Source organism: Chryseobacterium piperi, assembly GCF_002285635.2.
In the GTDB taxonomy this organism is placed as follows: Bacteria; Bacteroidota; Bacteroidia; order Flavobacteriales; family Weeksellaceae; genus Chryseobacterium; species Chryseobacterium piperi.
The window spans coordinates 576,714-634,384 of sequence record NZ_CP023049.2; the positions used below are offsets into that span (position 1 = coordinate 576,714).

General features: G+C 34.8%; 48 protein-coding genes, 4 tRNA genes and 1 riboswitch (2 of these 53 cut by a window edge). Of the genes, 25 read left to right on the forward strand and 27 right to left on the reverse strand.

The features are described from left to right. Positions 1-123: the final stretch of an SDR family NAD(P)-dependent oxidoreductase gene (locus tag CJF12_RS20110; protein WP_051887184.1), read on the forward strand. It extends 1,047 nt beyond the left edge of the window; the window shows 123 of its 1,170 coding nt (coding positions 1,048-1,170); its start codon lies off the left edge, out of view; the stop codon is at positions 121-123. Beyond that, entirely contained in the window at positions 120-1,091 is a 972-nt protein-coding gene (locus CJF12_RS02525; protein ID WP_034682029.1) for an NAD-dependent epimerase/dehydratase family protein, read from the forward strand. The genes CJF12_RS20110 and CJF12_RS02525 overlap by 4 nt, the downstream gene beginning before the upstream one ends. Positions 1,092-1,363: 272 nt before the next feature. Here the strand turns inward: CJF12_RS02525 and CJF12_RS02530 are convergent, their stop codons facing one another. From CJF12_RS02530 to CJF12_RS02565, 8 genes are all read right to left on the reverse strand, one after another. After that, entirely contained in the window at positions 1,364-2,923 is a 1,560-nt protein-coding gene (locus tag CJF12_RS02530; protein ID WP_051887183.1) for an L-type lectin family protein, read from the reverse strand. A gap of 7 nt (positions 2,924-2,930) precedes the next feature. After that, positions 2,931-3,509, reverse strand: a complete 579-nt coding sequence (locus CJF12_RS02535) for a hypothetical protein (RefSeq protein WP_034681946.1) — start codon at positions 3,507-3,509, stop codon at positions 2,931-2,933. 627 nt (positions 3,510-4,136) lie between these two features. Further along, positions 4,137-4,496: a DUF4180 domain-containing protein gene (locus CJF12_RS02540; RefSeq protein ID WP_034681942.1), complete on the reverse strand. Its 360-nt coding sequence runs from the start codon at positions 4,494-4,496 to the stop codon at positions 4,137-4,139. A gap of 14 nt (positions 4,497-4,510) precedes the next feature. Further along, positions 4,511-5,545 (reverse strand): serine hydrolase domain-containing protein, encoded by a 1,035-nt coding sequence (locus tag CJF12_RS02545; protein WP_051887182.1) that lies wholly within the window; start codon positions 5,543-5,545, stop codon positions 4,511-4,513. A gap of 84 nt (positions 5,546-5,629) precedes the next feature. Next, positions 5,630-6,016 carry a 5-carboxymethyl-2-hydroxymuconate Delta-isomerase gene (locus CJF12_RS02550; protein WP_034681940.1) on the reverse strand — a complete coding sequence of 129 codons (387 nt, stop codon included), beginning with the start codon at positions 6,014-6,016 and terminating at the stop codon, positions 5,630-5,632. 56 nt (positions 6,017-6,072) lie between these two features. Then, on the reverse strand, positions 6,073-6,921 hold the full coding sequence (gene prmC / locus CJF12_RS02555) for a peptide chain release factor N(5)-glutamine methyltransferase (RefSeq protein WP_034681937.1): 849 nt from the start codon (positions 6,919-6,921) through the stop codon (positions 6,073-6,075). After that, positions 6,922-7,680, reverse strand: a complete 759-nt coding sequence (gene yaaA / locus CJF12_RS02560; protein WP_034681935.1) for a peroxide stress protein YaaA — start codon at positions 7,678-7,680, stop codon at positions 6,922-6,924. A 175-nt stretch (positions 7,681-7,855) separates the two neighbouring features. Continuing rightward, positions 7,856-8,467 carry an L-threonylcarbamoyladenylate synthase gene (locus CJF12_RS02565; protein ID WP_034681933.1) on the reverse strand — a complete coding sequence of 204 codons (612 nt, stop codon included), beginning with the start codon at positions 8,465-8,467 and terminating at the stop codon, positions 7,856-7,858. 101 nt (positions 8,468-8,568) lie between these two features. On the opposite strand from CJF12_RS02565, the gene CJF12_RS02570 reads away from it, so the two are divergent. The 4 genes from CJF12_RS02570 (at position 8,569) to CJF12_RS02585 (ending at position 8,974) form a co-directional block, all read left to right on the forward strand. After that, a tRNA-Met gene (locus CJF12_RS02570) sits at positions 8,569-8,641 on the forward strand. Between the two features lie 38 nt (positions 8,642-8,679). Next, positions 8,680-8,752, forward strand: a tRNA-Met gene (locus CJF12_RS02575). Positions 8,753-8,790: 38 nt separating this feature from the next. After that, a tRNA-Met gene (locus CJF12_RS02580) sits at positions 8,791-8,863 on the forward strand. 38 nt (positions 8,864-8,901) lie between these two features. Beyond that, positions 8,902-8,974 (forward strand) — tRNA-Met (locus tag CJF12_RS02585). An 82-nt stretch (positions 8,975-9,056) separates the two neighbouring features. Here CJF12_RS02585 and CJF12_RS02590 read toward each other — a convergent pair. Both CJF12_RS02590 and CJF12_RS02595 read right to left on the reverse strand, forming a co-directional pair. Continuing rightward, complete coding sequence (locus CJF12_RS02590) at positions 9,057-9,638, reverse strand: hypothetical protein (RefSeq protein WP_034681931.1); 582 nt, start codon at positions 9,636-9,638, stop codon at positions 9,057-9,059. A 273-nt stretch (positions 9,639-9,911) separates the two neighbouring features. Beyond that, the gene (locus CJF12_RS02595) at positions 9,912-10,781 is read right to left on the reverse strand and encodes an ATP-grasp domain-containing protein (RefSeq protein WP_034681929.1); all 870 of its coding nucleotides are present in this window, start codon (positions 10,779-10,781) and stop codon (positions 9,912-9,914) included. 410 nt (positions 10,782-11,191) lie between these two features. Between CJF12_RS02595 and CJF12_RS02600 the strand changes: the two genes are divergently transcribed. The 3 genes from CJF12_RS02600 to CJF12_RS02610 all read left to right on the forward strand — a co-directional run bounded on the left by CJF12_RS02600 (position 11,192) and on the right by CJF12_RS02610 (position 14,329). Beyond that, complete coding sequence (locus CJF12_RS02600; protein WP_034682024.1) at positions 11,192-11,557, forward strand: BlaI/MecI/CopY family transcriptional regulator; 366 nt, start codon at positions 11,192-11,194, stop codon at positions 11,555-11,557. Position 11,558: 1 nt separating this feature from the next. Next, the gene (locus CJF12_RS02605) at positions 11,559-13,364 is read left to right on the forward strand and encodes a M56 family metallopeptidase (RefSeq protein WP_034681926.1); all 1,806 of its coding nucleotides are present in this window, start codon (positions 11,559-11,561) and stop codon (positions 13,362-13,364) included. A gap of 65 nt (positions 13,365-13,429) precedes the next feature. Then, complete coding sequence (locus tag CJF12_RS02610; RefSeq protein WP_034681923.1) at positions 13,430-14,329, forward strand: GLPGLI family protein; 900 nt, start codon at positions 13,430-13,432, stop codon at positions 14,327-14,329. A 147-nt stretch (positions 14,330-14,476) separates the two neighbouring features. Here CJF12_RS02610 and fsa read toward each other — a convergent pair whose 3' ends face one another. Beyond that, positions 14,477-15,130 (reverse strand): fructose-6-phosphate aldolase, encoded by a 654-nt coding sequence (fsa, locus tag CJF12_RS02615; RefSeq protein ID WP_034681921.1) that lies wholly within the window; start codon positions 15,128-15,130, stop codon positions 14,477-14,479. Positions 15,131-15,367: 237 nt separating this feature from the next. Here fsa and CJF12_RS02620 point away from each other — a divergent pair, with 237 nt between their 5' ends. Beyond that, positions 15,368-15,856: a YdeI/OmpD-associated family protein gene (locus CJF12_RS02620; RefSeq protein WP_034681918.1), complete on the forward strand. Its 489-nt coding sequence runs from the start codon at positions 15,368-15,370 to the stop codon at positions 15,854-15,856. Between the two features lie 56 nt (positions 15,857-15,912). On the opposite strand, the gene CJF12_RS02625 is transcribed toward CJF12_RS02620, so the two are convergent. Then, positions 15,913-16,470 carry a tetratricopeptide repeat protein gene (locus CJF12_RS02625; RefSeq protein WP_034681915.1) on the reverse strand — a complete coding sequence of 186 codons (558 nt, stop codon included), beginning with the start codon at positions 16,468-16,470 and terminating at the stop codon, positions 15,913-15,915. Between the two features lie 195 nt (positions 16,471-16,665). On the opposite strand from CJF12_RS02625, the gene pepE reads away from it, so the two are divergent. The 3 genes from pepE to CJF12_RS02640 are packed head-to-tail and all read left to right on the forward strand — an operon-like array spanning position 16,666 to position 19,942. Beyond that, on the forward strand, positions 16,666-17,361 hold the full coding sequence (gene pepE, locus CJF12_RS02630) for a dipeptidase PepE (RefSeq protein WP_034681909.1): 696 nt from the start codon (positions 16,666-16,668) through the stop codon (positions 17,359-17,361). Between the two features lie 30 nt (positions 17,362-17,391). Then, complete coding sequence (gene dacB, locus CJF12_RS02635) at positions 17,392-18,768, forward strand: D-alanyl-D-alanine carboxypeptidase/D-alanyl-D-alanine endopeptidase (protein ID WP_034681906.1); 1,377 nt, start codon at positions 17,392-17,394, stop codon at positions 18,766-18,768. Positions 18,769-18,775: 7 nt separating this feature from the next. Continuing rightward, positions 18,776-19,942 carry a sensor histidine kinase gene (locus tag CJF12_RS02640; RefSeq protein WP_034681904.1) on the forward strand — a complete coding sequence of 389 codons (1,167 nt, stop codon included), beginning with the start codon at positions 18,776-18,778 and terminating at the stop codon, positions 19,940-19,942. A 239-nt stretch (positions 19,943-20,181) separates the two neighbouring features. On the opposite strand, the gene CJF12_RS02645 is transcribed toward CJF12_RS02640, so the two are convergent. From CJF12_RS02645 to CJF12_RS02675, 7 genes are all read right to left on the reverse strand, one after another. After that, positions 20,182-22,038, reverse strand: a complete 1,857-nt coding sequence (locus CJF12_RS02645; protein WP_034681902.1) for a M61 family metallopeptidase — start codon at positions 22,036-22,038, stop codon at positions 20,182-20,184. Between the two features lie 214 nt (positions 22,039-22,252). Continuing rightward, a complete protein-coding gene (locus tag CJF12_RS02650; RefSeq protein ID WP_034681899.1) occupies positions 22,253-23,884 on the reverse strand; it encodes a M1 family metallopeptidase in 1,632 nt (543 codons plus the stop codon). Between the two features lie 144 nt (positions 23,885-24,028). Continuing rightward, positions 24,029-26,980: a reprolysin-like metallopeptidase gene (locus tag CJF12_RS02655; RefSeq protein WP_034681893.1), complete on the reverse strand. Its 2,952-nt coding sequence runs from the start codon at positions 26,978-26,980 to the stop codon at positions 24,029-24,031. 435 nt (positions 26,981-27,415) lie between these two features. Next, positions 27,416-28,243 (reverse strand): twin-arginine translocase subunit TatC, encoded by an 828-nt coding sequence (gene tatC / locus CJF12_RS02660; protein WP_034681890.1) that lies wholly within the window; start codon positions 28,241-28,243, stop codon positions 27,416-27,418. 194 nt (positions 28,244-28,437) lie between these two features. Further along, positions 28,438-29,055 carry a YceI family protein gene (locus CJF12_RS02665; RefSeq protein WP_034681888.1) on the reverse strand — a complete coding sequence of 206 codons (618 nt, stop codon included), beginning with the start codon at positions 29,053-29,055 and terminating at the stop codon, positions 28,438-28,440. 220 nt (positions 29,056-29,275) lie between these two features. Next, complete coding sequence (locus tag CJF12_RS02670) at positions 29,276-29,962, reverse strand: type 1 glutamine amidotransferase domain-containing protein (RefSeq protein ID WP_034681887.1); 687 nt, start codon at positions 29,960-29,962, stop codon at positions 29,276-29,278. A 151-nt stretch (positions 29,963-30,113) separates the two neighbouring features. Beyond that, positions 30,114-31,073, reverse strand: coding sequence for a KpsF/GutQ family sugar-phosphate isomerase (locus CJF12_RS02675; protein WP_034681885.1), 960 nt, complete (start codon positions 31,071-31,073; stop codon positions 30,114-30,116). Positions 31,074-31,234: 161 nt separating this feature from the next. Here CJF12_RS02675 and recQ point away from each other — a divergent pair, with 161 nt between their 5' ends. The 11 genes from recQ (at position 31,235) to CJF12_RS02730 (ending at position 46,619) form a co-directional block, all read left to right on the forward strand. Next, entirely contained in the window at positions 31,235-33,439 is a 2,205-nt protein-coding gene (gene recQ, locus CJF12_RS02680) for a DNA helicase RecQ (RefSeq protein ID WP_034681881.1), read from the forward strand. 49 nt (positions 33,440-33,488) lie between these two features. After that, positions 33,489-34,568 carry a glycosyltransferase gene (locus tag CJF12_RS02685; protein WP_034682023.1) on the forward strand — a complete coding sequence of 360 codons (1,080 nt, stop codon included), beginning with the start codon at positions 33,489-33,491 and terminating at the stop codon, positions 34,566-34,568. A gap of 150 nt (positions 34,569-34,718) precedes the next feature. Further along, positions 34,719-36,122, forward strand: a complete 1,404-nt coding sequence (lpdA, locus tag CJF12_RS02690; RefSeq protein ID WP_034681877.1) for a dihydrolipoyl dehydrogenase — start codon at positions 34,719-34,721, stop codon at positions 36,120-36,122. Positions 36,123-36,239: 117 nt separating this feature from the next. Continuing rightward, positions 36,240-37,094 carry a DUF4476 domain-containing protein gene (locus CJF12_RS02695; protein WP_034681874.1) on the forward strand — a complete coding sequence of 285 codons (855 nt, stop codon included), beginning with the start codon at positions 36,240-36,242 and terminating at the stop codon, positions 37,092-37,094. Positions 37,095-37,234: 140 nt separating this feature from the next. Continuing rightward, on the forward strand, positions 37,235-37,816 hold the full coding sequence (locus tag CJF12_RS02700) for a TetR/AcrR family transcriptional regulator (protein ID WP_034681873.1): 582 nt from the start codon (positions 37,235-37,237) through the stop codon (positions 37,814-37,816). 41 nt (positions 37,817-37,857) lie between these two features. Further along, complete coding sequence (locus tag CJF12_RS02705; RefSeq protein ID WP_034681872.1) at positions 37,858-38,649, forward strand: SDR family NAD(P)-dependent oxidoreductase; 792 nt, start codon at positions 37,858-37,860, stop codon at positions 38,647-38,649. 167 nt (positions 38,650-38,816) lie between these two features. Beyond that, complete coding sequence (locus tag CJF12_RS02710) at positions 38,817-39,641, forward strand: CvfB family protein (protein WP_034681871.1); 825 nt, start codon at positions 38,817-38,819, stop codon at positions 39,639-39,641. A 655-nt stretch (positions 39,642-40,296) separates the two neighbouring features. Next, positions 40,297-40,890: a TetR/AcrR family transcriptional regulator gene (locus CJF12_RS02715; RefSeq protein WP_034681869.1), complete on the forward strand. Its 594-nt coding sequence runs from the start codon at positions 40,297-40,299 to the stop codon at positions 40,888-40,890. 97 nt (positions 40,891-40,987) lie between these two features. Beyond that, positions 40,988-42,355: a TolC family protein gene (locus tag CJF12_RS02720; protein WP_051887181.1), complete on the forward strand. Its 1,368-nt coding sequence runs from the start codon at positions 40,988-40,990 to the stop codon at positions 42,353-42,355. A gap of 9 nt (positions 42,356-42,364) precedes the next feature. After that, on the forward strand, positions 42,365-43,426 hold the full coding sequence (locus tag CJF12_RS02725; protein WP_034681867.1) for an efflux RND transporter periplasmic adaptor subunit: 1,062 nt from the start codon (positions 42,365-42,367) through the stop codon (positions 43,424-43,426). 7 nt (positions 43,427-43,433) lie between these two features. Continuing rightward, entirely contained in the window at positions 43,434-46,619 is a 3,186-nt protein-coding gene (locus CJF12_RS02730; RefSeq protein WP_034681865.1) for an efflux RND transporter permease subunit, read from the forward strand. A gap of 448 nt (positions 46,620-47,067) precedes the next feature. Here CJF12_RS02730 and CJF12_RS02735 read toward each other — a convergent pair whose 3' ends face one another. Both CJF12_RS02735 and metE read right to left on the reverse strand, forming a co-directional pair. Then, the gene (locus tag CJF12_RS02735) at positions 47,068-47,514 is read right to left on the reverse strand and encodes a KTSC domain-containing protein (protein ID WP_034681864.1); all 447 of its coding nucleotides are present in this window, start codon (positions 47,512-47,514) and stop codon (positions 47,068-47,070) included. Between the two features lie 472 nt (positions 47,515-47,986). Further along, a complete protein-coding gene (gene metE, locus CJF12_RS02740) occupies positions 47,987-50,308 on the reverse strand; it encodes a 5-methyltetrahydropteroyltriglutamate--homocysteine S-methyltransferase (protein WP_034681863.1) in 2,322 nt (773 codons plus the stop codon). A 395-nt stretch (positions 50,309-50,703) separates the two neighbouring features. Then, positions 50,704-50,889, reverse strand: a riboswitch (cobalamin riboswitch). 154 nt (positions 50,890-51,043) lie between these two features. Between metE and CJF12_RS02745 the strand changes: the two genes are divergently transcribed. Next, complete coding sequence (locus CJF12_RS02745; protein ID WP_034681861.1) at positions 51,044-51,505, forward strand: Lrp/AsnC family transcriptional regulator; 462 nt, start codon at positions 51,044-51,046, stop codon at positions 51,503-51,505. Between the two features lie 323 nt (positions 51,506-51,828). Here CJF12_RS02745 and CJF12_RS02750 read toward each other — a convergent pair whose 3' ends face one another. The 6 genes from CJF12_RS02750 to CJF12_RS02775 form a co-directional block, all read right to left on the reverse strand. Then, positions 51,829-52,410: a hypothetical protein gene (locus CJF12_RS02750; protein WP_034681857.1), complete on the reverse strand. Its 582-nt coding sequence runs from the start codon at positions 52,408-52,410 to the stop codon at positions 51,829-51,831. Between the two features lie 127 nt (positions 52,411-52,537). After that, positions 52,538-53,119: a GDP-mannose pyrophosphatase NudK gene (gene nudK, locus CJF12_RS02755; protein ID WP_034681855.1), complete on the reverse strand. Its 582-nt coding sequence runs from the start codon at positions 53,117-53,119 to the stop codon at positions 52,538-52,540. 210 nt (positions 53,120-53,329) lie between these two features. Beyond that, positions 53,330-53,911: a Crp/Fnr family transcriptional regulator gene (locus tag CJF12_RS02760; RefSeq protein ID WP_034681852.1), complete on the reverse strand. Its 582-nt coding sequence runs from the start codon at positions 53,909-53,911 to the stop codon at positions 53,330-53,332. Between the two features lie 145 nt (positions 53,912-54,056). Further along, a complete protein-coding gene (locus tag CJF12_RS02765; RefSeq protein WP_034681850.1) occupies positions 54,057-56,312 on the reverse strand; it encodes an ATP-binding cassette domain-containing protein in 2,256 nt (751 codons plus the stop codon). Positions 56,313-56,408: 96 nt separating this feature from the next. Further along, on the reverse strand, positions 56,409-57,314 hold the full coding sequence (locus CJF12_RS02770; RefSeq protein ID WP_034681848.1) for a TIGR01777 family oxidoreductase: 906 nt from the start codon (positions 57,312-57,314) through the stop codon (positions 56,409-56,411). A 22-nt stretch (positions 57,315-57,336) separates the two neighbouring features. Next, on the reverse strand, positions 57,337-57,671 hold the 3' portion of the coding sequence (locus tag CJF12_RS02775) for a DUF2116 family Zn-ribbon domain-containing protein (RefSeq protein ID WP_034681846.1). 10 nt of this gene lie beyond the right edge of the window; only the last 335 of its 345 coding nucleotides appear in the window; its start codon lies off the right edge, out of view; its stop codon occupies positions 57,337-57,339.

Sequence of the window (57,671 nt, forward strand, 5' to 3'; positions counted from 1 at the left end):
TTATTCAAAAGAGATTCTGTTATTATGGTCAATCCGGTAAGCTGGTTGATCATGAAGATTTTGCCGATATGGATCAAACTTCCTTTGATGACGAATGCTATAAAAAAAGAAATAGAAGTATGAAAAAAGTTTTCGTAACCGGAATTACTGGACTTCTGGGAACTCATGTTGTTATAAAATTATTAAAAGATGGTTATTTTGTTATTGCTTTGGTGCGCCAGAAAAGTCGCTATAATGGTGAAGAAAATGAAAACCTCAGATTAGTTGAGGGCGATTTATTTACAGACGTTTCTTCTTATCTCAAAGAAGTAGACTTTGTCATTCATATGGCTGCTGAAACCAGCCAAAATTTAGCTTCCTATACAAAATATAAAGAAATCAATTGTGAGGCTGTTGTACATTTATTTTCACAAACTGTAGAAGCTGGTATTAAAAAATTTTTATTTGTAAGTACGGCAAATACCTTAGGATATGGAAGTTTTGAAGCATTAGGAGATGAACAAGCACTGCAGAAGTATCCTTTTACAAAATCTTTGTATGCCCGAAGTAAAAAAGAAGCGGAAAGCTATCTTTTACAAAATAATAAAACAACCGAAGTGGTAATACTTCATCCAACTTTTATGATTGGAGCCTATGATGACAAACCCAGCTCCGGAAAGATTATTTATTGGGCGTGGAAGAAAAAAATGATTTTCTATCCTGCCGGAGGAAAAAATTTTGTTCATGTAGTAGATGCAGCCCGTGGAGTTGTTAATGCTATTGAAAAAGGAAGAAATGGTGAGCAATATCTTTTAGCCAATGAAAATCTGAAATACAAAGACTTCTTTGAAAAAATTAATCATATCACAAACCAAAACCCTTGGTTCTGTCCACTCCCTGAGTTTGTCTTAATATTTTTGGGTATGATAGGAGATCTGTTGAGATTATTGAGGATCAACACAAGCTTGTGTTCTTCTAATATGAAGGCATTGCAGGTTCATAACTATTACTCCAATCAGAAATCAGTAAAAGAATTGGGACTTCAATATCAACCTGTAGATATAGCTATAAAAGAAGCCGTTGAGTATTTTAAGAGCAAAAAAGTGAATTGATTCCCTTGAATATTTACGAAATTAAAACCTCCCGGAATGAAAAAGCCAGCTTTTAAAAGCTGGCCTAGTCTCATTTTAATTCTTTTGTTTTTCAATGGTTTACTTCTCTTTTTCCTTGCTAAGTGAAACGCCTTTGCGCCTTAAAAATGCATTGTTTTTAAATTCCCTTGCGTCTTTGCATTTAACTAATTTATAGTCAAGAACAGGAGCAACCTGTGATAGTGGGATAATTAAAATAATTACTTTTCTTATTCTAGCAGATCATCAATCTTTTAATTTGATTTAATCTGATGCGTTACATTTCTGTTAGAAATGACACAGGCTTTACCACAACGGTTTGCGGTTGAAACATTGACTTGTACCAATGCCGGCATTGATCTGTAATCTTCCTGGTTATAAGGAGCTTCAGATCCATCTCTTCCACCACCTTTAATGTCATATCTTATTTGAGCTACTCCGGTAAATCCATTAGCAGGTTTGAAGGAGAGTCCTCCATTAGAAGGTGTATAGGTCCAAGTTCCTTCATTGTTTGTATACACTCCTCCTACTATATTCGGGATCACACTCCCGTTGATATCTAAAAAACGGAACGAGTTAAAATCAATATTATCATACGATGCCGTTGGTGGATTTTGTCCATTTTTCGAAGTATAGGCAGCGTCATTTAATAATGGGGAATAAGTGGATTTTATGTTTGGACAACCTTCAAATAGATCATCTGTTACTTCTGCAGCATAAGGCTTGGTAACTCCTAAGTTCTTTAATAAATGTACATTTCTTGCTGCTCCCGTTGATGCAGCAAAACCAATTCTGAAGGTTGCAGGAGGAGTCGTATCCAGAGTTCTTACCTGATTATTTTGTATTGCATTCTCTGTATATTTTAAAGAAGTAGGGTAGTAGTAATTGTCAATAATCTTTTCTTTAACTTTACCATGTTGGATTTCTAATGTTACATTATACCCTCCTGAAGGATTGGGAACTAATGTAACATATGCTTTACGAAATCTTGTATCCGAATCATTTTGAGGAATGGTACTACCGCCGCTCTCAATTTTGAATCGGCTGAAACTCGAATTTTGAATGGCAACGTGCTTCCCAGTTTGAACATCTAAGTATGCTGAACGGTTATTACTTGAAGGAGCTGCGTTAGTTGCTGTACTGTACAGCAATGGATATCCATTGTAGCCTGCAGGCTCAGAAGACGACAGGGATCGGTTTCCACGTTTACCTCTTAATGTTACATTGCTTCTCCACTCGGCTATTGGTGTATTATTTGCAAGTCCGTTTCTTGTTCTGTCTCCCTGGCGAAATCTGGCTTTAAAGTTTCCAAACTCATCCAGACCGATTCCCAAATAAGCCCCTCTTAATCCTTCTACATTTCCTCCAAATCTTCGATTTCTAAGAACGAAAGTATAACCTAGGCCTCCTCCAATAGACCCAAGATTAAGCTGTTGTTTAGGAATAGATCCATCAATTAGAAATATAGAGATTCCATCTCCACCACTGGTGCCTCCTCCATAAACAGCATATTCAAATTCGAACTTAATTCCCTGATCACTTTTGAATATTTTATCAGCAAGGATTACACCCCCCGATATATTATTTACACTTCTGGTCAATCTTAGACCATCGGTAGTAAAAGTGGCATCATTTTGAACACCACTTGTGGTTACTTTATAGGCTTCTTGAGGTTGTAATCCTTGCGTGAAATTAACGAAATAGGGGTAACCTGTTCCTTGTTCATTTTGCGCTACAATAGGTTGAGAGAAAATAAATACCAAGAAAATCAATAGGAATTTCTTTTGTTGTATAACTAAGTTAGTCTTTATCATCGCTCAATTATTTTACAACAAAAACAATATTAATAAAAGAACAGTCTGTTGCTGCTGCTTTCACATTATACGTCATTACCCCGGTATCAGAAATAGAAATATTACTGAATACATTAGGATCAGCATCCGTGACATAATAATAAAGATCTTTATTGGATGGGAAGAAAGGTATCGAAGCTGGCGCACCTGTACTTCTTGCTTTCGGAGATCCAAACTGATTTTTATACAGGGTATATAAATCTTTAGTTTGGCCATTGGCATCCTTAGAAGTATCAAAAGAAATACTTGGCATATAAAACATCCTAACAGCATTTCCGCTGATGCACAACCAATCAGGGTTGGAAGGGGTACCAATATTCTGGCTCAAACATTTTTTATCTGTATCATAAATAAGAAGAGAGTGAGCAGGGTTGGAAATCGCGTCTCTTTTTGCAGTGGTAAGTCTGGGAATCATCATTCCTTTATCAGGACTGTAAATGTCTAACGCTGCACTTTGGTCCGGTGCAGGAGTATTAATCCCTACTTGCGCATATGCAAATGAATTAATAGACAAGAAAACGATGGGTAATAAAAAATTTTTAATCATGACTGTGTTTATTGTGTGTTAATAATTAGTGTTCCGTATTATTTCAAATATATTTCTGAGGTAAAGTATATTTAAAAAAGTAGTTGCTATGAGAGTTCCAGCCGGTTGGTTATGGCATGGTTTGTAGCAACATTTTCTTTGAGAATGTTGTGCTAATGAATATAGCACATAAAGAAAACTCCTGGTTTCAATAAAACCAGTAATCGTAGCCTCGTCCTTGAGGGTACTCCTTCGTGTTATTACCTATTATAAAAGTAAAACTAAAAAAAATGATTAGTAAATAGCCTTAATGCAGAGGGAATGATACTGCTATTAAAATAGTAAAAAGTCATAGTGTCTGTGTTTGTGCAAAGATACAAATAATTTATTATAGTTGATTGTTTTATGAAAATTAGATTGTTTTTGACTTAATTTTCGATATAATATTTATTTTTAAGCTTTATTTTTGCATATTTGATAATTGTAATGTTTTATTTGTGTTCTAGGAGTAAATTAATTCTTTTTTTGAAAGAATAAATTCAACGTAAAACATAATATGTTAAAAGTGACTTGGTTTTTATGTGTAAGAATGAACGAATTTCCCTATGAATAGGGTGTTTTTCCAATAAAAGAATGATAGATAAAAAGCTATTCTGAAAACTTCTCCAAAGCCTCTTCCAGTGTTTTTACAAAATTAACGGACCCTGTTTTATTGCTTTCAAAAATAAAATCCTTCATACTTTTGCTCTGGTATTGCGTGAAATCTCCAACAATGGCCAAAGGTATACGGTAATTGGAGAATTTCTGTAGAACATCACCGGCAATTTTTGTTTTTAAATCAAAGAAATCGGGAGTTATATTCTTTTCATATACAATGATTTTGTCAAAATTGTTGTAATACAGGTCTCCTAATAAATCCAGTCCGTCCTGTGCAGACCCTATAACAATTGAATCCGCAGTAACTTCTGCAATACTGAGGTTGTTGATATGATGAGTTTTGATCTTCATGGGTATTAATTTTTTTAAAACGTATGTTTCAGATCACTTAAAAAATGATCTATAGGAAAAGCATCTCCCTGATTCGTAAGAGCAATAATGGTTTTATTATGTTGAATATCTCTCCAGAATAAAGCCCTAAATCCATTCATCCCGCCTGTATGCCATATTTTTTTTCCGGTACTGGACTCTTCTATATACCATCCGAAACCGTAATTGGAGGTTGTACCATTAGACAATGTAAATGGCGTGTACATTAGAAGCGTATTATCTTTGTTGATGAGTGAAAAATTCCGGAGTGCCTGATCGAATCGATATAAATCTTCCGTAGTCGAATAGATTCCTCCATCTCCTGTTGTTAATAGAGAGTAATCATAGGGTTGTTTCTTTTGGGTATACCCTAAAGCTTTATCTTTAATTGGTGACATTGATTGATCGTAAACCTGAGTATTTTTCATACCGGTAGGAACAAAAATATGCTGCTTGAGAAAACTGCTGTAGGACTGACCTGAAATTTTTTCGATAACAAGGGATAAAATAATATAACCGCTATTGCTGTATGCAAATTGACTTCCGGAAGGAAATTTCAATCCTTTTTGCTGCTTCAGCCATTCGAGGACCATTGGATTAGTTAGTCCTTGTGTGTTGGAAAGAATAGGTTCGTAATCCGGAATACCTGAAGTATGGGTTAATAACTCCTTTATCGTAACATCTTTTGCATAAACAGGTAATTCATTGATATATTTTGAAGCTTTATCATCATAGGATAGCAAACCTTTTTGCTGCAAAAGGATAATAGCAGTAGCAGTGAAGGGCTTACTTAAAGAAGCAATGTAAAAAGGAGTGTCCGTGGTAAGTGTTTTTTTAGTACCGAAATTACCAGAGCCCAAGGCTATATTTTCTATCACCTTGCCATCTTTCGCCATTAACAAAACACCATTAAATTCTCCTCTTTTATGAAATCCTGTAACCACATCTTTTGAGCTTTTTCCACAGGAAAACAGAAGCAAAAACAGAAGAACTTCAGTGCTGATTATGATTTTAGATAAAGAAAGTTGCATACCCGATTAATGTTGGTTAATTGAAAATAAATATACTCATAATTATTTCCTTACCGTCATTAATAATCAGAGAAATAGACTGTTTTATAGATCATTAAAATGTCTGTCCTGATTGATATTCTCAGGATTGATTAATGACTTATTACAATAAGTAGCAGATTCAAATTCACTGATATTCATTGATAATACAGATATTTCAGGGAACATCAGGTTAAAACGTTCAATAATTTGTCTCGACAATGTTGCTTTCTGTTCCGTAGTTCTTCCTTCCATAATGTTTCCGGAAATATGAATGAAATCTCTCTTTCCTTCCCCCAATTTATAATATTGGAAAGGTGTGATTCTTACTTTGATATCTCCTTCAGCAAACAAACCTGAAGCCTCCGCTGCATCATATACAACCCCCATTATTTCATTAGGGTGCTTTTGAGTTAATATATTATGAGAACAGTCTATAATAAAATGTGGCATAACGATCGAATTTTTAACTAAAATACGTAAATCAATCCAAAAGATGGTTGTAATTATTAGTGCACTCCTATAATAAATCTGTCATTTTCGGATAAATCCTTAACCAATTGTGCTTCAGAAAGAAAAGAATAGAGCTCTAACGTGTCATGACCTAGTTTTTGATTAATTTCCAAAAACAGAAGACCTCCGGTACTCAAATGATTTTTAGCATCTTCAGCAATTTTCCTGTAAAAAATTAAAGCATCGGAAGTAGGAGAGAAGAGTGCCATTTTAGGTTCAAACTCTTTTACTGAGTCGGCAATTTCAACTTCCTCTTCGATTCCTATATAAGGAGGGTTGGATATAATAACATCATAATTTCCGGCAAGTTCAAAATTCAGGTAATTGCTGTGAATAAGATTGATTTCAAGCTGATGATACACTGAATTTTTTCGAGCCGTTTCCAAAGCTTTTTCAGAATAATCAATAGAGTGGATTTCAGCCTCAGGAAAATATTTTTTTAATACAAGCGGGATTACGCCGCTCCCTGTTCCGATATCCAGAATTTTTATATGTCCTGAATTCTTTTTTAAGTCTTTAATTTTAGGAATAGCCAGTTCGAGAAGTTCTTCCGTTTCTGGGCGGGGAATCAATACGTTTTCATTCACGAAGAACTTCATTCCATAGAATTCGGTTTCTCCCAGAATATGCTGGTAGGGTTTATTTGTTTTTAATTCCTTAATGATTTCTAACAAATGTTTTTCATCATTGGCTGATAATTCCTGATTTGAAAGCTGGCGCTGCTGATAAGAATCAGAACCGGTCAATTTTTTGATAAACACTGAGGCCAGAAATAAGCTTTCGGATTCCGTATACCAATCCGTAAGCTCTGATCTGAAATGAGATTTAATTTCTGAAACTGTCATTTATCTCGTAAAAACCAGTTTTGTATCTGTTGATTTTTCTTCATCAATCCTATAGCCTTCATAGTTGAAAGCCTTCACGTCGTTAAGGGTATGTGCATTGGTCTCAGCACAAAATCTTACTACAAGTCCTCTGGCATGCTTGGTGTACACAACAATGGTTTTTAGCTTACCGTCTTTGAGTTCATAAAAGTCGAAATCAATGACTTTATGGTTGAGTTTTTTCCGATCGATCACTTTTCCATATTCGTTGCTGGCTAAATGAAGAAGGATTTCATTCTTTTTCATTTCAGAATTAAGCTGGTCGGTCACTTTTTCACGCCAAAACTCATACAGATTTTTATACTGATCAAACTCAAAATGGCGGCCCATTTCCAGTCTGTAAAGCATGACTTTATCCGAAGGTTTCAACAAACCATATAATCCGGAAAGCATTCTGTAATTTTTCTGTAAATAATCGATGGCTTTTTTATCCAGTGTTTTAGCATCCAATCCTCTGTATACCTCACCGGTAAAAGCAAACATGGCTGGCGCGGATTCTTTAGACTTTGGATTGGATTTCCAGTTTTGATTTCTTTCCCAGTTTTCATCCGCCAGTTTAGGCGAAATTTCCATTAGTTCGGAAAGATATTTTGGGGACTTGTGTTTTAAAAAAGATTGTATAAATGCTGCATCTTCAATGAATTTCGGAGTGGAAGATCTCAACAAATCAGTTGAGTTTTCTACATTCATTAATTTGGCAGGGGAAGTAATAATTTTCATAGAATAGTATAATAGGAAACGTAATGAATAAATGAGTTATAAATTATGGGTAATGAGTAATCGGGCAATGAGTAATAAAGGAAAATGCTATTGTATTTCTGAAACTTACGATTAGACAATTTCAAGATTTTACCAATTAGCGATTTCGCAGTTTTACCTTTCCTTTTGTATAAAACTAGATCACTCCTTTTCCTTGTCTGATAATTTCAGGTTCTCCTGAAGTCAGGTCAACAATGGTTGAAGCGACATTATCTCCATAACCGGAATCGATAACGATATCTACCAGATGGTCATATTTTTCAGCAATCAGTTCCGGGTCGGTTGAGTATTCTATAACTTCATCATCATCTTTAATAGAAGTGGAAGCAATAGGATGTCCCAATTTTTCAACAATAAGTTGTGGAATTGAATGATCGGGTACACGAATACCAATAGTCTTATGTCCTTTGTAGGCTAATGGCAGACTTTTATTAGCATCCAGGATAAATGTAAACGGACCTGGAAGATGACTTTTTAAAAACCTGAAAACAGAAGTGTCAATAGGTCTTGTAAAATCAGAAAGATGGCTTAAATCATTACAAATAATTGAAAATTGAGCCTTTTCTAATTTCATCTTTTTGATTTGGGCCAGTTTTTCCATGGCCTTGATATCAAAAATATTACACCCTAAAGCGTAAACAGTATCAGAAGGATAGATAATCAGCCCTCCATTATTTAAGGTTTTAATGACCTCAGTAATAAGATTTTCCTGAGGATTATCAGGATAAATTTTTAATATTTTTGCCATAAAACAAAGATACAAATAATTGAATAGTTTTTATAAAACGCCTTTATTTAAAAGAAAAATTAGGAATTTCAAAAAATAGTCGTACATTTGCAATCCAATATCGCGGGATGGAGCAGTAGGTAGCTCGTCGGGCTCATAACCCGAAGGTCATCGGTTCGAGTCCGGTTCCCGCTACTAAGCAAGTGTTTTCGGTAAACACTCTAAAAATACACCGCGGGATGGAGCAGTAGGTAGCTCGTCGGGCTCATAACCCGAAGGTCATCGGTTCGAGTCCGGTTCCCGCTACTAAGTAAGCGCTTTCGGTAAGCGCTCTAAAAATACACCGCGGGATGGAGCAGTAGGTAGCTCGTCGGGCTCATAACCCGAAGGTCATCGGTTCGAGTCCGGTTCCCGCTACTAAGCAAGTGTTTTCGGTAAACACTCTAAAAATATACCGCGGGATGGAGCAGTAGGTAGCTCGTCGGGCTCATAACCCGAAGGTCATCGGTTCGAGTCCGGTTCCCGCTACTAAAGCAAAAGAGAATCACTAAAGTGGTTCTCTTTTTTTATGAAAAAAAATTCCGCTTTTCAAAGCGGAATCCATTTATTTTTATTGAGCGACTTCAGCGTAAGGCTTTAGTTGGATTTCCTCAGCCATAGTCTGACCTAAGAATTCTTTCTTTTGATTCCCTTTCATTCGGTTTGCGGCATCACCACCATTAAAATAAGCTTCACTTAGTTTCGTCGTGATTTCTCCCGGATTGAAATCTATTTTGGTATCTCCCTCAACACCCAAATATCCATTCTTTTTTGTGAGATAAGTGATGTAATTTTTATAATTGATTAAAGTATTTCTCAGATATTGAGTATGGTATTCCATACATTTTTTTGCTTTTTTCGAGGAATTATTCAGAATACAGTTGTTCATATTCCCTCTGTATAATCGCCATTCAGATTCTAAAATACCATATTCCTTTCCTAATGCAGCTTTTCCGTTAGTCAGAATGTTATTATCACCCTCTTTTGTTGCTATAGCCTGCAGATGTCCGATAACAGCCGGAACTGTCTTTTCGATTTTAGCTTTCGTTTCTTTTAAAGAGCTGAAATCTGCTGCCGGAGACTTTTTCTTTTGCGCAGTGGTCACATTAAAAATAAGTAGTAATAGTACAATCAGTAAATTATATCTTTTCATGAGAAATTTTTAAAGCACTAAAATAAATATATTTTCCCAGTTTAAACAAATTCATTTTAATTTTATTTAATAAATTTTAACAAATTGATAAGATAATTTATTCATTATTGTCTAAATGATGATTTTAAGGTTCTTATTTATAAAATTTTTAAAGTAAACCAGTAATCATAATGAACAATTAATAGTCTCCTATTATCTTTCTACTGCACAGAATGGACTTGTAAAATAAATGTGAAACAATATAGACAGTTCTGTTTTCAAACTAAAATATATTTATGAAATCAAAGCTATTAATGCCTGATAATAGTTTTCCAATAATTTTTGGTCACTATTAAAGAATAAATAGGGTTCTATCAGTTCCAATTCCATTAATTCAAATGAATTGTTTACTATTACACCATCTACTCTTGCGTAAAGTGTAGATTGCGGTAAACTCTTTAAGTATGTTCCTGCTTGTTCTACGTGTAGAGGGTTGGGGGTTGGATAGCTGATGCTGCCCCCATGATAGTGTTGAACTCTGAAATCATCTTTTTTGGGTGTCTTGAGTGCACAATGACTGTATTTGCTATTGAAGAATATAAATGACCATTCTCCATTTTTAATTTCTTTGATAAAAGGTTGTACAATATAATCTTCTGTTTTTAAGAGCTGTCCAATTTCTTCTGTACGCTCTTTTAGATTACTTTTATTAACGATTATGGTATTTTGAGCTCCAGCACTTATACAAGGTTTTACAACCAATTGATCAGTACCAAAAATATCAAAAAACTTACTGTCAAAGGCAGAACCTTTATGAAGGTACTCGGCGGCAATTACAGACAATCCATTTTGGGCAATATCTTTCAGATATTTTTTATCGCTATTCCATTGGATAATTTCTATAGGATTTAGTACTTTGACTTTTAATCTTTCTAATTCATGGAGCCAATTCAAAAACTCATTTAAGTGATTGTGATAATCCCAGGGAGATTTAATAATTGCTACATTAAAACTGCTCCAATCTACATTCTTATCATTCCAGATTGCAGGTACAATATTTAACCCTTTTTCTGTCAAAAATTGTAAAAGATCTGTATCTTCATCATTAGCAACACCCTGAGCAAACTTTTCCTGTTTTTTGTAACCAACTAACGCGATTTTCATTTTTCTTTTTTTTATTTAAATGGTATTTAGCTATTTTTTGTGCGTCCACATCGAGCGTATCTTTATTTTTTGATGTTGAACTTCACTTAATACAAATTTCAATAAACAACATCAATGTACACAGATACAGTTTAGTTTATTCGGATAGATACAGTTACTTTAATATATTATTATATCTCTATTACTATCAATTTTTATGATTATTGTAATATTACTTGAGTTTTGTATCAATTAAATAGCGTGTATAAAAAAAATATAATATTGATTATCAGTAGTTTATATTTTAAATAAGCTTATCACTATAAAAATAGTTGTTTGAATCAAATTTATTTATAGATTTGTATAACTAATTTATTAGTGATATAAGATTTGATATAATCTGATATCTTACAATGAAAAATGAAACGGATATGAAAATTCAGACTTTAACAAAAGCAGAAGAGCAGGTGATGCAATACCTTTGGAAAATAGAAAAAGGATTTCTTAAAGATATTCTCGATTTATTTCCTGAGCCCAAACCTCATACCAATACGGTTTCTACTATTTTAAAAGTTTTGAAAGACAAAGAATTTGTTGACTATCGTGTTTATGGAAGACAGCACGAATATTTTCCATTGATTACAAAAGAACAGTACTCGGGAAAAACGATGAAAAGTCTTGTAAAGAATTATTTTAAAGGTTCTTATAAAAGTGCCGTTTCTTTTCTTGTAGAGAAAAATGAAATGACGGTAGAAGATCTGGAAATGTTATTAAACGAACTCAAAAAGAAAGACTGATATGGAAACGCTGCTTCTATACTTTGGAAAAGTTATTTTATGTTCTGGTGTAATGTTTTTGTATTATCAGTTGTCATTAAAAGACAAGACATTCCATCACTATAATAGATTCTATTTGTTATCTGCCGTAGTATTGTCATTACTATTGCCTTTAATAAAGATTGAAGATTTTACAATAGAAGTGAATAATGAGGTTTATGTACTGATCAATAAGTTACAGAATTTTAATTCAAATAAACATATAAGCAATGACCACATTTATTTTAGAATTATTTTTTCAGCTTTGGGACTGGTTTCTCTCTATTATTTAGTAAGGTTCATTTACGGAATCTTTAGAATAGAACAAATTAAAAAACAGTTTCAAAAAGAAAGTTTTGATGGGATTAATTTTTACCATACAAACCTGACTGAAGCTCCATTTTCATATTTTAAAAACTTGTTCTGGAAGAATACCATCATATTGGATTCAGATTTAGGAAGACAGATTTTAAAGCATGAAATGGTGCATATTGAACAGAAACACTCATTTGATAAAATTTTTATCGAGGTTATTACCTCTGTGTTATGGTTCAATCCGTTCTTTCATTTGATTAAAAAAGAGCTCAATTTAATTCATGAATACCTGGCCGATAAAAAGGCTGTAAAACAATCGGACACCAAAGCATTTGCGCAGATGCTTTTAGCAAGTCACTTTTCCGGAACCCAGTTGCCTGCTACCAGTCCATTTCTAAGTTCAAATTTAAAAAAACGATTAAAAATGTTACAAAAACCTAAAACCAAATTCGGATATGCACGAAGAATTTTAGCATTACCGGTTTTATTTACAGTGGCTTTTGCCTATATGGTAAATGCAAAGAATAAAGAAATCAAAGAAACCAATATAGCTATTGAAGAAGCGGTGGCTCAGATTAAAACAGCTGCTCCCATTCAGAAAGATACTTTAAAACCGAACAAGGTATATGGAATGGATGACTCTCAACAGCGGGTTTTAAGAAAGAAAGAAACCGAGAAATTAAAAGATCTTGGAAAGAAAATAGAAGAGAAAAGCCTGGCTTTAAAAGGGTTAAAGCCTGATAGTAAAGAGTTTAAGAAGAATGTAGATGAGCTAAATACACTTTCTGCAGAGATGGGAAAAGTGACAAGTTCTGAAAGCTTTAGAAAGGCTTATGCAATTAATGACAATGAGATAAAAAGAATCAATGATTTTTTTAAATCTGATGAATGGAAAAATAAAGTAAATGATCTCAAGAATATGAATGTTGAAATTCCTGAGATTCCTGAAATTAACTTTGACTATCCAGATACCCCATTGCCACCCATGAAGGTATTAAAGCTTAGTGAAATCAAAGATATGAAATGGGCACCTGAAAATGCAGCCAAAGCTTCGATGAGTGCTAAAGATGCTGCAGATCTTGCTTCAAAGAGAGCTAAGCTGGATAAAAAGAGAGCCAGACTTAATGAGAAGAGGGCTAAACTTGAAGGCGAGAGAGCTAAGCTGGAAGCAGAGCGAAGAGCTTTAGAAGGGAATAACAGAAAAGTTTATATGTATAGCTCTACATTCAGTGACTCCAATAATCCGGGTACGGTGAGTGTAAATTCTAATGCTAAGGATACCAATACTTTTGTTATTCCGAGAGTGAGTGGTTCTGGCAATAACTACGCAGATATGAAATTATATATTAACGGAGTGGAAGTAACGAGAAAAGAATTTGATGCAGTGGATCCAAAGAATATCAAAAGTGTGAATGTAAACAAGCGTACAACAGACGGCAATCCTTCCGGGGAAATAAGAATACAGACCAAGTAAGTACAAAAAGTTCCAATTGGCTTTGTCAGGGTATTATTGACAAAGCCTTTTTATTTTAGATATTTATGAAAAATAAAATTCTATTCTTTTTATTGTTGAGTCTGTGGGCAGGAGCACAAACCAACCGGTTTTTCTACGAATATAAATTTATCCCCGATTCCAATAATAAAACGGATGTAAAAAAAGAAATGATGTTGCTGGATATTGATAAGAATGGTTCAAGCTATTACAGCAGGGATAAATTTGTGTCGGATTCCATCACAAAGGCAGACCTGGAAAAACAGATGAAATCGAGTCCCGGTAATATCAATGTAAATAAAAGGGAAAAGGCAGGACAGGTATCGTATAAAGTTACCAAGCAATATCCTGATTTCACAACCTATCTCTTCAGGACTGTTTCTATGGATCAGTATAAAATCAAGGAAGATAAAAAACAGGAATGGAAGATTCTTCCGGATAAAGAAAAGATTGGAGAGTATAATAGCCAGAAAGCGACTACCAGCTTTGGAGGCAGAGAATGGATAGCCTGGTTTACTACAGATATTCCATTTCAGGATGGACCTTATAAGTTTTATGGACTTCCGGGACTGATTGTAAAAATTGAAGATACAACAGGATCGCATTCCATGGTTCTTATCGGAAATAAAACAATTGCTGCTGCAACAGCAGGAAAAGAACTTCAGGTTCCTGAAAATATCAGAATGATAGGAATGGGAGGTAAAGAAATAGAAGTCACTAAAGATCAGTTCAGGAAAGTATGGAAAGCCTATGTAAATGACCCTTCAAAGAATATGAGAGAGCTGATGATGAGAAGTGGAGGCGATAATAAAGTGGTTTTCAAAGTAAAAACAAGTGATGGCAAGGAAATTTCAGATCCTAACCAGGTTTTCAGAGAAATGGAAAAACGGACTAAAGAAACTTTAAGCAAAAATAATAATCCGATTGAACCGGATTTAGAGCATTAATTAATTCTTTTTTATTAATATCAGGGCAGGGTGGAGACATCCTGCTTATTTATTTGATACACCTTTAAATAATCGGAGTATTATGAAATAAAAAGCGTCTGAATTAGGTTTCAGACGCTTTTGTATGTGTTATTTATTCTTTAGAAATTAAGCTAATTTCTGAGAATCTGAAATAAACTGAGCCAAACCACTGTCTGTTAATGGGTGCTTTAATAAGCTCAAGATCGGAGGAAGTGGTGAAGTGATTACATCAGCTCCGATTTTCGCGCAGTCAATGATATGCATTGAATGACGGATAGATGCTGCTAAAATCTCAGTGTCGTACATATAATTATCAAAAATTAAACGAATTTCCTGAATAAGATTTAATCCATCCGTAGAAATGTCATCTAATCTTCCAAGGAAAGGAGAAACGTACGTTGCACCTGCCTTCGCTGCCAAAAGCGCTTGTCCCGGAGAGAAAATTAAAGTACAGTTAGTTTTGATTCCCTTATCTGAAAAATATTTTAATGCTTTGATACCATCTTTAATCATTGGGATCTTTACCACAATGTTTGGGTGGATTGCAGCTAATTCTTCACCTTCTTTGATCATTTCGTCATAAGTAGTCGAAAGTACTTCTGCAGAAATGTCACCGTCCACAATTTCGCAAATTGCTTTATAGTGGTTCTTGATCGCTTCAGCTCCCTGAATTCCTTCTTTAGCCATTAATGATGGATTGGTTGTTACACCATCTAAAATTCCAAGGTCTTTGGCTTCTTTAATTTGCTCTAGATTAGCAGTGTCAATAAAAAACTTCATTTTGTTAAGTTAAATAGATTTATTAGTACAAAGATAACGATTACTTTGTGAGTGGAAAAGTTACTTATTATTTTGTTGATGTTGGAGAGGGAGAAGTTAGAAGTGGGAAGTTGGGTGCTTGAAGTTAGAGGTTAGAGGTTAGAGGTTAGAGGTTGAAACCTGAAATTTGTAATTACCCATTACTCATTACTTTTCCTGATTATTAAAATAGAAAACAATTTTTTAAATTTGTTATCCATGAAAAATAATAAGTTTACAGCCCGGCTTGAAATTATCGGCATCAATCCTTTTATTTTTATTCCCGGTGAAGTTTTACAAGAAATTTTTGAAACTTCCGGGAAAGATAAAAGCCCGATTCCGGTTAAAGGAACTGTAAACGGTTTGAAATACCAACAGAATCTAATGAAATATGTAGGGGAATGGAGACTGTATGTTAATCTTACCATGCTTAAAAACTCACCTAAGAGAATCGGAGAACTTCTGGAGGTTTCAATAGAATATGATAATTCTGACAGGAGTATTCCTATCCATCCAAAGCTGGATCAGGCAATTCGTGAAAACCCTGTTACGTTACATAATTTTGAAAATCTTATTCCTTCAAGAAGATTGGAACTTGTCAGGTATATCAATAATCTGAAAACGGAAGAAAGCATCCAGCGGAATATTGACAAAATTATACGACACCTAAAAGGAGAAACAGACTTTTTTGGAAAAAGAATTAATTAAAAATACTTACTTAATATCAATAAAAAATCCGGAGAGTTTCCGGATTTTATTTTTATTTATGAATTTAACGCTTTGCTAAGCTTTATAGCATCTTGATTGGTAGGGTCATACTGTAAAGATTTGGCAATGTGTTGCTTTGCTTTGCCAGGATCACTTTGCTGTTCTTTAAATGCAATGTAGAAATAGGCGTAGGCCAGATTTTTCTTATTTTGATCCACTTCTTCTGGTTTTACCGTAGCAACATATTTTTCATAAGCAATTTTTGCATTAGCATCATCTTTAGCAGACTGATATGCATATCCTTGGCTATAATAAGATGGAGCCCAATCTGGTAATAAAACAGATACTTTTTTCCATGTATCTATAGCGTTCGTCCAATCTGAAGCTTCCTGATAAGCAGTAGCCAGTTTTACTAATGCTTCCGTATCCTTTGGATTAGCTTCAATTTGTTTTTTAAGGGCATCAACAGGGTTACCCGTTTGGGTTGCAGCTGTTGTATTAGCTGTACTATTGGTATTATCAACTTGAGTAGTTTGTGCATTAACAATACTCGCGCTTCCTATAAATATTAAACCTAAAAATAGATTTTTAATATTAATTTTAACCATTTTCATAATCTTTATTTTTAAAATTCTTAAATTCTAAAATCCAATAATAGTTCCATAAAAGTGAAAATTTTAGAAGCTTTAAGTCTTTTTAGAAAATATTAACGGATCAATGTTTTTTTTTAGCTTAATTTTTGATTCGTTGCGGTTTGAGTTTATCTTTGTAATTCAATTTTTTTAAATAATCAAATATAATTTCCTTATATGAACATCATATTAGCCTCAACATCTACCATTTTCGGTGGAGAATATCTGGAATACTTAAGAGAAGAATTAATACAATTATATAAAGGAATTGATGAGATCATTTTTGTTCCCTTTGCTAGACCAGGCGGAATTTCCCATGAAGAGTATACGGCAAAAGCTTGTTCTTTTTTTGAAACTATAGGTATCCAAGTAAAAGGATTGCATGAATTTGCTGATAAAACTGAAGCGCTTAACCAGGCAAAAGGATACTTTACAGGAGGTGGAAATACTTTTTTACTGGTAAAAACTTTGCATGAAGAAGATTTGATGACTGTTTTGAAACATAATGTAGAAAGTGGAAAACCCTATCTGGGATGCAGCGCAGGCAGTAATATTGGTGGGCAAAATATGAAAACGACGAATGATATGCCTATCGTATATCCTCCAAGTTTCGATTGTATGGGATTGGTTCCATTCAATCTGAATCCTCATTACCTGGATCCCAATCCGGAATTAAAACATAACGGTGAAACCAGAGAAACCAGAATAAAGGAATTTCTAACCCAGAATGATCTGAAAGTTGTAGGGCTTCGCGAAGGAAACTGGATCAGAAGAGTCGGCGATAAAATCAGCGTTGAAGGATGTGAACTTACCCGTATTTTCGAAAAAGGAAAAGAGCCGTATGAAATAGAAAGCGGAAGTTCATTAGTTTAAATCAACCAATCAATACAATAAACCACAATAATGAAAAAAATACTTGCTGTTCTCACTTTATCTACTCAGATTTGTTTTGCTCAAAATATTACACAGAAATTAGATAATGTTACCCGGGATCTGATGAACTCCTCAGGAGGTATTGCATCAAGCTTATCATTTTATGTAGCAGATGAAAATGGAAACCTGATTTATGAATATCAGGGAAATAAAGGTCTTTCTACTGCTTCTACACAAAAGATATTTACTGCTGGTGCTGCCTTGGAAACATTGGGGAAGGATTATACTTTTAAAACAATATCGAGTTACTCAGGGACTATTTCGGGAAGTACTTTAAACGGAAACCTGTTTATCAGTTCCAACGGAGATCCTACTTTAGGAAGCTGGCGGTATGAGGCTTATAAACCGGAAAGTTTTAAGAAGAAGTTGATAGAAGGAATTAAAACCAAGGGAATCTCAAAAATATCCGGAGATTTAGTTATCGATGATTCTTATTTCGATCACCAGACTATTCCTGGAGGATGGCCATGGGATGATTTAGGAAATTATTACGGAGCCGGAGTATGGGGTGTAAACTGGAGAGAAAATCAATTCGATATCAATATTGTTAACGGAACTGATTTTAAGAGTTTTTCTTATCCGTTGGAAGGAGTGAAATGGTTGAATGATTTAAAATCAGGAGGAAGCTCAGACCAGAGCCTTATTTTTACCGCACCTCATTCTAATGTTGCCTTAATTAACGGAACACTTCCCGGTGGCAAAACAGTGACGGTTTCAGGGGCTACTCCCAATCCACCATTACAGTTGGGAACAGAGGTGAAGCAATGGCTGAAAGAGTCCGGAATTGATTTTTCCGGGAAAGTCATCACGAATTCACAACTTCAAATTGAAGGAAAGCAGCCTTTGGAAACTCCAAAGAAAAATATTATTCTTACCTATCAATCTCCGACTTTAGATAAGATTATCTATTGGTTTTTGAGAAAAAGTATTAATTTGTACGGGGAAGCATTGGTTAAGACATTAGGAAAAGAGAAAAAAGGAAACTCCAGCTTTAAAAGCGGAGTTGCTTATCTTAAGGAATTCTGGAAATCAAATGGAATCAACCCTAATATGATTAATTTTGCTGACGGAAGTGGTCTTTCGCCTCAAAATTATGTATCGGCGAAAGCAGAAGTACAGGCTTTATTGTATGCTAAGAAGCAGCCTTGGTTTGACTCTTATTATGATGGTTTTCCTACTCAGGAAAATGGAATGAAAATGAAAAGCGGTACTATGAGAGATACCAAGTCTTTTGCAGGATATCAAACCTCAAAAGATGGAAAAAAATATGTATTCTCTATTATTATCAACAATTATCAGGGAAGCGGAAGTGCAGAATTACAAAAAATTCTGAGTGTTTTAAAATAAATTCTGAATGAAAAATCGTCCGTTCTTAGCGAGAATTAATAATTGGTTTGTATTTACATTGCTGACGGTAATCGTTATAGCCCTGATTGTTTCATCTAATATTCTCATTAAAAATTTAAGAGAAAAAGAAGCTGAAAGAATCAAAGTTTTCGCTACTGCCATAAAGATTTTACAAGACAATAAACAGAAAAGTTCGGAAACCCAGGAATTATTGTTTGCGATTTTAACGGAGAATGATCAGATACCTTCTATTTTAACTGATCAGAATAAAGAACCTTTTATATTTGAAGGAAGTTCCAGGAATATCTCGCAGGAAATTCTTAAAAGCCCTCAGGAGCTTAAAAAACTGATCCGTAGAATGGCGAGTAATTATGAGCCTTTTGAAATTGAGGTAGCGAATGGGGATAAGCAATATGTATTCTACGATAACTCATCTCTACTGAATAATCTACGATATTATCCCTATTTTTTAGGGCTATTTATCCTTTCGTATCTTTTATTTTCATTTTGGTTTTTAAGAACAATAAAAAAGACAGATGAAGGATACGTCTGGGCTGGACTTGCCAAAGAAACGGCTCACCAGATCGGAACGCCTCTTTCTTCCATGATCGGATGGATGGAAATTATGAAACTGGAGAATCCGGATTCTGAGGGAGTTCATGAGATTGAAAAGGATATTGAAAGACTGCGTACCATTTCAGAGCGTTTTTCAAAAATCGGATCTGTCCCTGAGCTGAATGATATGAATTTCAATGAAACGATCCAGGAAAATTATGAGTATTTAAAATCCAGAATTTCAAGGAAAATTGATTTTAGCCTACAGCTTCCTACATATACCATTCTCGTTCCTCATAATAGAATCCTGATGAATTGGGTAATTGAAAATTTAGTGAAAAATGCAGTAGATGCCATGAAGGGAGAAGGGATATTGCAAATGTCTGTTTTTGAAAGAAATAAAAACATCCTGATAGAAGTAAAAGATACGGGAAGCGGAATGACGAAAAGGCAAGCAAGAAATGCTTTCAAACCCGGTTATTCTACAAAAAAGAGAGGTTGGGGGCTAGGTTTGTCCTTAGCGAGAAGAGTAGTACAGGAGTACCATAATGGTGATATAAAAATTTCACAGACAGAATTGGGAAAAGGAACCACTTTTAGAATTACCATTAAGAAGTAATAAAGTTTATTCTCATTTATTTGTCTTAATTCAAAACGTAATTCTTGTCATTTAGATTGGAGCGTAGCGGAATAAAGAATCTAAAGACAAAAGGAGAGATTTCTCTTCATTGCATTGCGTTCGAAATGACAGCTTAAAAAATAATTAACAACGTTTATCACAAGAAATAAGATAGCCAGTATATGGAATATAAAAAAAGCGAGGACATTTCCTCGCTTTTTTTATATAGATTTTTAATCCTATTTCTTACCGGTTAACCACTGATCCTGTAGTTTTTGTTCTGCAGGCGTTGGATTAGCTTTGTATTGAAGCGTTTCCATTGTTAACTTATCTAAAATAGCTTTTCCTTTAAGTTCTATTTTATCAGTCTTATCACCGTTCTTTCTTAAAACGGTTACCGTAACATTTTGACCTTCTTTAATCGTTTTAGTATAGTTGATGAAAGCCTGTACATTTTTAATATCTATATTTTTCCCGTCTAAGGCAAGAACCTCGTCAGTAATTTTGAAACCTATGCTTTTTGCAAAAGGAGATAAAGCCGAACTTTCGTCAAAAATAAACGTATTGTTTTTTTCATTGAATCCAGTTTGATTCGGATCTTTAATAAACCAGAAAAGTGGTGGTGTTTCCTGTTTCTTTATTTCAACACCTACCTGATTCAGATATTCTGCATATGGGGTTGGTTGGTTACCTGCAATATATTTATTATAGAAATCCTTGATTTGAGGGTATCCTGTAACTGTTACCAGTTCATCAATCAGCTTGTCATCTTTAAAAGGTTTGTTTTCACCAAATCTCTGAGATAATTTTCTGATCATATCACGATAGCCCATTTCTCCGTTAGACAGCTTTCTCAGTTCAATATCCATACACATGGCCAATAATGCTCCTTTTTCATATACGTTTCGGTATTGGTCTTTATAAGGCTCTACAAGGACATTTTTACTCATTACCGTAAACGGCATGGTATCATCATAGCTTTTTGAATTGTTTATTTTCTCATTCATCCTCTTAAGGAACTCATCTTTATTGATCAGCCCTTCCTGTATCTGGAACAAGTTGGCAAAATATTCAGTCCCTCCTTCATACATCCAAAGATGTTGTGACATTTTAGGATCTGCATAATTGAAATAATGTATTTCTTCAGAATGCGTTTTTAAAGGATTTACCGTATGGAAAAACTCATGAGAAACAACATCGGTGATCGTTTGATCGATCGCATCTTTAGGCATGGCTTCAGGTAATACAACACTTGTAGACTCGTGGTGTTCCAATGCTCCGAAACCTTTGATCTGAGGACCGTCAGACCCGGAAAGATAAAGCATGATTGCATACTTTTTATTGGTATTCATATCCCCCAGGAATTTCTTCTGAGCGAGAACCATTTTCTCCAGGTTATCCTTAAAATCAGCCGCTTTGTATTTGCCTGTCGGTGAATAAACTCCTAATACCAAGTCCATACCTCCTGCATTGAAGGTAATATAATCCGGTTTTGTATACATAAGCGGAGAATCTGTAACCTTAGCATAGTTAGCTAACGTATAGGTATCCGTAGCGTCTGATTTATCTTGATCTACCAGGGCAGTAGTACCGTAAAAATCAGTTGGTTTTTGAATAACCAGTTGATACGGGACGTCCTGCATATCATCGATATATCCTATAAATCCATGGGTATTGATTAAATATACTTTTCCGGCCTCAATATCAGTTCCGGATGGAGAGAAAACTGCCTTATGTTTTTCAGTATTCATTTCATCATCAAAACTATCATTCACCAGATAGGTTACTTTTGATAAAAACTGAGCATTTTTAAGTGAATAGGAATTGTCATTCAGTTTAGTATAAGCAAGCTCTCTTCCTTTATTGTCGAAAAATTTAATTCCCTCTATAAATCTTCCATAATCATCCACCGAATAGGTTCCGGGAACTGTTTTTGGAAAATGGAACTTGACATTGCCGGATTTCATTTTAGGAAATTCCATTGTTACGGCTACTTTATCGTCTTTTACATTGACCAGATCAATATTGGTTTTAATAGACTGGGCATTGGCCAGAACATTGGCTAAAATACCTAAGCTTAGTGCTATTTTTTTCATTGATTAGAATTTATAGTTAAGTAGTTGTTCTAAAAATGATTTTGTTACAAATACGAGTCCAATGCAGTATTAAACTTTTCTTAAAATTGTAGAAAGGCTGAAGGGTAGAACTGCTGAAAGGTAAAATCGCAAAACCGTAAAACTGTTAATTTTATTGTCCTTTTAACGATTTTACGGTTCAACGATTTAGCGATTCTGCCCTTTAGCCTTTCAGCTACTGCACCTTCTTATAATTAACGTAATAATTCTTATTAAACTCAACAGGAGTTCCTTTTTTCAATTTTACGGTTTGCCATTCTTCAGTAGGATTGATGGTTTGTTCTCCATCGATTCTGATCGGAAGTTTGAGATTTTTAACCACATTGGTATAACGGAACTTTAATGCTTCTCCTTTTTGTGAATACTCCAGGGTAGGAATTTTGGTTGTTCTTAAATACTGATTAAATACACCCGAAAAATCAAAGCCGGATTTGGAGTTGATGTAGTTTTCGACTTGTTGGGTCGTTACGGTCTGATGGTAAAATTCTTTATTTAAACCTCTTAAAATCTGTCTGAATTTTTCATCGTTGTTGATAACCTGGCGTATCGTATGGATCATGCTGGCTCCTTTAGGATACATATCTCCACTGCCTTCATTTCTTACGCCGTATTTACCAATAATCGGAACATCGTTGCTTATTATATTTCGAATTCCCATGGCATAGAGGTCCGCAGACTTTTTATCCAGATACTTCTCCGTGAAAAGGACTTCGGAATAATTGGTGAAACTTTCATGGATCCACATATCAGCCTGATCTTTTGCCGTAATATTATTGGCAAACCATTCATGACCGCTTTCATGGATAATAATAAAATCCCACTTGAGACCAACTCCGGTTCCTGATAAATCTCTTCCCAGGTATCCATTCATGTATTGGTTACCATAGGCAACATTACTCTGATGCTCCATTCCTAAATAAGGTGAATCTACCAGTTTGTAAGAATCTTCATAAAAAGGGTACGGTCCAAACCAATATTCAAATGCGGAGAGCATAGGTTTTACTTGTTGAAATTGTTTTTTTGCTTTTTCCAAATTGTAGTCTAATACCCAATAATCGAGATCAAGCTTTCCTTTTTCTCCATTGAAGGTATCTTTAAAATTGACATATTTTCCAATGTTTGGAATAATAGAGTAGGCATTAATTGGATTTTTGACTTCCCAGGTATATACGGTTTTGTCTCCATCTGCTTTTTTATCAATTAATCTACCGTTTCCAACCCCTACAAGATCTTTAGGGGTGATAATCTTCATGATAATACCGTTGTCAGGTTCGTCGCTCCAGATATCTTTGGTAGGAAGCCATATAGAAGCACCAATACCTTCATCCGCAACACTCATCCATGGATTTCCATTATCATCCTTGGCGAAGACCCAGCCGCCATCCCATGGTGCTTTTTTGGCAATTACAGGATTACCGGAATAAGTAACATCGATGGTATATTTTTCACCTTTTTTGAAACTTTTACGAGTGGTAATGAAAATGAAATCACCATCCTGTTTGAACTCGGCAATAGGAAAATTACCTTCCACTTTATCAGCTTTCATTGGTTTTTGAAGATCTATCTGAAATGTAGGATCAGTAACATCTTTGATAATTTCAAAACTGATCTTATTCGTTCCTTTAATGCTTTTCTGATCAAAATCAGGTTCCACTGAAAGTTCATACTTTTTCACATCCCAGAAGTTCCGGAATTTTGTATTAGAACCTTTTAGCGTGTCTTGTTTGGTAAATGTTTCAGGCTTCTCGAAGAATTGTCCAAACATGAGTCCCGAAGCAAATAAAATTGAATATGATAGTTTTTTCATTGGATATCTAATTATTAATCTATCAAAAATAGAAATTTTAATTAACAGAGAAGTTGTTATGAATAAAAATGCTGTGATAAGTACGTTTTAATATCCATAAAAGCCCGGCAATAGCCGGGCCTGAATATTTAAATAAAGATGTTTTTATTTTTTGATGAATTTTGAATTAAATACTTTTCCTTTATCTTCGATTGAAATTAGATAAGCTCCTGTATTCAGCCTTGATACAGAAATCTTATTATCTGTAATTTGTCCATTCATAACAATTTGCCCAGCCATATTTGTAATGGTAAATAGAGCTTTGGATGAAACCTTAGTTACATTGAGTACATCACTGGTTGGGTTAGGATAAATTTGAATTGAGTTATTGTCTTTTAATAAGTCGTTAGTAGCTAGTTGCTCAGATTGTATAAGTACCGGATAATCTTCAACTTCTCCAAATCTTTGGCTGCTACATCCACTGTTAGGCTGATATTCATAGGCTAATATAACTCTCATTATCACATTTCCATCCGTATATGCATCTGCAGGAACAGAGAATGTTCCCGAAACAGGTGTCGTTATACTAGGGGTGCTTGTGTAGATGATTTCAGAATCGGAAAAGACTCCATCTCTGTTAAAATCGATCCATGCAGTTACCCCTTCATTATATTGAACGCCTGTCCATTGTTTTGTTACACTTATTGCATTGCCGGAAGATCCTTGCTTAAGGGTGATAAGCTTTGTAAGATCTGTAGTGTAGTCTGTGTAAGGGGAAGCGTTGCTGTTGTTTGAAACAGGGCTCATTCCTACAGGAGTTACGGTGACATTAGAAATATATTCATCGTTAGAATTGCTTCCGGTAATAGTACATCTCGTAAAAGGAAGGGTTGTAAAATTAGTAGGAGATGAATAGTTACCAGTTGTAGCACTACAAACATTGGCTATTTGAACTTCATATGGGGTAGCTTCAGCTAACCCGGAAATGTAATAAGAATTGTTTGTTACAGGGACGGTAGTCCATGTAGCTGTTCCTGTCTTTCTATACATTAATGAATAAGTGGCACCTTGCAATGCAGGCCAGTTTACACTTGCGGAAGTCCTCGTAATTCCGGTAATTGTAATTCCTGAAGGAGCGGCTGAAGAGCAGGCCTCTGCGGACGCTGAAACTGTAGCATTACCTATAGTATAAAATACGTTATCAAGAGCACTTACCCTGATTTTCACATTTGAATTAGGAGTAAGTGATGAAAATGAAAAAGGTTCTGCCCCATCATTAGGAGTTGATGGACTAACAATCGTCCATGTATTTCCATTGTCTGTCGTGTAATCTATCTTTACATTTTGTACATTGTAGGGAGCGCTGTTAGTATTGACTACATCCCAAGTAATAGCTCCTTGAGTATTATTATAAACAATAGTTGATGTCACCTTAAAAGGACCTTCATTTCCGATTTGTATTTTTGCCAGCCCGCTCTGTGTTTGCTGCTGAGTAACATCCGGATTATTGTCTCTCACAGTTACCTTAAAATTCATTGTTCTGGGTACGTTTGATACTGTTTCCCAATCTTGTGTACTGGTAAGAAATCCGTTAAGGACATTAGATAGCTTAGGGAAGTATCGTGTAGAAGATGCGGAAGGCATCAAAGATCTGAAATTGGCTCCATTGTTTCTTGCCGCATTCACTGCACCAAATGCACTGGAAGTAAGGTCGTACTGTTCCCATGTGTAAGTCATTGGATCGTTTTCAGCATCCACCGCAGAAGCTGTTAATACAAAAGCAGTTCCTTTTGGAATTATTTTGTTGGGGAGTGGTTGTATTGTTGGGGGAGTGTTGTTTATTGCTGTAATGGTACCGCAGTTTTTAGAATTAGTATATACCTGTACTTCTTCAATATTTTTGGTATGAAAATAAGCATCCGAATTCATTTGAACATTGGCATTTGTGATTCCGGCATATCCCATGATGGTAGATCCTGATCCCGGTTCCATATGAGCTCCGTGAAGGGCAATTGACATGGTGTGCGCTCCACCAAACTGATGTCCTAGTTCATGAGCTACAAAGTCTATGTCAAAAGTATCCCCAAAAGGCTGGTCAATAATATTAGGAGAAGTAATTCCAGCGCCTTTTGAAGTTGCATCATTGTTGTTTGCTGGATTTATACAAACATTTCCAACACGACCAGCGCTTCCGCCTCCGCCTCTGTGTCCGAAGAAGTGCCCTATGTCATAGGCTGCATTCCCTATAGTTGAGGTCAGGGTTTGTTGGACTTGAAGATTCCAGGCTGAAGGTGCGCTATAGGTACCATTGGAGTTTGCTATAACATTTGAATAAGGATCGGTAGCAGGATCAGGGAAAATCAATTGAGGTAAATCCTGAACAATCATACGGATTCCAAAATCTTTTTCAAATACACCGTTGACTCTGTTCATTGTTGCATTGATTCTGGCGGCAGCACCAGGGATGCCTCCGGCAAGCTGGGTATACTCACCATTTACTGAGATAGCAATTCTATAGGTTCTATATTTTTGATCATTGTTTTTATTAGTACCATTCAAAACATTTTTGGATTGTCGTAACCTGCCTATCTGTTTTTTTTCTAATTCAGGTTCAGAGGTCTTACACTCAAAAGGTTTTCCATCTTGCGTTTTGTTTGATTTGAAAAAGACACCATATGTATCTTTCTCCTGAGTGATTGGCTCAATAAATTCATATTTTCCAGTATTGGCATTGAAAAGCATAGACTGAAAATCATTGGGCGCAGTACTGAACCTGATATGCTTATTGGGATCATCTAATCCAATTCCTGAATAAGCTCCTAACTGGTATCTGTCTGCCATTGACTTTTCTACTACAGGTGAGCTAAAAATAGAAAATCGTTCGATTTTTCCATCTGTAGTTGGTAGCGAAATGATAAGCGGATTTGCTCCCTTTCCTGCTTCTGGAGCATTTTTTAAAATAGCTCTGAGGTTAGAAAGATCTATTTTATAAGCATGAATGACGTTGACTTCTTTCCTTGTAGGTGAAATCTTCTGGGATACTGATTCCCAGCGTTGTGAATGTAAACTAGTTAAACCTAAAGTTAATACACAAACGAAAATAATTTTCTTTTTCATAATATATTTTTTTTAAAAAAAGTGGTGTTTGTATACAAATGTAGTTTAATTTTAACTAGTTTTTTGATTTTTACGTTTGTTTTAGGTGTATTTAATTGTTTTAAATATATTAATAGTTTTATTTGTTTTATTGGAGTATGTTTTTCACTATATGTTTTTATTTTATAAAAAAAATACTCATTAAATACTGGGCTGTAAAATGATTCGGTTGATATTTAATAATTTTTTATTAAAAAGATTAAAGAATTGAAAGAAATTATCTCTTTAAAAGATTGTGGTTGTATATGTTTCAATAATTCTTATAAGAAGAGTCCCTTTTATGCTGCCAAATGTAATTTCATAAATAGGACATAGCAGATAATACTATTATTTAAACAATAGTATATAAATGTTAGGATCGATAAATTATAGTTGTTTTTTATCTCCTGCTTTTAATTAATTCTGAACAGCCGGAAGGTTTCCGTCACGTTTCTGAATTTTTTTGTAAGTATAAGAGCACATTACAATACTGAACTCATAAAGTAACAGCAATGGGAAAGCGGCCATAATCATACTTAAAACATCGGCAGGAGTAATAATCGCAGCGACAACCATAATAAGAACGATAGCATGTCTGCGGTATGTTTTCATGAATTTTGGACTTAAAATTCCAATACTTGTCAGGAAATAGATCAGAATTGGAAAAAGGAAAACGATTCCCATTCCTAAAACCACCTGTAAGAATAGAGTCGTATAATCACTAAGGTCATATAACGGAACAATAATATCAGAAATTTTGAAGATCACCCCAAAATTAACAGCGAAAGGAAGGATTAAAAAATAACCACATAAAACTCCTGTCATAAAAAGAATCCAAACGGAATTAATAATGAAAATTGAGTTTTTTCTTTCTTTTGGATGTAATGCCGGACTGATAAAACGCCACAGTTCCCAAACAATATAAGGGAATGCCAGAACGATTCCACCGAAAATAGAAACAGCCATCATTACATTAAACTGCTGATAAAGTCTTTGTACACGAACAGGGAATTCCTTTGGAAGATGGATACTGTTTTCTCCTAAAATCATTCTTGAAAAATGATTCACAATTTTAAAAGTAGGAAAATCATTTCTGGTAGGGCCGAAAAAGATATGGTCCATGATCCAATTGATATTAAAGCCAATAATAAAAGCAGCAATGATAATAGCAATTATTGAGCGGACCAAATGTCCTCTTAATTCTCCAATATGCCCAAGAAAAGACATTTCCTTTTTTTCATCCATTGTAATAGAATCTATCTAGATTATTAAGATCTTAATAAAGTTAATACTTTATAAGTGTGCAAAACTATGAAATAATAATCAGTAATTGAAATTATTGTTTATGATTTTATTGAACTTTATATGTATATCAACTAAGAGTCCCGGTAAAAATTTATCGGGACTCATTTCAATATTCTTTTTATGCTTCTAAAGATTTATTTATAAAATTTTGATGTTATTTCTACATCTGGCCAGGTTTTATTTTTATGGAGGTCTTTGCATATCTCTGAAATGGATTTTAAAGCATTGTTAGCTTTAAAATCATCTATAATATCTATTTTCCCTTTAAGAATCAGGGTATCACCACTCTTTTCATAGACAAAAGGAATATCTTTGGAAATGTTGTTCATTGTAATTTTTACAGGAACCTTATTGTTTTCAAATTTGCCAAAACTGCCGAGTATACTCCCCTTCATTCTTTGGAAGAAAAATGTCTTTAATTTGGCATCTCTGTCGGCTGCATTACTATTTACGGATTCTGTATTGATACTAAATTTTGCACCATTCAATGCTTCTTCAAGGTTGGCTGCTTTATCATTAATAGATTCTAACTTAATGTCATTAAAACTACCTTTAACTCCTGTTTTTTCTGGTACAGGATATTTAAATGCAGTCCATGTCAATTTGTATTTGAGTTGTTTGTTTTCAGTAGAAGATACTATGTCTTGAGAAGTATTTGAGGTTGTCTTATCATCAACTACCTCATTTTTCTTACATGATGTCATTAACAGGGGTAAAGCCATGGCCATTATCCAGATACTTTTGTTTTTCATAAGATGTGAATTTTTATTATTTATCGGTCTAATGTATTAATTTAAAGATGCTTAATGTAAGGTTTAACGAAGTTTAACCTTGCTTAATTTTAGATTAAATTAGAGTCATAAGTTTGGTTTTTGTATGGTATAGGTTATCACTTTCCAACGCTTTCTTATAATTACTCATAACATAAACATAATAAGTCCCGAGACTTATTTCCACATTTTTTGTATACTTCTATTTTTCCAGTATTTCCAACACCTTTTCTCCGACAGCTCCTCCAGATTGAGGGTTTTGTCCGGTCACCAGTCTTCCGTCTGCTACTGCAAAAGAAACGAAATCCTGATCTGCCTTTACATAATGAGCTCCTTTGCTTTTCAAAACATCTTCAGTAAGGTAAGGCATATGATCTGCTAATTCTGCAGCAACTTCTTCTGAATTTGAAAAACCTGTCAGAGTCTTTCCTTTAATCAGTAATTCGCCATCTGAAAGTTTGATATTGAATAAACCGACTGCTCCGTGACATACAGAAGAAACAATTCCTCCGTTTTCATAAATCTTACGTGATATTTCCTGCAATTCCTTGTTTTCAGGGAAATCCCAAACAACTCCGTGTCCTCCGGAATAATAAATGACATCATACTCTTCTGGATTGATACCTTTTGGTTGTAAGGTATCAGCTAATTTATTTCTAAAAGTCTCATCTGCATAATATTTCCAGTCAACAGGCTGTACAAACATCTGTAAACTAATCGGATCGAGTGGGGTATAGCCTCCTCTAGGACTTACAAAATCAATTTCATATCCTTTCTGGGACAGTTTTTCATAAAAGTGAACCGCTTCACCCAGCCATAAGCCGGTAGCTCTGTCCATATTCGGGTATTTCTCTACGCTTGTTACTACGATTAATGCTTTTTTCTTCATTGTTTTTTCTTTAAAAGAATTAATAATTAGGTTTGGTTATGTAAACAAGTTAAGAAAAATTTTTAAGATGAGTTCCGAGCTCTCTAAAAAGAAAGCAGCCAGTTTACTTTCGCAAACTGGCTGATATGTTATGTATTCAAGAGAAATAAAACTATATAATCCCTTCATCTAAAAGCTTATGAAGATCTATAATTCCAAAATATTTTCCATTTTCTGTAACGACAAGCTGCCCGATATTATTTTCTTTTAGAATTTTCATCGCTTCTCTTGCCAATATATTTTTTTCAATGGTTTTTGGATTCAGAGACATGATATCTTTAGCCAGTACTTTAGCTACATCTTCACCTTTCATTAGCATTCTTCTTAAATCCCCATCGGTAATCACTCCAATGATTTTATCTTTATTGGTTACGACTGTGATTCCATGGCTTGATGCGCTGATTGAAATAATAACATCTCTTACAGGAGCATCTTCTGAAACCTGAGGCTTTTGGGAAGAAAGAAACTGTTCAACTCTTGCCGTTAAGTTTTTGCCTAAGCTTCCACCGGGGTGAAATTTGGCAAAATCATTCTCTTTGAAATTATTAAGTTCCATAAGACAAATGGCTAATGCATCTCCCAGCGCCATTTGTATGGTTGTGGAACTTGTAGGTGCTAATTTGTTTGGACAAGCTTCCAAATCGACATGGGTATCCAGTATAATTTCAGAAAATTCAGCCAGTTTGCTATTTTTATTACCGGTCATTCCGATTAATGCAGAAGAATACTCTTTCAAAAACGGAACAAGATTGGTAATTTCTGGAGAATTTCCGGAATTTGAGATGCATAAAACAACATCTTGCTTTTGAATCACTCCAAGATCTCCATGAATAGCTTCTGAAGCATGAAGAAATTGGGAAGGAGTTCCTGTAGAATTTAAAGTAGCTACTATTTTATTGCCGACATGAGCTGATTTTCCGATTCCGACAACGATTAATTTTCCTTTTGCTGAGTGGATGATCTCTACTGCTTTCGCAAATTGATCGTCGATTCTGTTCTTTAATTTTTCAAGTTCTGAAATTTCTATTTCTAACGTACTTTTTGCTATAGAAATGATATTAGCTCTTTCCATTTTTACCTTTACAATTTGTATACAAAATTCTCCCGATATAAATTTATACTTTAAAAAGAAAATTTAATATAAATTTTATTTTTTATAAATTCGTTCGCTTTTATTTTAAGCAAAAATTTTATAACTTTGGATTAGATGCAAATTTAGCAATAGAAAATTAGATGAGCGCAAAAAAAGCCACTTTATCAGGCGAATTGAAAAAATATTTCGGGTTTTCTACTTTTAAAGGACAACAAGAACAAATCATAGAAAACCTGTTAGAAGGAAAGGATATATTTGTTTTGATGCCGACAGGAGGAGGTAAGTCATTATGTTACCAACTTCCGGCACTCATTTCAGAAGGGACGGCAATAGTAGTTTCTCCCTTAATAGCACTAATGAAGAATCAGGTGGATGCCGTGAATGGTCTTTCTTCTGATGACGGAATAGCACACGTTTTAAATTCATCATTAAATAAAACGCAGACCAAGCAGGTCTTCGATGACATTAAAAGCGGCAAAACAAAATTATTGTATGTTGCTCCGGAATCATTAATCAAAGAAGATTATCTTGATTTCTTTAAAGAAGTTAAAATTTCTTTCTTTGCGATTGATGAGGCTCACTGTATTTCAGAATGGGGACATGACTTCAGGCCTGAGTACAGAAATTTGAAAACGATTATTGATAAGATTGCAGATGTTCCTGTCATTGCACTTACGGCAACAGCCACCCCAAAAGTTCAGGATGATATCCAAAAAACATTGGGAATGACTAATGCATTGGTATTTAAAGAAAGCTTTAATAGAGCTAATCTATACTATGAAGTTCGCCCAAAAGTCAATATTGATCGGGAAGTCGTTCGGTTTATTAATCAGAATAAAGGTAAATCAGGGATTATATATTGTTTAAGCCGTAGGAAAGTAGAAGAACTTGCGCAATTATTGCAAGTAAACGGGATTAATGCACTTCCGTATCATGCTGGCTTAGATCAAAAAGTAAGAGTAGCCAATCAGGATAAGTTTCTCATGGAAGAAGCTGATGTTATTGTGGCGACTATTGCATTTGGAATGGGAATCGATAAACCGGATGTTCGTTTTGTAATTCATTACGATTTCCCTAAGTCTCTGGAAAGTTACTATCAGGAAACCGGAAGAGCCGGAAGAGATGGTGGAGAAGGATACTGCCTGGCATTCTATGATCCTAAAGACATTGAAAAATTAGAAAAATTCCTGGCTCAAAAACCCGTCTCTGAAAGAGAAATCGGATTGCAGCTTTTAAATGAGGTAGTAGGATATGCTGAGACCTCTATGAGCAGAAGACAGTATATTCTTTATTACTTTGGAGAAACTTTTGATCCTGTAAAAGGAGATGGGGCGAATATGTGTGATAATGCTTCGAACCCGCCTAAATTAAAAGATGCGACAGAGGATCTTAAAAAGGTTCTTAAGCTGATCAATGAAACCGGAGAGAAATTTAAATCAAAAGATTTGATCTCTGTTATTGTAGGAAAAGAAAGTGCTGTGACCAAATCTTATAAACTGGAACAAACCTCTTATTTCGGTTTTGGAAAAGATGAAAAAGACAATTATTGGAAAACAATCTTAAGACAGGCAACGGTTCAGAACTTTTTACAAAAGGATATTGAAACCTATGGTGTTTTAAAGATTTCAGAAAAAGGTCTGAAGGTATTGGATGGAAAATTAGAGCACTCTTTCTTAATTGCTGAAGACAGGGAATTTGACTTAACACAGACTAAGGCAGAAAGTGATCAGGTTCAAATGCAGGCTGGAGGAAGTCTTGATCAGAACTTATTCACACAGCTGAAAGAATTAAGAAAAAAAGTGGCGAAGAAATACGGAATTCCTCCGTATACGGTCTTCATGGATCCTAGTTTAGAAGATATGACGATTCAGTATCCGGTAACCGTAGAAGAAATAACCAAAATTTATGGGGTTGGTGAAGGAAAAGCCAAGAAATATGGTAAAGAATTTGCTGACTTTATAAAAACTTATGTAGAAGATAATAATATCGAATGTACCCATGATATGATTTTAAAACAAGTGGCTAATAAATCCAGCCATAAGGTTTTTATCATTCAGAGTACGGATAAAAAAATAGACCTTGAAGATATTGCAAGAGCGAAGAATTTAACAATGAATGAATTGTTGAAGGAAATGGAAAGTATTGTATATCAAGGGACAAAATTGAACATCGATTATTATATTGAAGATAATTTCGATGAAGATATTGTAGATGGGTTCATGGAATTCATGAACGAATCTGAAAGTGACAGCATGAAAGTATTGCTGGATGAATTTGGAGATGAGCTTTCGGACGAAGAGGTACGAATGTTAAGGATAAAATTCATTAGTGACGTAGCTAATTAAATTAAAAATATGAACCTTATCCGATCATGGGTAAGGTTCTTTGCTTATGATGAAAAAGATTTCTGTTATATTTATTCTGCCGGATCTGGAAACCGGAGGCGCAGAAAGGATTATTACCACCATTGCAAATCATCTTTCCCGAGATCGTTTTGAGCCTAAGATTTTGCTTTTGCGAAAGCAGGGCGGTTACCTTGATTTCCTTAATGATGATGTGGAGATTATCGATATTAATACAGAAAGAATCAGACACTCCCTGAAACCTATTTTATCAGAAATCTACAGGAGAAAACCCGATATTGTTTTTTCGGGATTTGGAGAGGTCAATGCCTATCTTTCATTATTTGTGAAACTTTTTCCAAAAACAAAATTCATTGCCAGAGAGACTAATGTGGTCAGTGAACATGTTACAAGAAAGGAAATTAAATTCTTCTATAATTTTTATAATAATTATCAGAGAATCATTGCCCAGAGTGATGATATGATGAAAGATCTGATGAGGAATTTCAATGTGAAATCAAATAAAATTATCAAAATAAATAATCCTGTCGACTTTGATTTTATCGATCAGAAATTAATGACTTCCAAAAAACCGGAAAGCTTTCAATATAACTTTAAAAATGTAGTGGCAATCGGTAATTTATCTTCCAGAAAAGGATTTGATAATTTATTGAAAGTTTTTTCAAGGCTTAAAAATGAAAATATCCTGCTTCACATTTTAGGAGACGGAAAGGACCGGGATATTCTTCACCAGATGAAAGACTTCCTCGGGCTAAGACATGTATTTTTCCATGGAAGACAGGAAAACCCTTATCAGTTCTTAAAATATGCCGACCTGTTTATTCTTTCTTCGAGATACGAAGGGTTTCCTAATGTATTATTAGAAGCAGGAGCTTGTGGTACCTATGCATTGGCGAATAACTGCCCAGGAGGAATCAATGAGATTATTCAGGATCAGGTTAACGGTGAAATTTCAGATATTGATAATCATGAAGATTTTTCTCAGAAAATTATGAGTATTCTGCACCAAACCTATGATAAAGAGGCAATTAAAAATTCTATTAAATCACGATTTTCAAAGAATATTATCCTTGATAAATATGAAAAGGTCCTGTTGGATTTGATGAAATAATTAATTGGTAGTAAAGAGGCAGTTATGGGGTGATCAACTCCTTTACATCGAGAAGCTAAATTTGGCAGATCTCTCTTTGGTGCTTGGTAAATTTATCATTAAATTTGTAAGACATAAGATAGTTAATAATAATAAATTTAATAAAATAACATGAGTCAATTCGATGTTACCGTAATAGGTTCTGGTCCTGGTGGTTATGTTGCTGCCATTCGTGCTGCACAATTGGGTTTCAAAACAGCAATTATTGAAAAGTATTCAACTTTAGGAGGAACTTGTCTTAACGTTGGGTGTATCCCGTCAAAAGCGCTTTTAGACAGTTCTGAGCATTTCGAAAATGCGAAACATAATTTTGCAAGCCACGGAATCATTATCAATGATCCGCAAGCCGATATCGCAAGAATGGTTGAGCGTAAAAACGAAGTTGTAGATCAAACAACTAAAGGGATTCAGTTTTTGATGGACAAAAATAAAATCACTGTTTTTGAAGGTCTTGGAAGTTTCGAATCTGCTACTCAGATCAAAATAACTAAAAATGACGGTTCTTCTGAAACGATAGAATCAAAATATACCATTATTGCAACGGGTTCTAAGCCGTCTTCACTACCTTTTATCTCTCTTGATAAAGAAAGAGTGATTACTTCTACAGAAGCATTGAACCTTAAAGAAATTCCTAAGCATTTAGTAGTAATCGGAGGTGGAGTAATCGGTCTTGAACTAGGTTCTGTATATTTGAGATTAGGATCTCAGGTAACAGTGGTTGAGTTTATGGATAAGATCATTCCTGGAATGGATGGTGCTCTAAGTAAAGAATTGACTAAAGTTCTTAAAAAGCAGGGGATGAAGTTTATGCTTTCTACAGCTGTTTCTGCAGTGGAAAGAAACGGAGATACTGTGAAAGTTACTGCTAAAGATAAAAAAGGAGAAGAGGTAGTTGTAGAAGGAGATTATTGTCTAGTTTCCGTAGGAAGAAAGCCTTATACAGAAGGATTGGGTCTTGAGAAAGCCGGTGTTGAACTGGATGAGAGAGGAAGAATCAAAACAAACGATCACTTACAAACTAATGTTTCCAATATTTATGCAATCGGAGATGTTATCAAAGGAGCTATGCTTGCTCATAAAGCTAGTGAAGAAGGAACTTTGGTTGCTGAAATCATTGCAGGTCAAAAACCACATATCAATTATAACCTGATTCCAGGTGTTGTGTATACATGGCCGGAAGTTGCAGGAGTTGGTAAAACTGAAGAGCAGTTGAAAGAAGAAGGTGTTGCTTATAAAGTAGGTTCTTTCCCAATGAGAGCTTTAGGAAGAAGCCGTGCGAGTGGTGACGTAGATGGTCTTGTGAAGATCATTGCTGATGAGAAGACTGATGAAATTTTAGGAATGCATATTATCGGAGCAAGAGCAGCCGATTTAATTGCTGAAGGTGTCATTGCTATGGAATTCCGTGCAAGCGCTGAAGACATTGTTAGAAGTTCTCATGCACACCCTACTTATGCAGAAGCTATCAAAGAAGCTGCATTGGATGCAACAGAAAAAAGAGCTATTCACATGTAATCATCTATTGAAAGATTTAAAAATTTCAAGATAGTATACTAAAAAGAGAAACCAATATTTGGTTTCTCTTTTCTTTGGCATAATAATAGGTGCTGACATGAAAAATAAAATTAATACATGAAAAATATATTGACGGGCTTATTGCTTGTTACGACAACTTATTCATTTGCTCAGGAAGCTGGAAAAGCGGGTGAACTTTTAAAAAATGAAGCTTCTAAAACAGAAATGCAATCTGCAAAAGCACAGGAGTTTGATCATAGGAGTAGTCATGAAAATACTTCCGGTTTTAGAAAGTCCAATAATCAAAAATTTAAAAATCCAAATTACCAATGGAATCAGAACTATGGTTATGCTGAAGTCTTTTTAAGAATTCCTGAACTGGGCTATTTTACTGTTGAGCTAGGAGACCAGGTAATATCAAACGGCTCTGGAAAATACCGTTTTTTTGACCTGCAATCCGGTAGAGTGCCTATATCAATTTATGATAACGGCTTTCTCATATATAAAACAACTCTAATGCTCCGAAATAATAACAGAATGGTATTGGACTTTTTTACCAATGAAGGTCTGTATTTACTGGATTCATACCCTGTTCAGAGTGAATCTTATGGTTTCAACGATTGGAATGATGTATGGAATAATCCTTATGGAAATCAATCGGGAAATTGGAGTCAGTCAGGTAATACCATGAGTAATGAAACCTTTCAACGGTTTTTTGGAATGTTACAGGATAATGAAAGGTTTGACGATGGTAAAATCAGGATGATCAATCAGCAGATGCGCAGCTCTATGTTTACCTCTCAGCAAATAAGGGATTTGGTAAAATCTTTAAGCTTTGATAAGAATAAGCTGGCTCTGGCCAAATCAATGTATAAAAGATGTGTTGATAAAAATAAATACTTTTTGGTTTACGATGCATTTGATTTTGAGGGGAGCAAAAGAGAATTGATGGACTATATTTCAAAACTATAAAATAAAAAAGAGAAGTAAACTTACTTCTCTTTTTTGTTAATATATTATGGAGTTGAAATTAAAAAGTGAATTAGCATTATATAATTTATTGTGAGAAAATTTTTTTTCATTTATTTTTGTAATAATTATTACAAAAATAAATGAAAGGAAGACCTAATATTCACAAAGATAATGAACTGGTTCTAAGAGCTCAGAAAGTATTTTGGGAAAAGGGATTTACAGCAACATCTCTTGCAGATCTAAGCCTTGTAACAGGAGCCGGAGCGGGAAGTTTGTACAACACATTTAAAGGAGGGAAAAAAGAACTTTTCAAAAAAAGTCTGCAACAGAGAAGAGAGGAATTTGAAAAGTTTAAAGATTTATTGGAGAAGAGCCAGCATCCTATTGTTCTTATCAAAGATTTCTTTCTTGACATTGCCAATGCTGAGAATGAATCCCATAGGAAAGGTTGCATCGTGGCTAATACCCTTGTTGAAATGACATTTGTTGATGAAGAATTGGAGGAAGAAGCGATATTGATATTAAAAGAAACAGAAAAGCTTTATACCTCTGTTATCCGGTTAGAACAAAAGAAAGGAAATTTATACTCAACCATTCCAGCTAAGGTTTTAGGGAAATATTTGATCACATTTTGGTGCGGAATCAATTCTTTACGAAGAATGTATCCTGATAGAAAAGTTCTCAGAGAACAGATTGATTTGCAATTACAGATACTGGAATAAAATTTTTTAATTATTTATTTAACAATCATTACAAAAATAAAATGGATTTACAATTAAAAGGGAAAAAAGCATTCATTAGCGGATCTACACAAGGAATAGGACTTTCTATTGCGTTGAAACTCTTGGAAGAAGGGGCAAACGTAGTTATTAATGGAAGAAATGTAGAGAAAATAAATTCCGTTCTAGAGAAACTTCAAAAGCAATTTCCCGATTCAGAAGTGTCTGGAATAGTTGCAGATTTTGCTAAAAGAGAAGAAGTAATAAGTCTTTCGGAAAAACTTTTTGATGTCGATGTTCTGATCAATAATGTCGGGGTTTTCGGGGTTAACGATTTTTATGAAATACCTGATGAAGACTGGTACCAGTATTTTGAGATCAATGTAATGAGCGGGATGCGTTTGTCAAGAAAACTATTACCTGAAATGATCAGAAGGAACTCAGGAAGAATTATCTTTATTAGCAGTGAATCTGGAGTTAACATCCCTGAAAATATGATTCATTACGGAATGACAAAAGCAGCAATGTCAGCATTAAGCAATGGACTATCAAAACTTACAAAAGGAACATCTGTAACGGTTAATACAATTTTAGGCGGACCAACTTATTCAGATGGAGTGGCTATGGCTATAGAACATATTGCAGAAACACAAAATCTTACTGTTGAACAGATGAAAGATCTTATTATCCGGCAATCAAATCCACATATTCTTTTGCAAAGGTTTATAAATCCTGAGGAAATTGCTAATCTTACCATATTTCTTTCCAGTCCTCTTTCAATTGCAACTAACGGAGCCAGTCTAAGGGCGGATAGTGGAGTTCTGAAAATAATTTGACAATTTATTGGTGTCTACTTTTCATGTTTTTAGTGTTTGTTTTGATCAATTATTTTGATTTTAAATACTATTATGAAAGATAAATAATTTTTAAAAGAATTTAGAAAGAGGTTAAGTAGTTTGAAATATTGAAATTTCCGTACCTTTGTTAGCTAATTTTATCATCAATGCAACTCGGAAAAACTCAGACTCTAAAAATTTCAGAAAAAAATAACTCAGGATGGATCTTGACAGATGAAGCTGGTGAAAAAGCCTTTTTACCAAAAGTTTTCACTCAGGATGATAAGGAAATCGATGACGAAGTTGAAGTTTTCGTCTATCAGGATGATGGTAAACTGAAGGCAACTACTGAAATTCCATTAGCTGAAGTAGGAGAGTTTGCAGTAATGAGCTGTGTACAAAGTCTTCCAAGTGGAGCTTTTATGGATTGGGGAATTATTAAAGATTTATTTATTCCTTATAAGCAGCAAAAATCTAAAATTATCGAAGCTAAGAGATATCTTGTTTATCTTTATGTGGACGAAGATTTAGATCTGATCACCGGAACTACTAAATTCAAAAGAAATCCACAATATGAAGATTTGCCTTTCCAAAAAGGTGATAAAGTGGAATTAATTATGATGAATGAAAGTGAGCTGGGCTGGAATGTCGTTATCAATAAGAAATACATAGGATTGATCTATGTATCCGATGTATTCAAAAAATTGTATCCCCTTTCTGAAGAAACTGGATATATCAAAGCGATTCGTGAAGATGGTAAGATAGATGTTTCTTTACAACCTGAAGGCTTTGAAAATATAGATGAATTCAAACAAAAAATTCTTACAAAGCTTGAAGAAAACTATGGTCTTCTTCATCTGTCCGATAAATCTTCTCCTGAAGAAATCAAGGATGAAATTCAGATGAGCAAAAAGAATTTTAAGAAGGCTATCGGAGGTTTATATAAAGACAAAATTATCGATATCCTCGAAGATAAAATAAGATTATTATAAAAAAAGCGAGCAGAATTTTCTGCTCGCTTTTTTATAATAGCCATCTAATCTTCAATTTCATAGTGGGACAACGGAATGTAGAATCTCAATGCACAAAAAAGGGCGGATTCTTTTTTTAGAATGATAAAGATTATGCTTTTGGAGATGTGGGATTTCTTCAAAGAAGTATATAACCTGAAAATTGTTATTGAATATGTTTTAATATCTTTTTTGGTGTAAACTTAAAACACAATCTTTGTCATTCAGAGTGAAGCGTAGCGGAACGTGGAATCTCAGCAAAATAAATGGGCTAGATTCTTTCAGAACGAAACGACAAAGATTGTGATATTTGGGATGTGGAGTTTTCTCCATAGAGCGTATTGTAATCTGAAAATTGCTATTTAATATATTTTAATCTTTTTTCAGCGTAAACCTAAACGCAATCTTTATCATTCAGAGTGGAGCACAGCGGAACGTGGAATTTCAACACAGTAAAAATAGGACTTGTGATAGTATCCTTACTCCGAATAGCTTTCCCAGCCATTACTTTTCCATTGTTTATTATACCTGTATCAAAATATGATGTAAATCATAATAATTCTTTTTAATTTTTTTGTTTAACAATTTTGTCAAAAATATTTTTTGATATACATTTGCACAAATTTGTTTAACAAAAATGTCAAATCAAGCAAAAAAAGACCAAACACAAGAATTGATCAAAGAAACTGCGAAGAATTTATTCTTTGTGAAAGGAAAATTTGATGCTACAACGCAAGAGATTGCAGATGAAGCAGGAGTGAACAGGACGCTTATTAACTATTATTTTCGTTCCAGAGATAATCTGGTTCAAATTGTTTTTAATGAAGCGCAAAAGGTGGAGCAACAGAAATCTAAGATTATCCAGGATTCAGGGTTACCATTTAAAGAAAAAATAAGCCAGTTTATAGAAGGGAGTCTTTCGACAAGTTTACGCTATCCTTATCTGGAAACCTATATTGTTTCCCAAATCAATAAGGGTACTTGCCATCAAAAAGATATCGAGGGTAATGAGTTGGAAAAACTGTATAATGATATTGAAAAAGAAATGGAACTGGGAAACATCGAAAAGATGAAGCCTATTCAGTTTGTTTTAAATATGATTTCATTATTAGTCTTTCCAAGTGCCATACGACCTCTTTTAATGGAAAATCTAATGATTGATGATAAGGAGTTTGATAAGATCATTTCCGAGAGAAAAGAGATTATTATCAATATGTTATTTAAAAATTAGAAAAAGCTTAAAGTATTTTTAAATATCAAACGTCCTTTAGCAATAAGGCATTTCAAAAAGAACATACTATTAAAAAAATAAACGAAGTAATAAAATTATGAAAAGAAAACGTATAACTGCAATTAAGCTCAAAATTGGGATAGCTGCTGCATTTATGATTTTCGGTTATTCATCAGTACATGCTCAACAGCAGGTTTCCTTAAAAGAAGCTATTCAGCAGGCACTTAAAAATAAGGCAGAAGCTAAAAAAGCTGCCTTACAGATAAAGAAAGCTGAATATAAGATTGATGAAGCCAGAGCCGGTGCGTTACCGCAGATCAGTGCTAATATCAGTAATACATTTAACCCTATTTTACAGAAATCAGTTCTTCCCGGTGAGATCTTAGGAATGCCTGGACAAATGATTCCTGTTACATTTGGAACAAAATGGCAGTCTGTAAACTCGGTAACTCTTAACCAGAATATTTTTGATCAAAGAGTTTTCATCGGTTTAAAAGCTGCAAAATCTACCCGTGAATTTTATATTCTTAATTCTCAATTAACAAATGAGCAGATTATTGAAAATGTAGCAACTGCTTATTATCAGGTATTTGTTCAGGAAGAGAACCTTAGAACTGTAGAAGCAAGTTATGCGAATACAGAAAAGGTAAGAAATGTTATTAAAAGTCTAGTAGATAACGGTCTTGCAAAATCAATTGATCTGGATCGTACGAATGTTCAGTTGACTAATATCGGTTCAAATAAACAGCAATTAATCAACGGGGTAGAGGTTTCGAAAAATGCTCTTAAGTTTTATATGGGAGTTCCTATTGAGACATCCATTGAGCTGGAACAAAAAACTATTGAGCCTAATCCTCAACTTCTGGGAACAAATGTGAGTCTTGAGCAAAGATCTGAATTAAGAGTTTTAAACAAACAAAGAGAACTTTTGCAATTCAGTAAAAAAGCAACTGAAGCTTTTCTGTATCCTACTGTTGGATTGACAGGTAATTATGGTTGGCAGGGATTAGGGAATAAGGTTCCTTATTTCACAGGTTCATCACAGGGAACCAATTGGAGTGATTTTGCTTCTATCGGTTTGGCTATCAAAATCCCAATCTTTATGGGAGGACAAACCAAGGCCCAGATACAACAAGCTGAAATTGATATTCAGGATTTAGATCAGGATATTGAAAACACAAAGTTAAGCCTGAGTTTGGATTATAAAAATGCTGTTTCCAATATGGAAAATGCAATCATTACGATCGAAAGTACAAAAGACAATGTAGGTTTGGCAGATCGGGTACAGAAAAATACTCAGTCTAACTATCAATATGGTTTGGCAACACTTACCGAAGTTTTGGATGCTGAAAATGCTCTGACACAGGCAAAGCAGAACTATGCTAATGCGCTGTTGGACTACAAACAGGCAGAAATAAAATTAATCAAGGCTAAAGGAGAATTAAACACGTTAGAAAATCAATAATAAACTAAAATGAAAAAAACTTTAATATATATTATCGTAGCAGCCGTACTTATTGGTTTGGCCGCTTATAAGATTGCCGGAAATAAAGAGAAACAGACGAAAGAAGTTAATGAAGTAGCTAAGCAGGTTGATAAAATAAACGTCAATATCGTTACTGTAAAAAGAGAAAATATCGATACGGATTATTCAGCTAATGGTACTTTTCTTCCCAAAGCAGAAATGAATCAATCTTCTGAAATTGCCGGACGTATTGTGAGTGTTTTGGTGAAAGAAGGATCAAGAGTTTCTGCAGGACAGACTTTAGCAACGATTAAGAGAGATGCTATAGAAGTAGATGTATCGCAGGCTCAGAATAATTTGCAAAATGCGATTATCGATAATCAACGTTACGAAAATGCTTACAAAACCGGAGGGGTTACTAAACAACAGCTTGACAATTCAAGATTACAGTTGAAAAATATGCAGGCTGCCGTAAAAGCTCAGGGAGTAAGAGTAAATGATACAAATATTCGTGCCGGAATCAGTGGTACAATTAATAAAAAAATGGTTGAACCAGGAACAGTAGTTTCTGTAGGAACAGCGATGTTTGAGATTGTAAATATCAACAGTTTGAAGTTATCGGTATTGGTCGATGAAAGCCAAATTGGAAGAATACAGATTGGTCAGGAAGTTCCTATTAATGTAAATGTTTTACCTGAAGATTCTTTCAGCGGAAGAATTACATTTATTGCTCCAAAAAGTGATGCTTCTTTAAATTTCCCGGTTGAAATTGAAGTTCCAAACAGAGGAAATTTAAAAGCAGGAATGTATGCAACTGCTATATTCAAAACAAATCACGGAGCGGAAACTCAGAATATGCTGACCGTTCCTGCAGAGGCGTTTGTAAACGGAGTAAGCTCCGGACAGTTGTTTATCGTTCAAAACGGAGCTGCTAAAATGATCAAAGTAACCGTTGGTAAAGTATACGGTGATAAAGTTCAGGTTCTAAGCGGGCTTAATGGAGGTGAGCAAGTAATAACGAGCGGACAGATCAACCTTGACAACGGATCTAAAGTGAATATTGTAAAGTAGCAGATTTATGAAGTTAGCAGAAATATCCATTAAAAGACCCTCGTTGGTTATTGTATTATTTACAATCCTAACGTTGGGAGGTATCCTGAGTTATACACTCATGGGATACGAATTGATTCCGAAATTTGAGACCAATATGGTAACCATTTCTACGGTATATCCTGGAGCTTCACCTGCAGAGGTGGAAACTTCGGTAACCCGAAAGATTGAAGATGCCGTTGGTTCCCTGGAAAATGTGAAAAAAGTAGAATCTTCTTCATATGAAAGTTTATCTGTCATCATGGTTCAGCTGAACGATGGAGCAGATGTAGACTATGCTTTAAATGATGCTCAGCGTAAGGTAAACGCAGTTCTTAAAGATCTTCCGGATGATGTAGATCCACCTTCACTGAACAAATTCTCTTTGGACGACTTACCGATTATTACGATGAGTATTTCATCGGATAAATTGAATAATAAAGAGCTTTATGATCTTTTAGATAAAAAAATTGAGCCTATTTTCTCCCGTGTGAACGGGGTGGCTCAGGTTGACCTTGTAGGAGGACAGGAAAGAGAAATCCAGGTGAATCTTGATGAGAAAAAATTGCAAGGATATGGCCTTTCAATCGCTGATGTTCAACAGGCAATTCTTTCATCAAACTTAGATTTCCCGACAGGTAGTTTGAAAACGAGAACAACAAAGGCTACGATCAGATTATCCGGAAAATATAAGTCGATTGCAGAAATGAACAACCTTGTTGTTTCCAACAGAAACGGAGCGCAGGTTCGTTTATCTGATATTGCAACAGTTTTTGACTCTCAGAAGGATGTTGAAAAAGTAGCAAGATTTAATCAGTTCCCTACGATTTTGATGCAGGTTAAGAAACAATCTGATGCCAATGCGGTTGCTGTATCTGAAAGTGTTCAGAAAACCATTGCAACGGTTGAAGAAGCATATAAAGTTCAGGGAGTAAAAGTAAAAGTAGTTAACGATACAACCGACTTTACCCTGGAATCAGCGAACCACGTTATTTTTGACTTGTTCCTGGCGATTATTCTTGTGGCTATTGTAATGCTTTTATTCCTTCACAGTATCAGAAATGCCTTTATCGTAATGGTTTCCATTCCGGCTTCATTGATTGCAGCATTTATTGGAATGAACTTGATGGGGTATACTCTGAACTTGATGAGTTTACTAGGACTATCCCTGGTGGTAGGTATTCTTGTGGATGATGCGATCGTAGTACTGGAAAACATCTACCGTCACATGGAGATGGGGAAAAGTAAAATCCGTGCAGCCTACGATGGAGCTTCAGAGATTGGATTTACCGTAGCAGCGATTACATTGGTAATTGTGGTGGTATTCTTACCGATTGCGATGAGTTCAGGTCTTGTAGCTAATATCCTTGCGCAATTCTGCGTCACGGTAGTTATTGCAACATTATTATCATTGTTAGCTTCATTTACCATCATCCCTTGGTTGTCATCAAGATTTGGTAAGCTGGAACATTTAACAGGAAAAAACTGGTTTGAGAAATTCATCCTTTGGTTTGAAGGTTTAATTGATAAGTTCACGCACTGGATTACAGATATCCTTGAATGGTGTTTGAAGACTACTTTAAGAAGAATATCTACTGTTGTGATTACCTTTATTGTTTTAATCGCTTCATTCATGCTGGTAGTATTCGGTTTCATCGGTGGAGAATTTTTCCCTCCTATTGACCGTGGTCAGTTCTTAGTTCAGATGGAATTGTCAAAAGATGCAACGGTTGAAAAAACGAACCAATTAACATTGGATGTTGAGAAGTTTTTAAGAAATGATAAAGATGTTGTTGATTTGATTACCACAGTAGGTCAGCAGTCAACAGGTTTTGGTGGGGCTCAGGCTACTACTTATCAATCTGAGGTTCAGGTAAACCTTACAGATAAATCTGAACGTTCTGAAAGTACCAATATCAAAGCTGCAAAAGTAAAAAGAGCATTAGAAGAGAAATTTACGGGAGTTGAATTCAAAACGGCTCCAATCGGTATCATGGGTGCTGAAAATGCTCCGATTGAAATGGTAGTAACTGCCCCGGACAATGCTATAGCAGTAAAAGAAGCGACAAGAATTTTAGAACTATTGAAAAAAGTTCCAGGAGCAGTGGATGCTGAATTATCAACTGATACCGGTAACCCGGAAGTTCAGGTGAATATTGACAGAGATAAAATGGCTTCTTTAGGTTTAAACCTTTCCAGTGTGGGACAAACGATGCAAACAGCGTTTAACGGGAATACCGATGGAAAATACAGAGCCGGAGAATATGAATACGATATCAATATCCGTTTTGGTGACGCCAACAGACAGTCTATTGATGATGTTAAAAACTTAATGTTTACTAATCCTCAAGGTCAACAGGTGCGTTTGAGCCAGTTTGCAGAAGTGAAAATGGGCTCAGGTCCAAGTTTACTTGAGCGTAGAGATAAATCACCTTCTGTAAAGGTAAGAGCTAAAGCAGTAGGTAGACCTGTAGGTGACGTAGCAAATGAATGGGCAGACCAATTCATGAAGAGTGATAAAAAACCTGTAGGAGTAGATTATATCTGGAGTGGTGATATGGAAAACCAGCAGGAAGGTTTCGGTACGTTAGGTATTGCTTTATTAGCGGCTATTGTATTGGTATACCTGGTAATGGTTTCATTATATGACAGTTTTGTATATCCGTTTGTGGTATTATTCTCAATTCCACTAGCAATGATCGGGGTTATGGTAATCCTTGCTTTAACAGCCAACTCATTAAATATCTTTACGATGTTAGGAATGATCATGTTGATTGGTCTTGTTGCGAAGAATGCGATTCTTATTGTGGACTTTACGAATGCACGAAAAGCAGCTGGTGCAACGACTCACGATGCATTAGTTCAGGCCAACCATGCCCGTCTTCGTCCAATCTTAATGACGACGATTGCGATGATCTTCGGGATGTTGCCAATTGCTTTGGCAAGTGGAGCAGGAGCAGAGATGAATAAAGGTCTTGCATGGGTAGTTATCGGTGGTTTGACATCGTCTCTATTCCTTACCTTGATTATCGTACCAGTAGTATACTCTTTATTTGACTCGATTTTGAGAAGAATGGGTAAAAACCAAAAAGTAGACTATGATGCGGAAATGAAAGCCGATTACGTACACAAAGAACTAAGTGAAGATGGATATACTCCGAAACACATAGACTAAATAACAACCTTAATTAGCCGAAAAAGCGTATCAGAAATGATACGCTTTTTTTACTGTATTCTTTATTGCTAATAGGTTCTTATTATAAATATGAAGAATATAGGTTTCGGCTAAAGCCTTATGGATGGTTTTGATATTGTGAAATGGGCTAAACCCATTCCTATTAAGATTAATGAGATGTTAGGTGTTGGCAACTATTAAATGATGATTTTATTTTCTTTTCTGATGGTGGTATAGCTAGAATTTAAACCTCTCCTAAAATACAGGGAAACATCTGTGTCATTTGTGTAATCTGTGGGAGGAAAAAATCAATGGGAACGGGCTTTAGCCCGCTTATAAAAAATATCAATTCAATTGGCTTTAGCCAAAACTAACAATATTCCATTTTCGACCATTAAAAAAGGCTCCCAGTATAAACCGGAAGCCCTCATTTATTGTATACAGAAAGTTAATCTGCCATAACCTCACCTGACTTTCTGTAGATGAAATTTCCATAAATATGTCTTCTTGCAAAACGGCTTGGTGAATCTGCATTCACCATTTTGATATAGGTATTTCTAGGAACACCAATATATTCATACATTTTTCCATTCAAATGCTGAACTTTCAAAATCTGTTTTTCAAAATAGAAATCCTGAATGATTGATTTTGTAATTGTTTCCGTATATTCTTCTTTATATTTTTCCTGTGTTTCCGGATTGATGCTCACCAAAAAATGGTAGGCTTCAATTACAGATTTGCTTTTTTCCTCTGCTTCCAGTTTCCCAGCTTCGTCATTGATGAATTTATCAGGATGAGAATCTTTCATCGTATTCCTGTAAATTGTTTTTAATTCTTTTAAGGTAACCTCTTTATCAACCCCAAGAAGCTTTCTGTGTTCACCAATTCTTTTCATATGTAAATATTTATTGATTTTTAAGGGTATATACAATCGCTATCTTCATGAGTATTTTTATAATACGGCTATTAGCGATTCCATAATCCGAATCCTTTTTTCGGGGTGCAAAATTAGGTAATTAAATCCTAAAAATCATAACTTATTCATTATTAATTTATTTGGGTGGTATTTTATGTTGTCATAGTATAGAATTCATTAGGTTTTGAATAGAGTTATCTAATAATCCTTTTAGATAAAATCCGATTTTTTTGCCACGAATGCACGAATGTTTTTGATTTAGTATAAAATTATTTATTCGTGGCATTGTCATAAACTGAATAGGTTTTGGCTAAAGCCATTAAGAATGGTTTTTATATTTATAATGGGCTTTAGCTGCTTAACTTGATAGGATTAAGATCGGCTTTAGCCGAAATATAAAAAAGACAGGAGCCTAAACCCCTGTCTCTCCATAAAAAAAAATAATCAGTTTTTAAACTTTCTCTGTCTCATAGGCTGCAGCTACTTCTTTTGAAGCTGCTACCATAGCAATTAATGCTTTTTCAGTTTCATCCCAATGACGGGTTTTCAATCCACAGTCAGGGTTTACCCAAAGTTGTTCTGCGGGGATTACGGCTTGTGCTTTTTTCAATAATTCTACCATCTCTTCTTTTGATGGAACTCTTGGAGAATGGATGTCATACACTCCAGGGCCAATTTCGTTAGGATATTTAAAGTCTGCAAAGGCATTTAACAATTCCATTTGACTTCTGGAACATTCTATGGTGATCACATCAGCATCCATATCTGCAATATTGTGGATGATGTCATTAAACTCAGAATAACACATATGGGTATGGATCTGTGTAGCATCCTCAACACCACTTGCAGAGATTCTGAACGCTTCTACAGCCCATTGCAGGTAATTCTGCCATTCTGCTTTCCGTAGAGGAAGACCTTCTCTGATAGCCGGTTCATCGATCTGGATAATTCTGATACCTGCTTTCTCAAGATCACTAACCTCATCACGAATGGCTAAAGCAATCTGCTTGCAGGTTAAAGAACGAGGCTGGTCATCACGTACGAAAGACCACTGAAGAATAGTAACAGGGCCCGTCAACATTCCCTTAACCCATTTTTTGGTCAGAGATTGGGCATATTGAGACCAATATACTGTCATTGGTTGAGGTCTGTGGACATCTCCAAAAATTACAGGTGGCTTTACACATCTGCTTCCGTAACTCTGAACCCATCCGTTTTGAGTAAAAGCAAATCCTGCCAGTTGTTCCCCAAAATACTCAACCATATCATTACGCTCAAATTCTCCATGAACCAGCACATCAATTCCGATTTCCTCCTGCCAGTTAATCGTTCTCTGAGTTTCTTCTTTAAGTAATTGATCATACTCCTCTGCAGTAAGGTCTCCTTTCTTAAATTGAGCTCTCCAGCTTCTGACTTCTTTGGTTTGAGGGAAAGAGCCAATAGTTGTTGTTGGAAATAGTGGAAGTTCCAGTGCCCTCTGCTGTGCTTCTTTTCGCGCATTAAATGGACTGTTTCTCTGAGCGTCATTCTCTGTAGTAAGCTCAATGCGGCTTTTTACATCTTTATTATGAATTAGCGTTGAAACTTTACGGTTTTCAATGGCTTTTTTATTTTCCGCCAACTCCTGTAAGGTATTATAATCCGGGTTTTCTGATGCTAATTTCTTTAATAAAACAATTTCAGAAACCTTTTGTTTAGCAAAAGCCATCCATTGCTTGATCTCCGGAGATAATATTTTTTCATTTTTTTCAAGATCAAGATCGAAAGGAGTATGAAGCAGAGAGCATGACGGAGCGATAAAGACCCTTTCAGGACCCAGTGCAGCAATTGCTTTTTTAATCGAAACTAAAGACTGGCTGAAATCATTTTTCCAGATATTTCTTCCATCCACAACACCTAATGATAGAATTAATGTTTCAGGAATAGCATTAATCACTTCATCCAATTGTTCGGGAGCACGTACCAGATCAATATGCAAAGCATCGACCGGTAGGGTAGTCGCCAATGAAAGATTATCTTTTAGTCCATCAAAATAGGTAGTGATAAGAAACTTAAGATTCGGGAATTGTTGGGCAAGCTCAGTATAGACATTCGGATAAACTTCTTTAGCTTTTTGATCCAGGTCCAATGCTAAAAAAGGCTCATCAAACTGGATCCATTCGGCTCCGTTATTTTCCAGTTCTTTTAAGATCTCAGTATAGACCGGAAGAAGATTTTGGGTTAAATCTAATTTATTGAAACCTTCTTCCTTTTCTTTTCCTAATAGTAAGTAGGTTACCAGTCCAATAATTACTGGTTTAGCGTTGATCCCTTCTTCCTTTGCCTCAATAAATTCGTTGACGATTTTATTGGAGAATAGTTTAAACTTTTGATCCTTCTGAAATTCAGGGACAATATAATGGTAATTGGTATCGAACCACTTAGTCATTTCCATTGCGGTAATATCTAAACCCTCTTTTTGGTATCCTCTTGCCATTGCAAAATACAGATCCAGTTCTGTACTGGATTCTTTTGAAGCAATATCCTGATAGCGCGAAGGAATAGCACCAACGGATAAGGTGAGGTCTAAAACCTGGTCATAAAAGGAAAAATCATTCGTTGGAATAAGGTCAATTCCTGCTTCCTGCTGTAATTTCCAGTTTTGTTTTCTGATGGTTTTTCCAACCTCTAACAGTTCCTGTAATGATGTTTTACCTGCCCAATATTGTTCGCAGGCTTTTTTGAGTTCTCTGTTGCTGCCAATTCGCGGGTAGCCAAGGATGTGTGTTTGCATTTTTCTTTAAACTTTTAATTAAATTTTGTTTTAAAAGTTCTTATAATGCTTCGTAATGCAATCGGGGGTAAAGTTTTTGAGTAATGGAGAGATACAATATGGACGTAATTTTCAGATTGGTCGCCAATTTTAGAAGTTTCTTTTTAGCGCAAAGTTTATTTCTAATTCTCTCTATTTAATAAGGCAAAGGTGAAAATCAATAAAATTGATTTTGAAGAAGCGAACGCTATATCCATACGCTTCATCAGCGACATCGTCGCATTTCTTTGCTCCTTAAATCTAAGGAATCTCTATAAAAAATCTTTGCGTTTAAACTCATGCAAATCCAAGTTTAAACCAACCTAATACGTTCAAAAGTATCATCTGTATGACCAAAAGCTTCAGACCGCGAAAGCATTGTCAATTCGGAACAGGCAGGTCTCCTGACTTGTAACAGTTTCTGTCATCCTTCCCGCTTGACAGCAGTGGATCTCCAAGGACAAAAACCTTAATATGTTACTTACAGTTGCGCGACAGTTCGTGATTTTCACACGATTCCCTATTAATCTACCTTAAGTAAAACCTTTTCCGTTTGATGAAGTATGTTAAAGAACAAAATAGGGTGTAAAGGTATTAAATTAAGTTATTTAGTTGGATTTATTTTAAAAATTAGGGATAAAATTTTGTTTAAAATAGTTTGTAAAGATATTTATTCTGTAAATTTGAAATATTCAATCAAAAAAAGAATATTATCCTGTGGAAAGACTTGATGACAAGGATCTTCAATTGCTAAGAATCCTGCAAAAGAATGCTAAATTAACAGTAAAGGAACTGGCTAAAGAAATTAATCTTTCTCCATCACCTGTATTTGAACGGGTAAAAAGATTAGAGCAAGAAGGGTATATTAAACATTATGCAGCAGTTTTGGAAGCTGAGAAACTTAACCGGGGCTTTACTGTTTTCTGCCAGGTTAAACTAAAGATTCACGATCGTTCTGTGGGAAATGAGTTTGTGAAAGAAATTGTACAGATTGAAGAGGTTGCGGAATGTTATAATATTTCCGGAGATTTTGACTTTCTACTTAAAGTTCAGGTAAGAGATATGAAGCATTATCAGGATTTTGTTTTTAATAAACTAGGCACTGTAGATTCTATAGGAAGCACACACAGTACTTTCGTAATGGCTGAGGTGAAGAATAATCATGGGGTTACCATTTAAAAATTTAAAAGGAATATGACAAATGGTTAGTAGCCTCGAGATTCTGGTTAGGCTACAGTTAAAACGATATAATCAATATTTTTGTTGTAAATAATGGCACAAATAACTTTGCAAAAGATAGTATCTACGTATTGCTTATTTGTGAATATTAGTGTAGATATTAGTGGTATTTGTGTTTGAATTATTTATTTTTAAACACTAATGACACCAATTTATTTACGTTTTATTATTGAAGCTATATTATTTATGTTTCAATTTTTGAAGAATCTTTTACACTTCAAATTTTCAATCTTCATAGATACTTTAATTATTTTGATAATTTTCTAATCCAACCTCTGTTGCTGCAAATAGGTCAAGGTTGAATTTTTAATAAATTCTTCCATAGAGGTTTCTTTGTTTGCATTTTTATTGGTCAGTTCGATCAGATACTGGATTTGATTTCCTAGTTTATTGTCTTTGCAGGTAATTTTAAATCTTTTGGTTTTAGGAGATGAACCAAGAAAAGTAAGCTCAGTGGCATTGTTTAATTTAACATTGTTTACATCAAAACCGGCACGTGGATCTTTTTGAAGGCGTAAAAATCTTTTCTGAGTTCTATCTGTGCTTTCGTCTATAAATTTTTCCATCTGATAATCGGTTAGCAGCTGTGGATAAATTAACCCTTCTTCAAGCATTAAAACTGTTATTTTATCAGACTTATCATATAAGAAGGTCTTATCATCAAAGTGCGCGTAGCCATCCTTTACAATAATTTTACCTTCAAATTTTTTATAATTTTTCTTCTTATATTCATTTTTGAACTGTTCCACAATCGCTTTTTCCTTATTGCTCAAGGTTTCTTTTTTCTGACCAAAAACAGCTACTGATAGTGATAGTAACAGGATAAATGAAAATTTTCGTTTCATAATTTTTTTATTTTTTTAATAGCTTCTCTTTTTATTTTTAAGACATCCACGGGATATAAAATTGAAAAGAAAAGTACTCAATTTTATTTTAATACGGATTCCAGTATTTTTAGCAGCAAAGATGATGCTATAAAATATTTTTCACACGAATATGTTGAAGAAGCATGATTGTTTTGGCGTCTTTAATTTCTCCTGTATCAATCATAGCCAATGCTTCTTCAAAGGAAAACTCTAATACTTCAATATCTTCACCTTCTTCTTCCAATCCGCCGCCATCTGTTGTTTTCATTTCTTTTGAATATTCTGCAATGAAGAAATGAAGGATTTCAGTAACTGATCCGGGAGACATATAAGATTCAAAAATCTTTTCTACCTGGGAGATCTTGTAACCGGTTTCTTCTTCTGTTTCCCTTTTGATACAATCTTCAGGATTGTCATTATCTAATAAGCCGGCGCATGCTTCGATCAGCATTCCTGTTGAATTGCCATTAATGTAAGTAGGCAATCTGAATTGTCTGGTAAGGATAACCGTTTTTTGATCCTTATTGTAAAGCAGAATAACGGCTCCATTTCCTCTGTCATAAGCTTCTCTGCTTTGGGTTTGTATAGTTCCGTCAGTTTTTAGTTTTTCATAGGTTACTTTGTTTAAAGTATACCAGTTATCAGATAAGACTTCTGTTTTTATGATTTTTATGTTATGATTCTCCATGGGGGATATCTTCTATGTTATAATAAATTTTAAAACCTTTTTTTAGCAATTCTTACATTTTCATCAGTTCGTTTTGAACATCCTTCTATCCGTAAGATGGTATTACATTTTTCTATGATTCGACGAGCAATGGGTATTGTACATAATGTTTTCTTTTTGGATAAAATAATGAAACCTAACAGGGTGAAAAAATGAGATAGGTTAAGATATCTATTTTTTGTGCCGGTTTGCTTTGACAGCACTTAAAAATTCAGGTGTTATTCCGAGATAGGATGCCATTTGTTTTTGAGTGATTTGTTTTGCAGCTAAAGGATACTTTTGCAGAAACATATGATACCTTTCTTCGGCAGATAAAGAAAGGTTTTCTATATTCCGAAGTTGTTCTCTTGTATATGCATTCTCCATCATGATCCTAAAAAAACGTTCAAATTTGGGGACTTTCAGATAGAGATTATCCAGGTCCTTTTTCTGTAGCTGTAGGATAGTACTATCTTCCAGTGCTTCAATATTTAGCATGGCGTGTTTCTGATGGATAAAAGCATACATGTCAGTAATCCACCAATCGGGAGTGGCAAACAGAATGGTGGTTTCTTTCCCTGCTGCATCCATATAGAAAGCCCGTAAAATCCCTGATTGGACAAAATTGATTTCTTTACAAAGTTGCTGTTCTTTCAGGATCAGTTCTTTTTTACGGATTTTTCTTTCTTTCAATAAAGAATTGAAGTATACCACTTCTTCATTATTAAGTGAAACATGTTTAGCGATGTTCTTTAAAATCAAACTGTCATTCATGGTGCTTGAAGATACTTATTTCTCTAAATGTAAATCAGTGCTAAATTAGTGTTTATTTTTCAACAAGCTTTTAAAATTGGGAGATTCAGAGGATATTTATATTAAAATAATGTAAATAAGTTGTTAATGTTTTAACAGGATCATGCTATTTACCCTTCAAGTACTTTTTCAGGTATTTTGAAGTTTCAGAATGCTTGGCTGATAATAGGCTTTCAACAGTTCCTTCATAAATAATACTGCCTCCTAATTTACCTGCTCCGGGGCCTATATCGATGATCCAGTCTGCTTGGGCAATAATATCCAGATTATGTTCAATAACGATTAGGGTATTCCCTTTATTAACCAACTCATCAAAGAATGAGAGTAGTTTTTCATTGTCGATAGGATGGAGACCGGTACTGGGCTCGTCTAGAATAATAACCTGATCGGTATTATTAAGCTCTTTTGTTAATTTTAAACGCTGTCTTTCACCACCCGAAAAACTATCAAGACGTTGTCCAAGGGTAAGATAATCTAAACCAAGCTTGATCAATAGATTAAGCTCATGTCCGAATTCTGATTTAGGGAAGAAATGCAATGCTTCCAAAACAGTCATGTCCATAACATCTGCAATGTTTTTGTGATGATACTGGTATTGTAAAACTTCTGGTTTATATCCTGAACCCAGACAAACTTCACAAGGCTGCTCGATATCATCCATAAAGGCGAGATCTATTTTTTCAACGCCTAAACCTCTGCAATTGGGACATGCACCTTCTCCGTTTCTGCTAAAAAGTTTTTCTGAAACATGATTAGCATTAGAAAATAGCTTTCTGACAATATTGGAGAGATTGAGGTACGTCAATAAATTAGAACGGCTACTGGCTGTAAATACAGATTGATCTACAACGGTTACCTGTGGATAGGACATGGGTAAAACTTTATTGATTAAAGTACTTTTCCCAGAGCCTGCAACACCAGTTACTACAGTCATTATTCCTGTAGGTATTTTTACACTTACATCTTTCAGGTTATGGAGATGAGCATGTTGTATATCAAGATAACCTTTAGCTGTGCGGGGTTTTGTATTGTAGTCACGGACTTTACTAAAATAGCTGCCGGTTTTGCTTTTAGCGTGTTTTAAATCTTTAAAACTTCCCTGATACATAATCTCTCCACCATTTTTTCCTGAATCGGGTCCCATGTCTACAATGAGATCGGCTATTTTAATAAGATCAGGATCATGTTCAACAATCAATACCGTATTGCCTTTATCCCTTATTTTTTTGATGATATCTACAATATGGTCAATATCTTTAGGATGTAGTCCAATACTGGGCTCGTCAAAGATATATAATAAATCAACCAGGCTGTTTCCTAATTGTTTGACCATCTTGATTCGTTGTGACTCTCCGCCTGAAAGTGTATCGGTTTGTCTGTCCAATGTAAGATATTGCAGACCTATGTCAATAAGGTTCTGTAACTTTTTTTCAAGTTCCTGCAGAATGGAAGAATACATTTCAGAAGGTAATGCTTGTATAAAAAGTAACAAATCATCAATAGGCATTGCAGTACAATCTGCAATATTTTTACCCTTAATTTTACATGACAGGACTTTTGAATTCAAACGCTTTCCTTTACAGACAGGGCATTCTTTGGTAATGATTACTTTATTTAAAGTGTCTTTTCGGGTGATATTTTCTTTAGAATCCTTTTTCAGAAAAGAGTTCTCAATTCTTGGAATGATACCTTTGTATTTTACAGTCTTTCCCCAGTTTTTAGAAGGTTTTTTAGGAGTATGCTCTTCTGCATTCAATAATAAGTCCCATTCTTCTTTGGTATAGTCTTTTAGCTTTTTATCATTATCAAAATATCCGGATTCAGTATAACGTGTAAGACGCCATCCACCTGACTGAAAGGTTGGAAATTGTATTGCCCCTTCATTTAATGATTTATTTTTATTGAATAAGGTTTCTATATTCACGGCTTGTACAAATCCCAGTCCTTCACACTCCGGACACATTCCTTGCGGATTATTAAATGAGAATACATTAGAATAGCCCACAAAAGGTTTTCCCATTCTTGAGAAAAGCAGCCGGAGTGAAGCATAGATATCAGTTGCTGTTCCTACTGTTGATCGTGCATTTCCGCCTAATCTTTTTTGATTGATAATAAAAGGAACATTGAGGTTTTCGATTTTGTCTACATTGGGAACACCAAAATGCTGTAGACGGTTTCTAATGAAACTGTTTTGTGTTTCATTGATCTGGCGTTGGGCTTCTGCACCAATGGTCTCAAATACCAGAGAAGATTTTCCTGAGCCTGAAACTCCTGTAAATACAGTAATTTTATTTTTAGGAATTTGTAATGAAATGTTTTTAAGATTATTCTGTCTTGCTTTGGTAACAATGATGTCTTTCATAATTTAATATTAATAAGTGAATCAATGACTAAGATAAGAACGGGATACAATCTAAAAGTGTATCATTTTGACCAGAAGAATAATACTTCTGTAATTTTAATTTTTTAGTAAATTTTCCAGTGCCTTCTTTAAATAAGGAAATTGAAACTGAAAGCCTGCATCATGTAGCTTTTGTGAATTTACTCTGGAGCCCTCTAATAAAGCAATTGACAGCTCACCAAATATTATTTTTAAAATAAATGCAGGGATATTAGGCATCAATAGAGGTTTTTTTAAAACTTCAGCGATTTTTTTTGTGAAATTTTCATTGGTAGTATGCTCTGGCGAGGCTGAGTTATAGGCCCCTTTTATGTGTGGATTCTTTAGTGCAAATTCATAAATAGCACTGATGTCTTTGAGATGGATCCATGGCATGTACTGTTGACCACTTCCTAACGGTGATCCAATCCAGAATTGGATGGGAACTGCCATTTTCTTTAAGGCTCCCTCTTTTTCAGAAAGTACAATAGATGTTCTTATCTTTACAACTCTTTCAGCGGCACCCTCCTCTAAAAATTTATCGGCAGCCTGTTCCCATAAAACAACTACTTTTCCAAGGAAGTCATCGGCTTTTTCATCTTGTTCAGAATATATTTTTTGAGAGGTCTTCGCTCCATATATTCCTATCGCAGAAGCAGAGATAAAAGACTTCAGTCTGATGTTTTTCTTTTTTAAAGTTTCTAGGATCAGTTTTGCAGAATCTGTACGGCTGGAAATAATTTCTTTTTTCCTTTCTGCAGTCCATCTTTTTTCAGAAATATTGGCTCCGGCCAGATGGATAATATGACTTACATTATCAAATGCAGATTCATCTATTGTTCCTCGATTAATATCCCATTCATATTCATTGCTTTGTTTCTTTTTTCGGGTTAAAAGCCTAACCTCATATTCCTGATTAATATTTTCAGATAATTCTCGGGTGACCATGCCATTAGCTCCGGTAATCAAAACAACTTCTTTCATAGGTATTAATTTTAGTGGGTACTTATGCCTGATTTCTCACGATCAGAACAAAATCTTCTTCTAAAAGCTTATAACCATAATCATAAATGAACTTATATTCAGAACCGTTTTTATAAACTTTTATGTTGGTGAAATAATCAAAATCAAAACCTAGGCCATCCAGCTTCGATCTGGAAATTTTAGTTTTACCATCGATGTTTACCTCTGTCAGAATACGGTAATTTTTACGGAGTTTGTTATTGATATTCCGCATCATGTTATTAGAATCTTTGTTCTGTTTATTGTTGTAGGCGTTTCGGCAGGCATCATTACAGAACTTTTTATCAGACCTTCCAAGTATTTTTTCGCCACATTCAA

Bases quoted from the DNA above. Each gene is read 5' to 3' on its own strand.
- CJF12_RS02525 (WP_034682029.1), top strand. From the start codon at position 120: ATGAAAAAAGTTTTCGTAACCGGAATTACTGGACTTCTGGGAACTCAT.
- CJF12_RS02530 (WP_051887183.1), bottom strand. From the start codon at position 2,923: ATGATAAAGACTAACTTAGTTATACAACAAAAGAAATTCCTATTGATT.
- CJF12_RS02535 (WP_034681946.1), bottom strand. From the start codon at position 3,509: ATGATTAAAAATTTTTTATTACCCATCGTTTTCTTGTCTATTAATTCA.
- CJF12_RS02540 (WP_034681942.1), bottom strand. From the start codon at position 4,496: ATGAAGATCAAAACTCATCATATCAACAACCTCAGTATTGCAGAAGTT.
- CJF12_RS02545 (WP_051887182.1), bottom strand. From the start codon at position 5,545: ATGCAACTTTCTTTATCTAAAATCATAATCAGCACTGAAGTTCTTCTG.
- CJF12_RS02550 (WP_034681940.1), bottom strand. From the start codon at position 6,016: ATGCCACATTTTATTATAGACTGTTCTCATAATATATTAACTCAAAAG.
- prmC (WP_034681937.1), bottom strand. From the start codon at position 6,921: ATGACAGTTTCAGAAATTAAATCTCATTTCAGATCAGAGCTTACGGAT.
- yaaA (WP_034681935.1), bottom strand. From the start codon at position 7,680: ATGAAAATTATTACTTCCCCTGCCAAATTAATGAATGTAGAAAACTCA.
- CJF12_RS02565 (WP_034681933.1), bottom strand. From the start codon at position 8,467: ATGGCAAAAATATTAAAAATTTATCCTGATAATCCTCAGGAAAATCTT.
- CJF12_RS02590 (WP_034681931.1), bottom strand. From the start codon at position 9,638: ATGAAAAGATATAATTTACTGATTGTACTATTACTACTTATTTTTAAT.
- CJF12_RS02595 (WP_034681929.1), bottom strand. From the start codon at position 10,781: ATGAAAATCGCGTTAGTTGGTTACAAAAAACAGGAAAAGTTTGCTCAG.
- CJF12_RS02600 (WP_034682024.1), top strand. From the start codon at position 11,192: ATGAAAATTCAGACTTTAACAAAAGCAGAAGAGCAGGTGATGCAATAC.
- CJF12_RS02605 (WP_034681926.1), top strand. From the start codon at position 11,559: ATGGAAACGCTGCTTCTATACTTTGGAAAAGTTATTTTATGTTCTGGT.
- CJF12_RS02610 (WP_034681923.1), top strand. From the start codon at position 13,430: ATGAAAAATAAAATTCTATTCTTTTTATTGTTGAGTCTGTGGGCAGGA.
- fsa (WP_034681921.1), bottom strand. From the start codon at position 15,130: ATGAAGTTTTTTATTGACACTGCTAATCTAGAGCAAATTAAAGAAGCC.
- CJF12_RS02620 (WP_034681918.1), top strand. From the start codon at position 15,368: ATGAAAAATAATAAGTTTACAGCCCGGCTTGAAATTATCGGCATCAAT.
- CJF12_RS02625 (WP_034681915.1), bottom strand. From the start codon at position 16,470: ATGAAAATGGTTAAAATTAATATTAAAAATCTATTTTTAGGTTTAATA.
- pepE (WP_034681909.1), top strand. From the start codon at position 16,666: ATGAACATCATATTAGCCTCAACATCTACCATTTTCGGTGGAGAATAT.
- dacB (WP_034681906.1), top strand. From the start codon at position 17,392: ATGAAAAAAATACTTGCTGTTCTCACTTTATCTACTCAGATTTGTTTT.
- CJF12_RS02640 (WP_034681904.1), top strand. From the start codon at position 18,776: ATGAAAAATCGTCCGTTCTTAGCGAGAATTAATAATTGGTTTGTATTT.
- CJF12_RS02645 (WP_034681902.1), bottom strand. From the start codon at position 22,038: ATGAAAAAAATAGCACTAAGCTTAGGTATTTTAGCCAATGTTCTGGCC.
- CJF12_RS02650 (WP_034681899.1), bottom strand. From the start codon at position 23,884: ATGAAAAAACTATCATATTCAATTTTATTTGCTTCGGGACTCATGTTT.
- CJF12_RS02655 (WP_034681893.1), bottom strand. From the start codon at position 26,980: ATGAAAAAGAAAATTATTTTCGTTTGTGTATTAACTTTAGGTTTAACT.
- tatC (WP_034681890.1), bottom strand. From the start codon at position 28,243: ATGGATGAAAAAAAGGAAATGTCTTTTCTTGGGCATATTGGAGAATTA.
- CJF12_RS02665 (WP_034681888.1), bottom strand. From the start codon at position 29,055: ATGAAAAACAAAAGTATCTGGATAATGGCCATGGCTTTACCCCTGTTA.
- CJF12_RS02670 (WP_034681887.1), bottom strand. From the start codon at position 29,962: ATGAAGAAAAAAGCATTAATCGTAGTAACAAGCGTAGAGAAATACCCG.
- CJF12_RS02675 (WP_034681885.1), bottom strand. From the start codon at position 31,073: ATGGAAAGAGCTAATATCATTTCTATAGCAAAAAGTACGTTAGAAATA.
- recQ (WP_034681881.1), top strand. From the start codon at position 31,235: ATGAGCGCAAAAAAAGCCACTTTATCAGGCGAATTGAAAAAATATTTC.
- CJF12_RS02685 (WP_034682023.1), top strand. From the start codon at position 33,489: ATGAAAAAGATTTCTGTTATATTTATTCTGCCGGATCTGGAAACCGGA.
- lpdA (WP_034681877.1), top strand. From the start codon at position 34,719: ATGAGTCAATTCGATGTTACCGTAATAGGTTCTGGTCCTGGTGGTTAT.
- CJF12_RS02695 (WP_034681874.1), top strand. From the start codon at position 36,240: ATGAAAAATATATTGACGGGCTTATTGCTTGTTACGACAACTTATTCA.
- CJF12_RS02700 (WP_034681873.1), top strand. From the start codon at position 37,235: ATGAAAGGAAGACCTAATATTCACAAAGATAATGAACTGGTTCTAAGA.
- CJF12_RS02705 (WP_034681872.1), top strand. From the start codon at position 37,858: ATGGATTTACAATTAAAAGGGAAAAAAGCATTCATTAGCGGATCTACA.
- CJF12_RS02710 (WP_034681871.1), top strand. From the start codon at position 38,817: ATGCAACTCGGAAAAACTCAGACTCTAAAAATTTCAGAAAAAAATAAC.
- CJF12_RS02715 (WP_034681869.1), top strand. From the start codon at position 40,297: ATGTCAAATCAAGCAAAAAAAGACCAAACACAAGAATTGATCAAAGAA.
- CJF12_RS02720 (WP_051887181.1), top strand. From the start codon at position 40,988: ATGAAAAGAAAACGTATAACTGCAATTAAGCTCAAAATTGGGATAGCT.
- CJF12_RS02725 (WP_034681867.1), top strand. From the start codon at position 42,365: ATGAAAAAAACTTTAATATATATTATCGTAGCAGCCGTACTTATTGGT.
- CJF12_RS02730 (WP_034681865.1), top strand. From the start codon at position 43,434: ATGAAGTTAGCAGAAATATCCATTAAAAGACCCTCGTTGGTTATTGTA.
- CJF12_RS02735 (WP_034681864.1), bottom strand. From the start codon at position 47,514: ATGAAAAGAATTGGTGAACACAGAAAGCTTCTTGGGGTTGATAAAGAG.
- metE (WP_034681863.1), bottom strand. From the start codon at position 50,308: ATGCAAACACACATCCTTGGCTACCCGCGAATTGGCAGCAACAGAGAA.
- CJF12_RS02750 (WP_034681857.1), bottom strand. From the start codon at position 52,410: ATGAAACGAAAATTTTCATTTATCCTGTTACTATCACTATCAGTAGCT.
- nudK (WP_034681855.1), bottom strand. From the start codon at position 53,119: ATGGAGAATCATAACATAAAAATCATAAAAACAGAAGTCTTATCTGAT.
- CJF12_RS02760 (WP_034681852.1), bottom strand. From the start codon at position 53,911: ATGAATGACAGTTTGATTTTAAAGAACATCGCTAAACATGTTTCACTT.
- CJF12_RS02765 (WP_034681850.1), bottom strand. From the start codon at position 56,312: ATGAAAGACATCATTGTTACCAAAGCAAGACAGAATAATCTTAAAAAC.
- CJF12_RS02770 (WP_034681848.1), bottom strand. From the start codon at position 57,314: ATGAAAGAAGTTGTTTTGATTACCGGAGCTAATGGCATGGTCACCCGA.